The organism is Pseudomonas sp. NPDC047961, from assembly GCF_050272435.1.
Taxonomy (GTDB): Bacteria; Pseudomonadota; Gammaproteobacteria; order Pseudomonadales; family Pseudomonadaceae; genus Stutzerimonas.
The window spans coordinates 226970-284640 of record NZ_JBNNMD010000002.1; the positions used below are offsets into that span (position 1 = coordinate 226970).

General features: G+C 60.7%; 47 protein-coding genes and 2 tRNA genes (2 of these 49 running past the window's edge). 18 read left to right on the top strand and 31 right to left on the bottom strand.

Annotation, left to right across the window (positions count from 1 at the left end):
- From clpB to rluD, 3 genes are all read right to left on the bottom strand, one after another.
- Positions 1 to 1445 carry the 5' portion of an ATP-dependent chaperone ClpB gene (clpB, locus tag ACQKIK_RS07365; RefSeq protein WP_499135425.1) on the bottom strand. The gene continues 1120 nt to the left of window position 1, outside the view, so the window shows 1445 of its 2565 coding nt (coding positions 1–1445); its start codon is at positions 1443 to 1445; its stop codon lies beyond the left edge, outside the window.
- Between the two features lie 179 nt (positions 1446 to 1624).
- Positions 1625 to 2359 carry a peptidoglycan editing factor PgeF gene (gene pgeF, locus ACQKIK_RS07370; RefSeq protein WP_499135427.1) on the bottom strand — a complete coding sequence of 245 codons (735 nt, stop codon included), beginning with the start codon at positions 2357 to 2359 and terminating at the stop codon, positions 1625 to 1627.
- Positions 2356 to 3330, bottom strand: coding sequence for a 23S rRNA pseudouridine(1911/1915/1917) synthase RluD (rluD, locus tag ACQKIK_RS07375; protein WP_045424455.1), 975 nt, complete (start codon positions 3328 to 3330; stop codon positions 2356 to 2358). Before rluD ends, pgeF begins: the two co-directional genes overlap by 4 nt.
- Positions 3331 to 3621: 291 nt before the next feature.
- On the opposite strand from rluD, the gene ACQKIK_RS07380 reads away from it, so the two are divergent.
- From ACQKIK_RS07380 to ACQKIK_RS07395, 4 genes are all read left to right on the top strand, one after another.
- Positions 3622 to 4629: an outer membrane protein assembly factor BamD gene (locus ACQKIK_RS07380; protein ID WP_045424453.1), complete on the top strand. Its 1008-nt coding sequence runs from the start codon at positions 3622 to 3624 to the stop codon at positions 4627 to 4629.
- Positions 4630 to 4689: 60 nt separating this feature from the next.
- Positions 4690 to 4923, top strand: a complete 234-nt coding sequence (locus ACQKIK_RS07385) for a PP0621 family protein (RefSeq protein WP_499135429.1) — start codon at positions 4690 to 4692, stop codon at positions 4921 to 4923.
- Positions 4913 to 6505: a sensor histidine kinase gene (locus ACQKIK_RS07390; protein ID WP_499135431.1), complete on the top strand. Its 1593-nt coding sequence runs from the start codon at positions 4913 to 4915 to the stop codon at positions 6503 to 6505. The genes ACQKIK_RS07385 and ACQKIK_RS07390 overlap by 11 nt, the downstream gene beginning before the upstream one ends.
- 107 nt (positions 6506 to 6612) lie before the next feature.
- A complete protein-coding gene (locus tag ACQKIK_RS07395; protein ID WP_499135883.1) occupies positions 6613 to 7953 on the top strand; it encodes a sigma-54-dependent transcriptional regulator in 1341 nt (446 codons plus the stop codon).
- A gap of 39 nt (positions 7954 to 7992) precedes the next feature.
- Here the strand turns inward: ACQKIK_RS07395 and ACQKIK_RS07400 are convergent, their stop codons facing one another.
- On the bottom strand, positions 7993 to 9048 hold the full coding sequence (locus tag ACQKIK_RS07400; RefSeq protein WP_046163163.1) for a DUF2333 family protein: 1056 nt from the start codon (positions 9046 to 9048) through the stop codon (positions 7993 to 7995).
- Between the two features lie 217 nt (positions 9049 to 9265).
- Between ACQKIK_RS07400 and ACQKIK_RS07405 the strand changes: the two genes are divergently transcribed.
- On the top strand, positions 9266 to 10879 hold the full coding sequence (locus ACQKIK_RS07405) for a diguanylate cyclase (protein WP_499135432.1): 1614 nt from the start codon (positions 9266 to 9268) through the stop codon (positions 10877 to 10879).
- A 1232-nt stretch (positions 10880 to 12111) separates the two neighbouring features.
- The gene (locus ACQKIK_RS07410; RefSeq protein ID WP_234463435.1) at positions 12112 to 12891 is read left to right on the top strand and encodes a methyl-accepting chemotaxis protein; all 780 of its coding nucleotides are present in this window, start codon (positions 12112 to 12114) and stop codon (positions 12889 to 12891) included.
- 49 nt (positions 12892 to 12940) lie between these two features.
- On the opposite strand, the gene ACQKIK_RS07415 is transcribed toward ACQKIK_RS07410, so the two are convergent.
- From ACQKIK_RS07415 to rnr, 10 genes are all read right to left on the bottom strand, one after another.
- Positions 12941 to 15226 carry a YgiQ family radical SAM protein gene (locus ACQKIK_RS07415; protein WP_127840111.1) on the bottom strand — a complete coding sequence of 762 codons (2286 nt, stop codon included), beginning with the start codon at positions 15224 to 15226 and terminating at the stop codon, positions 12941 to 12943.
- A 110-nt stretch (positions 15227 to 15336) separates the two neighbouring features.
- On the bottom strand, positions 15337 to 16416 hold the full coding sequence (gene alr, locus ACQKIK_RS07420) for an alanine racemase (protein WP_499135434.1): 1080 nt from the start codon (positions 16414 to 16416) through the stop codon (positions 15337 to 15339).
- Between the two features lie 81 nt (positions 16417 to 16497).
- A complete protein-coding gene (gene dnaB / locus ACQKIK_RS07425) occupies positions 16498 to 17892 on the bottom strand; it encodes a replicative DNA helicase (protein WP_045424438.1) in 1395 nt (464 codons plus the stop codon).
- 109 nt (positions 17893 to 18001) lie between these two features.
- Positions 18002 to 18448 carry a 50S ribosomal protein L9 gene (gene rplI, locus ACQKIK_RS07430; protein ID WP_045424436.1) on the bottom strand — a complete coding sequence of 149 codons (447 nt, stop codon included), beginning with the start codon at positions 18446 to 18448 and terminating at the stop codon, positions 18002 to 18004.
- A gap of 20 nt (positions 18449 to 18468) precedes the next feature.
- On the bottom strand, positions 18469 to 19362 hold the full coding sequence (locus tag ACQKIK_RS07435; protein WP_499135435.1) for a hypothetical protein: 894 nt from the start codon (positions 19360 to 19362) through the stop codon (positions 18469 to 18471).
- A 34-nt stretch (positions 19363 to 19396) separates the two neighbouring features.
- The gene (gene rpsR, locus ACQKIK_RS07440) at positions 19397 to 19627 is read right to left on the bottom strand and encodes a 30S ribosomal protein S18 (RefSeq protein ID WP_019340128.1); all 231 of its coding nucleotides are present in this window, start codon (positions 19625 to 19627) and stop codon (positions 19397 to 19399) included.
- A gap of 28 nt (positions 19628 to 19655) precedes the next feature.
- A complete protein-coding gene (rpsF, locus tag ACQKIK_RS07445; RefSeq protein ID WP_045424432.1) occupies positions 19656 to 20078 on the bottom strand; it encodes a 30S ribosomal protein S6 in 423 nt (140 codons plus the stop codon).
- Between the two features lie 181 nt (positions 20079 to 20259).
- A complete protein-coding gene (locus ACQKIK_RS07450) occupies positions 20260 to 22425 on the bottom strand; it encodes a PAS domain-containing protein (RefSeq protein WP_499135436.1) in 2166 nt (721 codons plus the stop codon).
- Positions 22426 to 22618: 193 nt separating this feature from the next.
- Positions 22619 to 23374: a 23S rRNA (guanosine(2251)-2'-O)-methyltransferase RlmB gene (gene rlmB, locus ACQKIK_RS07455; protein WP_045424429.1), complete on the bottom strand. Its 756-nt coding sequence runs from the start codon at positions 23372 to 23374 to the stop codon at positions 22619 to 22621.
- A complete protein-coding gene (gene rnr / locus ACQKIK_RS07460) occupies positions 23371 to 25908 on the bottom strand; it encodes a ribonuclease R (protein ID WP_499135438.1) in 2538 nt (845 codons plus the stop codon). Before rnr ends, rlmB begins: the two co-directional genes overlap by 4 nt.
- Before the next feature lie 204 nt (positions 25909 to 26112).
- On the opposite strand from rnr, the gene ACQKIK_RS07465 reads away from it, so the two are divergent.
- Positions 26113 to 26199, top strand: a tRNA-Leu gene (locus ACQKIK_RS07465).
- Between the two features lie 102 nt (positions 26200 to 26301).
- Positions 26302 to 26388, top strand: a tRNA-Leu gene (locus ACQKIK_RS07470).
- 159 nt (positions 26389 to 26547) lie between these two features.
- Here the strand turns inward: ACQKIK_RS07470 and ACQKIK_RS07475 are convergent.
- The 11 genes from ACQKIK_RS07475 to ACQKIK_RS07525 form a co-directional block, all read right to left on the bottom strand.
- Positions 26548 to 27843, bottom strand: coding sequence for an adenylosuccinate synthase (locus ACQKIK_RS07475; protein WP_046163171.1), 1296 nt, complete (start codon positions 27841 to 27843; stop codon positions 26548 to 26550).
- A 76-nt stretch (positions 27844 to 27919) separates the two neighbouring features.
- Entirely contained in the window at positions 27920 to 29107 is a 1188-nt protein-coding gene (locus ACQKIK_RS07480; RefSeq protein ID WP_499135439.1) for an ATP phosphoribosyltransferase regulatory subunit, read from the bottom strand.
- A gap of 280 nt (positions 29108 to 29387) precedes the next feature.
- Entirely contained in the window at positions 29388 to 30260 is an 873-nt protein-coding gene (hflC, locus tag ACQKIK_RS07485; RefSeq protein WP_045424417.1) for a protease modulator HflC, read from the bottom strand.
- Positions 30260 to 31450: an FtsH protease activity modulator HflK gene (gene hflK / locus ACQKIK_RS07490; protein ID WP_499135441.1), complete on the bottom strand. Its 1191-nt coding sequence runs from the start codon at positions 31448 to 31450 to the stop codon at positions 30260 to 30262. Before hflK ends, hflC begins: the two co-directional genes overlap by 1 nt.
- A gap of 97 nt (positions 31451 to 31547) precedes the next feature.
- The gene (gene hflX, locus ACQKIK_RS07495) at positions 31548 to 32849 is read right to left on the bottom strand and encodes a ribosome rescue GTPase HflX (protein ID WP_045424411.1); all 1302 of its coding nucleotides are present in this window, start codon (positions 32847 to 32849) and stop codon (positions 31548 to 31550) included.
- Between the two features lie 12 nt (positions 32850 to 32861).
- The gene (hfq, locus tag ACQKIK_RS07500) at positions 32862 to 33116 is read right to left on the bottom strand and encodes an RNA chaperone Hfq (RefSeq protein WP_019340119.1); all 255 of its coding nucleotides are present in this window, start codon (positions 33114 to 33116) and stop codon (positions 32862 to 32864) included.
- A gap of 90 nt (positions 33117 to 33206) precedes the next feature.
- Entirely contained in the window at positions 33207 to 34178 is a 972-nt protein-coding gene (miaA, locus tag ACQKIK_RS07505; protein WP_499135443.1) for a tRNA (adenosine(37)-N6)-dimethylallyltransferase MiaA, read from the bottom strand.
- 60 nt (positions 34179 to 34238) lie between these two features.
- The gene (mutL, locus tag ACQKIK_RS07510; RefSeq protein WP_499135444.1) at positions 34239 to 36116 is read right to left on the bottom strand and encodes a DNA mismatch repair endonuclease MutL; all 1878 of its coding nucleotides are present in this window, start codon (positions 36114 to 36116) and stop codon (positions 34239 to 34241) included.
- Positions 36113 to 37534: an N-acetylmuramoyl-L-alanine amidase gene (locus tag ACQKIK_RS07515; RefSeq protein WP_064482671.1), complete on the bottom strand. Its 1422-nt coding sequence runs from the start codon at positions 37532 to 37534 to the stop codon at positions 36113 to 36115. The genes mutL and ACQKIK_RS07515 overlap by 4 nt, the downstream gene beginning before the upstream one ends.
- 17 nt (positions 37535 to 37551) lie before the next feature.
- Positions 37552 to 38022, bottom strand: coding sequence for a tRNA (adenosine(37)-N6)-threonylcarbamoyltransferase complex ATPase subunit type 1 TsaE (gene tsaE / locus ACQKIK_RS07520; RefSeq protein WP_045424402.1), 471 nt, complete (start codon positions 38020 to 38022; stop codon positions 37552 to 37554).
- Positions 38010 to 39509, bottom strand: coding sequence for an NAD(P)H-hydrate dehydratase (locus ACQKIK_RS07525; protein WP_499135446.1), 1500 nt, complete (start codon positions 39507 to 39509; stop codon positions 38010 to 38012). The genes tsaE and ACQKIK_RS07525 overlap by 13 nt, the downstream gene beginning before the upstream one ends.
- A gap of 193 nt (positions 39510 to 39702) precedes the next feature.
- Between ACQKIK_RS07525 and queG the strand changes: the two genes are divergently transcribed.
- Positions 39703 to 40794, top strand: coding sequence for a tRNA epoxyqueuosine(34) reductase QueG (gene queG, locus ACQKIK_RS07530; protein WP_499135448.1), 1092 nt, complete (start codon positions 39703 to 39705; stop codon positions 40792 to 40794).
- Between the two features lie 12 nt (positions 40795 to 40806).
- On the opposite strand, the gene ftsH is transcribed toward queG, so the two are convergent.
- From ftsH to mpl, 4 genes are all read right to left on the bottom strand, one after another.
- A complete protein-coding gene (ftsH, locus tag ACQKIK_RS07535) occupies positions 40807 to 42636 on the bottom strand; it encodes an ATP-dependent zinc metalloprotease FtsH (RefSeq protein WP_499135450.1) in 1830 nt (609 codons plus the stop codon).
- 123 nt (positions 42637 to 42759) lie between these two features.
- On the bottom strand, positions 42760 to 43059 hold the full coding sequence (locus ACQKIK_RS07540) for a YceK/YidQ family lipoprotein (RefSeq protein WP_045424365.1): 300 nt from the start codon (positions 43057 to 43059) through the stop codon (positions 42760 to 42762).
- Between the two features lie 43 nt (positions 43060 to 43102).
- Positions 43103 to 43732, bottom strand: a complete 630-nt coding sequence (gene ubiX / locus ACQKIK_RS07545) for a flavin prenyltransferase UbiX (RefSeq protein WP_045424362.1) — start codon at positions 43730 to 43732, stop codon at positions 43103 to 43105.
- Between the two features lie 146 nt (positions 43733 to 43878).
- Positions 43879 to 45228 (bottom strand): UDP-N-acetylmuramate:L-alanyl-gamma-D-glutamyl-meso-diaminopimelate ligase, encoded by a 1350-nt coding sequence (gene mpl / locus ACQKIK_RS07550; RefSeq protein ID WP_499135452.1) that lies wholly within the window; start codon positions 45226 to 45228, stop codon positions 43879 to 43881.
- 215 nt (positions 45229 to 45443) lie between these two features.
- Here mpl and exaC point away from each other — a divergent pair, with 215 nt between their 5' ends.
- The 5 genes from exaC to eutC all read left to right on the top strand — a co-directional run bounded on the left by exaC (position 45444) and on the right by eutC (position 51325).
- A complete protein-coding gene (gene exaC, locus ACQKIK_RS07555; RefSeq protein ID WP_499135454.1) occupies positions 45444 to 46964 on the top strand; it encodes an acetaldehyde dehydrogenase ExaC in 1521 nt (506 codons plus the stop codon).
- A gap of 157 nt (positions 46965 to 47121) precedes the next feature.
- Positions 47122 to 48570, top strand: coding sequence for an ethanolamine permease (gene eat / locus ACQKIK_RS07560; RefSeq protein WP_499135456.1), 1449 nt, complete (start codon positions 47122 to 47124; stop codon positions 48568 to 48570).
- A gap of 179 nt (positions 48571 to 48749) precedes the next feature.
- Complete coding sequence (locus ACQKIK_RS07565) at positions 48750 to 50144, top strand: ethanolamine ammonia-lyase subunit EutB (RefSeq protein WP_499135457.1); 1395 nt, start codon at positions 48750 to 48752, stop codon at positions 50142 to 50144.
- Positions 50141 to 50311 (top strand): hypothetical protein, encoded by a 171-nt coding sequence (locus ACQKIK_RS07570; RefSeq protein WP_499135459.1) that lies wholly within the window; start codon positions 50141 to 50143, stop codon positions 50309 to 50311. Before ACQKIK_RS07565 ends, ACQKIK_RS07570 begins: the two co-directional genes overlap by 4 nt.
- 207 nt (positions 50312 to 50518) lie before the next feature.
- Positions 50519 to 51325, top strand: coding sequence for an ethanolamine ammonia-lyase subunit EutC (gene eutC / locus ACQKIK_RS07575; RefSeq protein WP_499135460.1), 807 nt, complete (start codon positions 50519 to 50521; stop codon positions 51323 to 51325).
- An 80-nt stretch (positions 51326 to 51405) separates the two neighbouring features.
- Here eutC and ACQKIK_RS07580 read toward each other — a convergent pair whose 3' ends face one another.
- Positions 51406 to 51834, bottom strand: a complete 429-nt coding sequence (locus ACQKIK_RS07580) for a RidA family protein (RefSeq protein WP_463286993.1) — start codon at positions 51832 to 51834, stop codon at positions 51406 to 51408.
- Positions 51835 to 52006: 172 nt separating this feature from the next.
- Between ACQKIK_RS07580 and ACQKIK_RS07585 the strand changes: the two genes are divergently transcribed.
- From ACQKIK_RS07585 to ACQKIK_RS07595, 3 genes are all read left to right on the top strand, one after another.
- On the top strand, positions 52007 to 52786 hold the full coding sequence (locus ACQKIK_RS07585) for a M90 family metallopeptidase (protein ID WP_499135461.1): 780 nt from the start codon (positions 52007 to 52009) through the stop codon (positions 52784 to 52786).
- A gap of 172 nt (positions 52787 to 52958) precedes the next feature.
- Positions 52959 to 53486 carry an inorganic diphosphatase gene (ppa, locus tag ACQKIK_RS07590; protein ID WP_015275614.1) on the top strand — a complete coding sequence of 176 codons (528 nt, stop codon included), beginning with the start codon at positions 52959 to 52961 and terminating at the stop codon, positions 53484 to 53486.
- 597 nt (positions 53487 to 54083) lie between these two features.
- Complete coding sequence (locus ACQKIK_RS07595; protein ID WP_499135462.1) at positions 54084 to 56345, top strand: MHYT domain-containing protein; 2262 nt, start codon at positions 54084 to 54086, stop codon at positions 56343 to 56345.
- A gap of 132 nt (positions 56346 to 56477) precedes the next feature.
- Here ACQKIK_RS07595 and ACQKIK_RS07600 read toward each other — a convergent pair whose 3' ends face one another.
- Positions 56478 to 57365 (bottom strand): manganese catalase family protein, encoded by an 888-nt coding sequence (locus ACQKIK_RS07600; protein ID WP_045424334.1) that lies wholly within the window; start codon positions 57363 to 57365, stop codon positions 56478 to 56480.
- 282 nt (positions 57366 to 57647) lie between these two features.
- Between ACQKIK_RS07600 and rloA3 the strand changes: the two genes are divergently transcribed.
- Positions 57648 to 57671 carry the 5' end (the start) of a retropepsin-like aspartic peptidase RloA3 gene (gene rloA3, locus ACQKIK_RS07605; RefSeq protein WP_499135463.1) on the top strand. 510 nt of this gene lie beyond the right edge of the window, so 24 of the gene's 534 nt are visible here — the first part of the coding sequence; the start codon lies at positions 57648 to 57650; its stop codon lies beyond the right edge, outside the window.

Consider the following 57671-nt stretch of genomic DNA (forward strand, 5'->3'; position numbering starts at 1 on the left):
GCTTGCTCGATCTTTTGCTGCATCTGGGCAGAGCCTTGTACTTCGGCTTTCTCCGACTTCCAGATTTCCTCGAGGTCGGCATATTCGCGTTCGAGCTTGACAATTTCCTCGTCGAGCTTGGCCAGACGCTTCTTGGTCGCTTCGTCATCCTCGTTCTTCAGTGCTTCGCGCTCGATCTTCAACTGGATCAAACGCCGATCGAGACGATCGAGCTCCTCCGGCTTGGAGTCGATTTCCATACGGATACGGCTGGCCGCCTCGTCGATCAGGTCGATGGCTTTGTCCGGCAGCTGCCGATCGGTGATGTAGCGGTGCGATAGTTTCGCCGCCGCGATGATTGCACCATCTGTGATGGAGACACCGTGGTGCACCTCGTAGCGCTCTTTCAGGCCGCGCAGGATGGCGATGGTGTCCTCTTCACTCGGCTCATCGACCTGCACACGTTGAAAGCGTCGCTCCAGCGCCGCATCCTTTTCGATGTACTGACGGTACTCGTCAAGCGTAGTCGCGCCGACGCAATGCAGTTCTCCACGAGCCAGTGCCGGCTTGAGCATATTGCCCGCGTCCATCGAGCCCTCAGCCTTGCCGGCGCCTACCATGGTGTGCAACTCGTCGATGAACAGGATGACCCGGCCTTCCTGCTTGCTCAGTTCGTTGAGCACCGCCTTGAGGCGCTCTTCGAACTCGCCGCGAAACTTCGCTCCAGCGATCAGTGACCCCATGTCCAGCGAGAGAAGACGCTTGTCCTTTAGGCCATCGGGCACCTCGCCATTGACGATGCGCTGAGCCAGCCCCTCGACAATGGCGGTCTTGCCCACCCCAGGCTCGCCGATCAGCACCGGGTTGTTCTTGGTGCGCCGCTGCAGCACCTGAATGGTCCGGCGGATCTCGTCATCGCGACCGATCACAGGATCGAGCTTGCCATCCTCGGCGCGCTTGGTCATGTCGACGGTGTACTTGTCCAGCGCTTGCCGCGACTCTTCGGCGTTGGGGTCGTTGACGGCCTCACCACCCCGAAGATTGCTGATGGCGTTTTCCAGAGCCTTCTTGCTCACACCCTGGTCGAGCAGCAGCTTGCCCAGACGACTGCTGCCATCCAAAGCAGCGAGTAGCACCAGTTCACTGGAGATGTATTGGTCGCCTTTCTGCTGCGCGAGGCGGTCAGCCTGGTTGAGCAAACGCGCCAGATCCTGAGACATGTTCATGTCGCCGGTCGGGTTTTGCAGTTTTGGCAACTGATCAAGCTCTTTGGTCAGCGCTTGGCGCAACCCATTGATGTCGAAGCCTACCTGCATCAGCAGCGGTTTGATCGACCCACCCTGCTGCTCAAGCAGCGCCTGCATCAAATGCAGGGGCTCAATGGACGAATGGTCGAAACCAACAGCAATGGATTGAGCATCGGAAAGCGCAAGCTGCAGCTTGCTGGTCAAACGATCGATACGCATGTAATCACCTTTCTAGGTAAGGCAGGCCGTGCACTGAAACGCACTCGAACGAAAGCCTGCGAGATGGACCTTAGATGAGGTTGATTGTTGGAGATTCAAGCCATGCGACCTTGACGCAGGTCATGTCGTTGGTTTAACGCAGGCCAGATGCGAGACGCCAAGGCCGTGAGCCGCGCGACTCAGACCAGCCAGATCAGGCTGGCGAAGCGCCCTGTGCGGGCAGCACGGCGATAGGAGTAAAAACGGGGATCGCTGACGGTACAGAAACCGCCGCCGAAGACAGCCGTAACGCCACACGCAGCCAGACGGATTCGGGCGAGCTGGTAGATGTCGGCCATGAAGTGACCCGCGCGATGGCCGGGGGTAAAGGCTTCGAAACACGCGGGGTGGCGAGAGATGAACGCATCACGCACCTCGCCGCCCACCTCGAATACCGCAGGGCCTATTGCAGGACCGAGCCACGCAATCAATTGCGGCCCAGGCACCGCCATGGCCGCTACGGTAGCCTCCAACATGCCGGCAGCTAGCCCACGCCATCCTGCATGGGCAGCCGCGACACGCGTCCCGTCGAGGTCGCAGAACAATACCGGCAGGCAGTCGGCGGTCAGTACTGCACAGGCAATACCCGCTTCACCCGTCCAGCAGGCATCGGCGGTAGGGCAACTGCGCGGATTGGCTTCAACAGCGCAATTCGAATGAACCTGGCTCATCCAGGCAGGCTCGCAACCGAGCAGCCGCTGCAAGTGCTGTCGATTTGCAGCCACCCGCTCGAGCACATCCCCGACATGGTCGCCCAGGTTGAAGCCATCAAAAGGCGCTTGGCTCACGCCACCGCTGCGCGTAGTCACGCACGCTCTCACACGCCGAGGTGCAGGCCAGTCGGGACGGATCCAGCTCTCCGGCCAATCGGTCACCCGCTAAACGCCTCGCGATCCTGTTGCAACAACGTCAGCAGCCAGACAAAGTCATCCGGCAACGGCGATTCCCATTTCAACCGCTCGCCACTAATCGGGTGGTTGAGCTCCAGAAAGCGCGCATGCAATGCCTGGCGCGGAAAATCGCGCAGCGTTTGTACCATCGTCGGGTTCGCTGCCGGCGGGATACGAAAACGACCGCTATAAAGCGGGTCACCCACCAGCGGGTAACCGATGTGCGTCATATGCACACGGATCTGATGCGTACGCCCGGTTTCAAGCTTGACCCGAACATGAGTGTGCGACCGGAAGCGCTCAAGCACCCGATAGTGGCTCACGGCAGGCTTGCCGCCCTCGACCACCGCCATGCGCTGACGCTGCTGCCCATGCCGACCAATGGCTGCATCGATGGTGCCGCCGGTGATGATCACACCGATGACGATAGCCTCGTAGATACGGCTGACGCTGCGTGCCTGCAGCTGTTCCACCAGACGCGTCTGCGCCTGCAACGTCTTGGCGACCACCATCAGGCCAGTGGTGTCCTTGTCCAGGCGATGCACGATGCCGGCACGCGGCACGTTGATCAGATCGGGAACATGGTGCAACAAGGCATTGAGCAACGTGCCGTCGGCGTGCCCGGCAGCAGGATGGACCACCAACCCGGACGGCTTGTTCAGCACCAGAATGTGTTCGTCTTCGAAAACGATATCCAGCGGAATGTCCTGCGCCACCCATTCGCCCTGAGCCTGCTGCTCGGCGGAAAGCTCCAGAACGGCACCCGCATGCACTGTGTCTCGTGGACGCAGGACAGCGCCGTCGACGGTGAGCTGACCCTCTTTGATCCAGGCAGCGAGACGCGAACGGGAATGCTCGGAGAACAGCTGTGCCGCAACTTGATCGAGGCGCTGCCCGCCGAGGTCGTAGGGCACCTCGGCGCGGAGATGAATGGCCTGGGTGGTGATCGTGGACATAATTAAGGGCGCTTCAATAGTTGGAGAGGCAAACGTGCAATTCGCACCGATTGCGACAGGCGATGAGCCGCTACATAAGAAAGGGGGGGAGATGCTCTGATCGACAGGCCGGAGGCCTATGGGTAGATCCTGAGTCTGAGCAGCCCCTCGACAGCGACACGGGTGCAGCCTTTGGTTTCAGCAACACGCTTGTGTTTAAATACCGCGTCTTTGTCCCGGTCAGCCGGGGCGCCCATCATAACAGGACGGCTCAGCGCAAGACAGCCAGCCGTCACAGGGACGCAAGCCGCCATGCAAGTGAAACACCTGCTGCTGATCGCCATTTTCGCCCTTACCGCTGCCTGTTCGTCCAACGAAACCATCAGTGAAAACCTCGGCGAAGCGGAACTGTACCGGCAGGCACAGGCCGACCTGGACAATAAAAGCTTTACCAGTGCGATCAACAAGCTGAAGGCTCTCGAGTCCCGCTACCCCTTCGGCCGCTTCGCCGAACAGGCACAGCTCGAGTTGATCTATGCCTATTACCGCAACACCGAGCCGGAAGCCGCCCGCTCGTCGGCTGAACGCTTTATCCGCCTGCATCCGCAGCATCCCAGTGTCGATTACGCCTACTACCTGAAGGGCTTGGCCTCATTCGACCAGGATCGCGGTCTGCTGGCGCGCTTTCTTCCGCTGGACATGACCAAGCGTGACCCCGGCGCTGCCCGCGATTCCTTCAACGAGTTCGCCCAGCTGACCACTCGCTTCCCGAACAGCCGCTACTCCCCGGATGCCAAGGCACGGATGGTCTATCTGCGTAACTTGTTGGCGGCGAATGAGATCCATGTCGCTGACTATTACTTGCGCCGCCAGGCCTACGTGGCCGCCGCCAATCGCGGTCGCTATGTAGTGGAAAACTTCCAAGGCACGCCCGCAGTCGGTGATGGCCTGGCCGTCATGACCGAAGCCTACCAACGCCTTGGCCTCGAGGAGCTCGCTAGCACCAGCCTGGAAACGCTCAAGCTCAACTACCCGCAACACCCCAGCCTGGAAGAGGGTGAGTTCGTGCCTAGCCAGGAAGAGGCCGACAACCGCAGCTGGCTGTCCCGCGCCACACTCGGCCTGATCGATACCGAGAACAAAGCCCCGGACCGCTCGCAATCCAACCGAGACGTGGTTCGTCAGTATGAGAATGCTGCCCAGGATCTCCCGGATGAACTGCGCCCAGTGTTGCGGGAAGCGGAAACCGAAGCTGCAAAGGAAGAGCAAAGCGAAGACCGCTCCTGGTGGAGCTATCTGACCTTCGGCCTGTTCGACTGAGTACCCAACCGCAGCCTGCCTGAACGGCAGGCCCGCACGGCTTAGCCAGGAAGTAGAGATATGGGCCTGTTTCGACTGTTGTTCTGGATCATCCTGATTGCAGCGGCGTTCTGGCTCTGGCGTCGCCTGACCAGCAAGCGTGCAGCAGGCAAACCGCAACAGACCACGGTCATGACAGTTCGCTGTGTTCAATGCGGCGTGCATCTGCCACGAGAGCAGGCACTTCAGAGCCATGATCGGTGGTATTGCAGCCAGGCGCATCTGGAACAGGACAACAAGTCGGGTGGGAACTGAACGCCTGACGTTTTTCGGTTACAAGGGCCGACGAATCCTTCGGCTCTATCATCTCTATCGCGTCGTAATCGGCTTGGTGCTGGTTCTGCTCATTAGCAGCGACCTGCACAACGATTTGATGCGCATGACCAACCCGACGGCGTTCTACTACGGCGCCTGGCTCTATCTGATTCTCAACGTCTTCGCAGCCGTCTTGCTGCAGAACCCCAAGCGAGAGCTGCCGGTACTGGCGCTCGCGCTGGTGGACGTCACGCTGCTGGCCGCGCTGTTCTACTTCGCGGGCGGTACGCCAAGTGGTATCGGTAACCTGCTGATCGTAGCGGTCGCCATTGCCAATATCTTGCTGCACGGCCGCGTCGGCTTTTTCATCGCTGCAGTCGCCGCCACCGGCCTCATCTACCTGACGTTCTACCTCAGCCTCAGCGACAGCGCGGCGAGCAGTCAGTATGTTCAGGCCGCCGCGCTTGGCACGCTGTGCTTCGCTGCCGCGTTGCTGGTGCAGGGCCTGACCAGACGACTTCAGGACAGCGAAACCCTTGCCCGCCAGCGCGCCGAAGAGGTCGCCAATCTTGAAGCCTTGAATGCCCAGATTCTGCAGCGTATGCGCACTGGCATCCTCGTTCTCGATGCACAGGAACGCGTGCTGCTTGCCAATCAGGGCGCTCTCGAGCTGCTCGGACAAGAAGCCCTGACTGGCGAACGGCTAGCGCCGCGCTGTCCGGAAATTATCAAGGGCCTGCAACGCTGGCGTGACAATCCGACCCTGCGGCCGCGCAACTTCAAGGCCACGCCTGACGGCGCTACGCTGCAGCCGAGCTTCGCTACGCTGCAGCATGGCGTGAAGCAGGACACGCTGGTGTTTCTTGAAGACATCTCGCAGATCGCACAGAAGGCCCAGCAGCTAAAACTCGCGTCGCTCGGGCGGCTGACCGCCAGCATCGCCCACGAAATCCGCAACCCGCTCGGGGCGATCAGCCATGCCGCCCAGCTGCTGCAGGAATCAGAGGTGCTGGACGCTGCGGATTTACGGCTGACGCAGATCATTCAGGATCACTCGCGGCGCATGAACCTGGTCATCGAGAACGTGCTGCAGCTCTCGCGCCGACGCCAGGCCGAGCCACAACTGCTCGACCTGAAATACTGGGTGCATCGATTCGCCAGCGAATTTCGCCAGACGCTACCGCCTCAGCAGATTGTCCACGTGGATACTCAGGGCAGCTCACTGCAGACCCGCATGGACCCGAATCAACTGATTCAAGTGCTAACCAATCTGGTGCAGAACGGCCTGCGCTACAGCGGCCAGAAACATGACCAGGCACAGGTATGGCTGAAACTCTTCCGAGACGAGACGAGCGACCTCCCCGTATTGGAGGTACTCGACGATGGTGCAGGCGTGCCGGCCGAGCAGGTCCAGAATATCTTCGAGCCGTTCTTCACCACCGAGAACAAGGGTACGGGGCTGGGGCTGTATATCTCGCGCGAGCTCTGCGAAAGCAATCAGGCGCGGCTGGATTACCGTGAACGAGACGAGGGAGGCAGCTGCTTTCGTATCGTCTTTGCTCATCCGCGCAAGCTGAGCTGAGCCCGCCGAGAAGGCAACGGGTCACACATCGGCCACGGCCGCGGTACAACCTAGGTCATGTAGCGTTAACATTGCGGACCCGCACTACCATGTCGAAGACCGAGACCATGACCGTTCGCCAGAAAGCACTGATCATCGATGACGAACCCGATATCCGTGAGCTCCTGGAGATCACCCTCGGACGCATGAAGCTCGACACCCGCAGCGCCCGCAACCTCAAGGAAGCCAAGGAGTGCCTGGCGCGCGAGCACTACGATCTGTGCTTGACCGATATGCGGCTGCCTGACGGATGCGGTTTGGAGCTGGTGCAGTTCATTCAGCAGCAGTACCCGCAATTGCCGGTCGCGATGATCACCGCCTATGGCAGTCTGGACACGGCCATTGGGGCGCTCAAGGCCGGGGCCTTCGACTTTCTCACCAAACCGGTGGATCTCGGTCGGCTCCGCGAACTGGTCAATACCGCGCTGCGGCTGCGCACGCCGAACCCAAACGAACTTACAGTCGACAGCCGCTTACTCGGCGCCTCGCCGCCGATGAATGTGCTGCGCAAACAGATCGGGAAACTGGCGCGCAGCCAGGCACCGGTGTACATCAGTGGCGAATCCGGCAGTGGCAAGGAATTGGTCGCGCGGCTGATCCACGAGCAAGGGCCCCGTCACGAGCGGCCATTCGTTCCGGTCAACTGCGGGGCGATTCCCTCGGAGCTGATGGAAAGCGAATTCTTCGGGCATAAGAAGGGCAGCTTTACCGGGGCGATGGAAGACAAGCCCGGGCTGTTCCAGGCGGCCAATGGCGGCACGCTGTTTCTCGACGAAGTAGCCGATTTGCCTCTGCCGATGCAAGTGAAACTGCTGCGGGCGATCCAGGAAAAGGCCGTGCGCTCCGTTGGCGGCGCCAAGGAAGTCGTGGTCGATGTGCGGATTCTTTGCGCCACCCACAAGGACCTGGCAAGCGAAGTCGCCGCGGGACGCTTTCGGCAGGACCTCTACTACCGGCTGAACGTCATCGAGTTACGCGTGCCGCCCCTGCGCGAGCGCCGCGAGGATATTGCCCAGCTGGCTGAGGTGATGCTTCGGCGCCTCGCCCAGGAATGCGGCCACACGCCGGCCCGGCTGCAACCCGATGCGCTGGCAAAACTGCAGAGTTATCGCTTCCCCGGCAACGTGCGCGAGCTGGAAAACATGCTTGAGCGTGCCTACACGCTCTGTGAAGGCGAAGAAATCAAACCCAGCGACCTACGGCTTTCCGATGCACCCGGCATGCCGGAGAATGGCGAAGCAAGCCTGGCGCAGATCGACAATCTTGAAGACCACCTCGAAGAGGTCGAGCGCAAACTGATCATGCAGGCGCTGGAAGAAACCCGTTGGAATCGCACCGCCGCCGCCCAACGGCTGGGGCTGTCGTTCCGCTCCATGCGGTATCGGCTGAAGAAGCTTGGGCTGGACTGAGCACACAAACCGCGGCCCCGAAGGGCCGCGGAGCGCCCGTTATCCCTGCGACAGCAGATTACGCAGGTCGATAATCGCCGCGTTGGCTCGTGAAATATAATTCGCCATGACCAACGAGTGGTTGGCGAGCACGCCATAACCGCTGCCGTTTAGCACCATTGGGCTCCACAGCGGTTCCTGCGCAGCTTCCAGTTCGCGGATGATCTGCCTGACGCTGATCGCCGCATTCTTTTTCGCCAACACGTCGGCAAAGTCCACTTCAATGGCGCGCAATAGATGCGACAGTGCCCACGCTTGTCCTCGCGCCTCGTAGAACACGTTATCGATCTGCATCCAGGACGTCTCGACACGCTCTTCCTCAACCACTTGCCTGACGCCTTCGCGCTCAAGTTCGGCCGCCACCTGCCCGTCCAGACGGACACGTCCAACGCTGGCCGACAAACGCTGAGACAGCGACCCCAACCGGGTCCCTACATCACCAAGCCAGTTATTCAAGTTGTCAGCACGCGAGTAGAACTGCGCTTTGGCGGTCGGGTCGCTCAAACGCGCCAGGTAACGGTTGAGATAACGAATACCGTTGCGGTATTCCGATTCGCTGGCGGGCAGAGCCCAGCTGCGATTGTCGAAGTTGAACAGCGGTTCGGCTTTGGACAGATCTGGGTCTTCCGTCGACTGGGATTGAGAACGCGCGAAATCCTTGCGTAGCGCGCGACTGAGGTCGCGGACCTGAACCAGCACGCCGTATTCCCAGCTTGGCATATTGTCCAGCCAAATGCCGGGGGGCGCGATGTCGTTGCTCAGATAGCCGCCTGGCTTGTCGAGCAAGGTGCTCGCGACCTGTTTAAGGGTTTCGACCGTCGTGTAGCCATTAACAATCTGCTGCTGCGAAGCATCAGCGGCTTGCCGGACATGCTGCTGTACCGGGAACCGGTCAGGTTCGGAGCTCCAGTACCACCCGACCAAGAGGGCTACCAATAAGTAGAGGCCGATCAACAGGGCGATCCCCAGCAATAGCGGATTGCGAGTCGCCCCATCCGCTCTGGCTGAGTTTCCCGACAAGCCGAGGCGGCCGAAGCGATTCTTCCAATCCAACATGGGCGTCTGTCCTTCTCTTCATAAATTCAAAGATTCGATCGCCGGTCACGCGGAGCGTGCGGCATGTGAACCACTATAACGCAGCCGGTCGGCGGCAAGCCTCATAATGAGAACTAGGCCGCCTATCCAGAGCCATTGCTAATAACTGATAGGTGGTAGCATTGGGCCACCACAGTGGCCTCTGAGAGCACTGCCGCAGCGGGCCAGGGAACCGGACATGTCGGACCAAGAAGAACTTAAACAGCACTTCGCCCAACGGGTCATCCACCAGGCTCGGGAGGTGCTCGAAGTCTGGCAGCAACTGCAACGCAGCGAATGGAATGACGCTTACCGGTCTGCTCTGGCTGATGCCAATCAGCGCTTACGAAAATTTGCCGAGCGCTTCGAGCAAACCGAACATCGACTGCTCGCGCTTGGCATCGAAGATTGCCTAGGCGACATTCGTGACAATCGCGGAAGACTGTCCAGCGACACCATTGCCACCCTCAGCCAGCTGGTCTACCGTCTTGCACGCACGGGTCTACGCCATGGCGATCCGCGCGGGCAGTCTGCGTACGTACCGCCGTTGAGCAAACCCGTCTACATCGCACTGGAAGACCACCAACGCGCCCAACACGTGGTTCGCCAGCTCGAATTCTTCAGCATGAATGCGCAGGCTTTCGCCAGCGATGGGGAATTCCGCGCAGCGATGCATGAGCGGCACCCGGCGGCGATCGTCATGGACGTCGATTTCAATGGGCCCGGTGAAGGCCTGCGGCTTGCCGAGCGAATTCAGCAAGGACTGGATGAAAAGCTGCCGCTGATTTTCTTCAGCCATCAGGAAACCGACACACCGATGCGATTGGCGGCCGTGCGCGCCGGAGGGCTGGAATTCTTCACAGGCACCATTGATGCGTCGTGCCTTCTGGAAAAAATCGAAATCTTCACCCGTACCGCGCACTACGAACCCTTCCGCGTCCTGATCATTGACGACTCGCGAGCCCAGGCGACACACACCGAAAGGGTGTTGAACAACGCGGGGATCATCACCCAAACGCTCAATGAGCCGATTCAGGCGATCACTTACCTCGCCGAATTCCAGCCGGATCTGATCATCCTCGACATGTACATGCCCGAGTGCATGGGTACTGAACTGGCCAAGGTGATCCGACAGCATGAGCGCTACGTCAGCGTGCCCATCATTTATCTCTCGGCCGAAGACGACCTCGACAAGCAGCTCGACGCCATGAACGAAGGCGGCGATGATTTTCTGACCAAACCGATCAAACCCAGCCATCTGATTGCCACGGTTCGCACCCGCGCTGAGCGGGCCCGCAGCTTGAAAGCCAGGATCGTCCGAGACAGCCTGACCGGCCTTTACAACCATACGCACAGCCTTCAACTGCTCGAAGACGCCAGCTCTCGTGCCCGCCGCGACGGGCAACCGTTGTGCTTCGCAATGATCGATATCGACCATTTCAAGAAGGTCAACGACACCTATGGCCATCCAATGGGAGACAGGGTGATCAAGAGCCTCGCCCTGTTTCTCAAGCAACGCCTGCGCAAAACCGATCATATTGGCCGATATGGTGGTGAGGAATTTGCAGTAGTCATGCCCGACACCACCGCGCAGAATGCCGCGAAGGTGTTGGACGAAATACGCGAACGCTTCTCCGAAATTCGCTACCCGGCCCAGCCAGTCGACCTGTCCTGCACGTTCAGCTGCGGCATTGCCGAGCTCACCCCGAGCGCGGATATCAAATCATTGACGCAGCAGGCAGACGAAGCGCTGTACAACGCCAAACATGCTGGACGAAACCGAGTGGATAGGTTCCGACCGTCACAGAACTGACATCAAACAGCCATATCTTCTAGCCTCCAGAATCCCCGGAGGCCAGGATGCGCCTGAAGTCGCTTACCACCCTGAACACCTTGCTGCTCGTCGCCATTTGCTTTGCCCTGGGCGCAACGCTTTGGTGGTCGGAGCGTGCGCTGGAGCGTCCGTACCAGCTGATGGGTCAGTACCTGAGCCTTTCCCAGCGTTTTCAACATCAGGTCGCCGACAATATCCAGACCTACCTGAGCAGTGGCGACGCCCTACGACACAAGGCCGCCCTGACCGAACTAGAGGGGCTTGCAGCAGATGTGAGCGCCCTGCCCGGCCCGTTCGCCAATCGTCTGCAGCCGAGCCTGGAACAGCTCCACCAGTTCGCCGCTACTGAGCTGCTCGCCGCAGGCAAGCTGGCCGGCGATCCTCAAGGCCTGCTACTGCAGGCCGAGCGTGAGATAGCAGGCGTACTGGAGCAGCTGCATCGCTATGCCGCGCAAGGTCAGCATGAAGCCGTCACTCTTTATCAACAGCCACTGTTCGAAGCAAGTCGACAACTGCTTCGCCTCAGCCACGCGAGAGCCAAGCTGACGGCCAGCGGCAACGGCGAGTTGGCGGCCGAGGTAGAGCAAGCGCTGCAAGCAATAACGAAGGAAGCGCAAACGCTGCAAGCCCTACCGCTGCTCGGTGTTGCAAGTGCGCAAAAATCCGGCGCAAGCACCTTCGCTGCGCTCTTGGACCTCGACGAGCAAGCCCCGGCGCAGACAGCTGAAGACCAAGGCATCGCCTTCAAGCGCGACCTCTCCAGCCTCCTGAAACGATATCCGGGAGAACTGCAACGCACACGCGGATTGATCGAGCAACGCCTGAAACTGATGGACAGCACCGAGCAGAAAGTCGCATCCCTACAAATGGCACTCGACGACCTGGAGCCAGAGATCCGCGCAGAACATGGCCGTATCCAAGCAGAAGTACGGCTGATTCAGGGCACCATCATCGCGTTGATTCTGTTGGTTGCACTTGCCATTGATCGTTTGCAGCGCCAACTCACGCGCTCGCTTGGGCAACTGGCTCCGGCGCTCTCCGCCTGGGCCGGCGGCGATTTCGAAAAACCTATCGATATCCGCTCCAAAACGCCTGAGCTGGTCGAAATCGGCACGTCGCTCAACCAGCTACGCAGCTACCTGCTCACGCTTGTCGGCACGCTGCGACAACATGCACAAGAGGTGACCGGCAATAGTCGAAGCCTCGCGGAAATGAGCAATGATCTGCACCAAGGTGCCAGCCGTCAGAGCAGCGACACCGCGCAGATCCGGGACGCGCTGGGTGAACTGGAAGCCACCATCCAGGATGTCGCTACCAGCGCAGACCAGACGGCTGAGGCCGGCCGCGCTGCGGGCCACGCCGTAACTCAGGGACAGCAGGTCATCGGCAGAAGCCTGACCGGACTGCACGGCCTGGTTAGCGAAGTGCAAAGCAACGCCTTGGCCATCGAACGCCTGGCTGACGAAACCGGAACGATTGGCAAGGTACTGACCGTCATTCGCTCGATCGCAGAGCAAACCAATCTGCTTGCTCTGAATGCAGCGATCGAGGCCGCAAGAGCAGGCGAACAGGGACGTGGCTTTGCCGTCGTAGCTGACGAAGTACGTACCCTGGCGCAACGCACCAGTGGTGCCACTGAGGAGATTCAGCTGCTGATCGGGAGCTTGCAGACCGCTGCACATCAATCGGTCCAAGCCATGCGCATCCAGGTCAATCACGCCGAAGAGACAGCCCAGCTGGCCGAGACGGCGGATTCGGCGCTGAATCAGATTGTGGTCACCATCGGTTCCATTGAGCAGATGGCCGCACAGATCGCGCTAGCCACCGCCCAGCAGAGCGAAGCGGTCAGCGAAATCCGTGGCCACAGCGAACGTATTCATCAGCTCGGCGATAGCAACCTGACGCATATCAGCCGTGGCCGTGAGCAGAGTGAACAGATGCTGCACCTGGCCAGCGAGCTGAACCAGGCGACACTGGCGTTCAAAGGCTGAACGCAGTCGTATAGAAGCTCTGGCGCCTCAGATGGGCGCCAGTTATGGCTCAACGAGGGACAGCGGGACGCTGGGAAGGCTTACGCCCCTTTGCGCTAGGCTTGCCGCCACCGGCTGCAGCCTTACGCCGCGCTTCGGCTGCCGCCTTTGCCTCTTCACGCTTGTCCCATGCATTGCCATCGTGGCTGCGCGGAGGCAAACCGTTGTGCTGGGTGAGAATCTTGCCGCCCTGTCCGGCCTTCTTGCTGCCGACCGGGGTCGAATTCTTGCGACGGGCGCTCTGATAGCCTTCGGTCGCAGGCTGATGCGCCGGGATCAGCTGATTCTTACCGCTACCGATCAGATCGGCGCGACCCATCCGCTGCAAGGCTTCGCGCAGCATCGGCCACCCCTTGGGGTCGTGATAGCGCAGAAAGGCCTTGTGAAGACGACGCTGTTCCTCACTTTTGACGATGGGCACGCCTTCGCTCTTGTAGGTAACCTTGCGCAGCGGGTTCTTGCCACTGTGGTACATCGCCGTGGCGCTCGCCATGGGTGACGGATAGAAAGCCTGAACCTGATCGGCGCGGAAACCATTGGCTTTCAGCCACAGCGCGAGGTTCATCATGTCCTCGTCAGTGGTGCCAGGGTGCGCCGCAATGAAGTACGGAATCAGGTACTGCTCCTTGCCCGCCTCCTTCGAATATTTGTCGAACATCCGCTTGAACTTGTCATAGCTGCCGATCCCCGGCTTCATCATCTTGTCCAGCGGACCGCGCTCGGTATGCTCAGGCGCGATTTTCAGATAGCCGCCGACGTGGTGGGTGACCAGCTCTTTCACGTACTCCGGCGACTCCACAGCCAGGTCGTAACGCAGCCCGGATGCGATCAGGATTTTCTTCACACCAGGCAACGCACGCGCTTTGCGGTACAGCTCGATCAAGGAACTGTGGTCGGTATTGAGATTCTCGCAGATGCCCGGATAGACGCAGGATGGCTTGCGGCAATGCTGCTCGATCTCAGGGCTCTTGCAGGCGATGCGGTACATATTGGCGGTCGGCCCACCAAGGTCCGATACCACGCCGGTGAAGCCCGGCAGCTTCTTCATCTCTTCGATCTCGTGCAGGATCGACTCGTGCGAGCGGTTTTGGATGATCCGGCCTTCGTGCTCAGTAATGGAACAGAAGGTACATCCACCGAAGCAACCACGCATGATGTTCACCGAGAAGCGAATCATGTCGTAAGCAGGGATCTTCTCGCCGCCATAGGCGGGATGCGGCACGCGCGCATACGGCGATGCGAATACGTAGTCCATCTCTTCGGTGGTCAAGGGGATCGGCGGCGGGTTCAGCCAGATGTCATGATCGCCGTGACGCTGCACCAGAGCGCGAGCGTTGCCTGGATTGGTTTCCAAATGCAGCACCCGATTGGCGTGGGCATATAGCGCAGGGTCGTTACGAACCTTCTCGAACGACGGCAGGCGGATCACGGTTCGGTCACGTTCGATCTTCGGACTGGGCAGAAGCTGGACGACCTTCGCCTCGTTCGGATCCTCGACTGGCCCCTTCTCCTGCTCGATGGCGCAGGCCTGCAAATCTTGCGTATTCACATAGGGGTTGATGATCTTGTCTACCTTGCCCGGACGATCGATACGGGTGGAGTCGATCTCGAACCAGCCCTCAGGCGCGTCACGCCGAACAAATGCAGTACCGCGAACATCGGTGATTTGCTCAACTGTCTCACCACGCGCAAGGCGTTGCGCCACTTCGACAATAGCCCGCTCGGCGTTGCCATACAGCAGGATGTCAGCAGTGGCGTCCATCAGGATCGAGCGGCGCACCTTGTCCTGCCAGTAGTCATAGTGGGCGATGCGGCGCAACGATGCTTCGATACCGCCGAGCACGACTGGAGTGTCAGTGTAGGCTTCCTTGCAGCGCTGGCTGTAGACCAGGCTCGCCCGATCAGGGCGCTTTCCGGCTTGCCCGCCCGGGGTGTAGGCGTCGTCCGATCGGATCTTGCGGTCAGCCGTGTAGCGATTGATCATCGAGTCCATGTTGCCGGCAGCGATGCCAAAAAACAGATTCGGCTGGCCGAGCTTCATGAAGTCGTCTTTGCTCTGCCAGTTTGGCTGGCTAATGATGCCAACGCGAAACCCCTGGGCTTCCAGCAGACGCCCGATGATGGCCATGCCAAACGACGGATGGTCGACGTAAGCGTCCCCCGTCACGATGATGACATCGCATGAATCCCAGCCGAGCTGATCCATCTCCTCCCTGCTCATCGGCAGGAACGGCGCCGGACCGAAACACTCGGCCCAGTACTTGGGATAGTCAAAAAGGGGCTTGGCTGCGTGCATGGCTAGAAACCGGGGCAACGAAAACGGGCGCGGAATATAGCACAAAAAATGATCAGGAAGGCCGACCAGATTAGTCGGCTTTTACTGATGCTGGGTAAACGAAACGGCGCCTAGCCCTCGATATAGCGCCGAGGCACGCGCTGGGTAACCTTGGTCAGCAGCTCATAGCCGATGGTGCCGCAGGCCTGCGCCAGTTCGTCGATAGGGATCTCGTTGCCCCATAACTGCACTGCATCGCCAAGGCTTGCGGCAGGCAGATCAGTGACGTCGACCGCGAGCATGTCCATCGAAACCCGACCAGCCAGCGGAACACGCTGGCCACGGATCGCCACGCACGTCCCGGGCGGCGCCGTACGCGGGTACCCATCAGCATAACCACAACTAACCGTGGCGATACGCGAAGGACGCTGGGCCACCCAACTGGCGCCGTAGCCGACACTTTCACCCGAGGGAACCTCGCGGATCGCGATGATCGAAGCCGTCAGTGTCATTACCGGCTTCAGCCCCAGGGTCTTAGCGCTCAACTCGGCGAATGGCGAAGCACCGTACAGCATGATTCCGGGGCGCAGCCAATCCATGTGTGCAGCAGACATGGTCAGCACAGCGGCGGAGTTAGCGAATGAGCGGTTGTCGAATTCGAGATCCAGCAGACCAGTGAATTGCTCCAGCTGCGCCTCGTTGAGTGGATGGCCCCGCTCATCGGCACAGGCGAAATGGCTCATCAAGTTGAGTTCTGCAACCTGCGTCGCGCCTTGCAGGCGAGCATGGGCGCAGCGCAACGCATCGGCGCTGAAACCTAAGCGGTGCATACCAGAGTCGAGCTTCAGCCACAGATTCAACGGCCGCTCGATATGTGCAGCCAGCAGGGCGTCCAGCTGAGCTTCGCCTTGAACGGCGACGTCCAACCCAAGCTCGGCCGCTGCGACATATTCGCTCGGCTCGAAGCAGCCTTCGAGCAACAGTAGCCTCGCGCTCGAATCGACCGATCGAACCTGCTCCGCCTCTTCCAGCGACGCCACGGCGAACCCGTCCGCCAAGTCGCGCAGACACTCGACTGCCGCGGGCGAACCATGCCCGTAAGCGTTAGCCTTGACCACGGCGAAGGCTTTACGCCCTGGAGCGCACTGTTTGGCTAGCTGATAGTTGTGACGAAGCGCGGCAAGATCGACCGTTGCAACCAGGGGACGCATGGAGAGCCCTTCAGGACAGAAGTGAGCCGTTATTGTCCGGCGGTTTCTGTCAGCCCCGCAAGCGGGTGCGGCATCTGCCGGTTATTCGTCGTCGAACTGGTAACTGCCCGGCGCTAGGTTCTCGAAGCGAGAGTATTTACCAAGGAACGCCAGACGCGTGGTCCCAATCGGACCGTTACGCTGCTTGCCGATGATGATTTCGGCGACGCCCTTGTATTCCGTTTCGGGGTGATACACCTCGTCCCGGTAGACGAACATGATGATATCGGCGTCCTGCTCGATAGCACCAGATTCACGAAGGTCCGAGTTGATCGGGCGCTTGTTGGGGCGTTGCTCAAGCGAGCGGTTGAGCTGGGAGAGCGCGATAACCGGGCAATTGAATTCCTTGGCCAGGCCTTTCAGCGAGCGGGAGATCTCGGAAATCTCATTGGTTCGGTTGTCGCCACTGGAACCAGGAATCTGCATCAACTGCAGGTAGTCGACCATGATCATGCCGATTTCGCCATGCTCCCGGGCCAGACGTCGCGTACGCGCGCGCATTTCCGAAGGCGAGATACCGGCAGTATCGTCGATGAACAATTTGCGGTCGTTGAGCAGATTGACCGCTGAGGTCAGCCGCGGCCAATCGTCGTCGCTGAGCTTACCCGTCCGCACCTTGGTCTGATCGATCCGGCCAAGAGAGGCCAGCATACGAATCACGATGGAGTCGGCGGGCATTTCCAGCGAGAAGACCAGGATCGCCTTGTCGGAGCGCAAGACTGCGTTCTCCACCAAGTTCATCGCGAACGTGGTCTTGCCCATGGAAGGACGACCGGCCACGATGATCAGGTCAGCCGGCTGCAGGCCGCTAGTCGCCTCGTCCAGATCGGCAAAGCCGGTTGACAGGCCGGTAATGTCCTCGCCCGCGTTGAACAGCGAGTCAATCCGGTCGATGGCCTTGACCAGAATATCGTTGATCCCTATCGGCCCACCGGTATTGGGGCGCGCTTCGGCGATCTGGAAAATCATCCGCTCGGCTTCGTCGAGGATTTCATCTCCCGTGCGCCCCTGCGGCGCATAAGCGCTGTCGGCAATGTCGTTACTAATGCCGATCAACTGACGCAAGGTGGCGCGCTCACGAATGATCTGCGCGTATGCCTTGATATTCGCAACCGATGGGGTGTTTTTTGCGAGCTCGCCCAGATACGCCAGCCCGCCGACCTGCGGCAGATGCCCTTCTTTATCCAGCTGTTCGGAGAGGGTCACCACGTCGAACGGGGAGTTGCGCTCGGCGAGGGTGAAAATCGCGCGAAAGATAAGTCGGTGGTCATGGCGGTAAAAATCGCCATCCGACACCTGGTCCAGCACGCGCTCCCACGCATTGTTATCCAACATCAAGCCGCCCAGCACGGCCTGTTCGGCCTCGATGGAATGTGGCGGCACCTTGAGCGCTGCGGTTTCCAGGTCGTATTGCTGGGGCACACTGATGTCGTTCATGGCACTCGAAATTCTTGGCATTCAGAAAAACAAAGGGCACGTTCCACTCGCGTGGAAACGTGCCCGATGGTAACCGTCAGGCACCAGAGGTGCCAGACGATAGCCGGTATCAGCCAGCGATTACGATCAGCTTTACGGTCGCTTCAACATCGGTGTGCAGGTGCACAGCAACGTCGTACTCACCAACCTGACGGATGGTGCCGTTTGGCAGACGGATTTCGCTCTTCGCCACTTCCACGCCAGAGGCGGTCAGCGCGTCAGCGATGTCGTGAGTACCGATGGAACCGAACAGTTTGCCTTCATCGCCCGCAGTAGCGGTGATGGTGACTTCCAGTTCAGCCAGCTGAGCAGCGCGAGTTTCGGCAGAAGCCTTGCGATCAGCAGCAGCTTTTTCCAGATCAGCACGGCGAGCTTCAAACTCGGCAATGTTGGTCGGAGTTGCAGCAGTAGCCTTACGCTGCGGCAGCAGATAGTTGCGGCCGTAACCAGACTTGACGTTTACCTTGTCGCCCAGGTTGCCCAGGTTTGCGACTTTTTCCAGCAGGATGACTTCCATTTGAGTCTTACCTCTTTAACTTAACCTTCACCGTTCGCAGGTCCCGCATCGTCATCACGAGATGCCCGACCGCGAAAATCAAACAAGCTGTCGACAATGGCCACAACGGCCAGTAACGGATAAATCAATTGCATGAACAGCACCAGCGTGACGTAGAGCCCCACCAGCCAGAACCGAGACATCCGGTTCTTTGCGACCAGCCCGTGCACCAGCGCGATGCCGGCAAACACAAGCGGAACACTGCACAACGGTGCCAGCATCGCCACCTGCACACCGAGACTGGGTCCCAGCAGCATGCCCATCAACAACACCATCGCAGGCAACGCTGAGAAACGCAGCGACCGGAACTCGAGACCAAAGCCACCGGGGTTGTACAACAATGCCTGCCAGTACCGACCAAGCATCAGACTGAGCAGCGTGGTGATCTGCAGTAGCCCCGCCAACAAACCGGTCAGAACCGGTGCCAGCAATGCTCCCAACCGGGCCTGCTCATCCACCGAAAGTTGCTGATAGGCATCCGACAACATGTCGGGGAGCACTTTTTGCAACTCGGTGGCGAGTGCCGCAATTGGCTCGCCAAAAACCATTCCCAGCGCCCAGGCATACAACAACCCGAGCCCTACGCTACACAGCATTACTCGGGACCAGGAGCTCTGATTGCGCAACAACAGCGCTGACCCGAACGACCCCAGAAGCACCAGCAATGTCCGCGGATCACCGAAATACCACCAGACCAGCGAGGGCAATACAGCCCAGACCAATACGCCCAGTGCATCATTCAACCCGCGACGCAGCAACACCAGGCTTCCCGCCGCAGCAGACAACCAGAACAACATCGGCAGCGCTGCAGACCCAGCCACAACAACAATTGCCTGCATACGGCCGCGCATGATGAACTCAGCCAGGGCGCGCATGCGATCTATCCTTTACGTCTGTCTAACAGTTCGATTAACGGCCGTGGCTGTCGGTGTAGGGCAGCAGGGCCAGGAAGCGGGCGCGCTTGATAGCGGTAGCCAGCTGGCGCTGATAGCGTGCTTTGGTTCCGGTAATCCGGCTAGGAACGATCTTGCCGGTTTCGGAAATGTAGGCCTTCAGCGTGTTGAGATCCTTGTAGTCGATCTCTTTCACGTTTTCTGCAGTGAAACGGCAGAACTTACGACGACGGAAAAAACGTGCCATGAAATAGGCTCCTCAATAGGTCCGTGGATTACTCGTCAGCGTTGTTGTCGCGGCTGTCGCTGTCACTGTCATTTTCATTGGCAGAGTCAGATTCAGGGCGATCACGACGCTCACGGCGCTCGCTACGGTTTTCCTCAGCCTTCAGCATCTCGGACTGTTCAGTCACGGCTTCGTCGCGACGGATGACCAGATTACGGATGACGGCGTCGTTGTAGCGGAAGTTGTCTTCCAGCTCAGCCAGTGCCTTACCACTGCACTCAACGTTCAGCATCACGTAGTGAGCCTTGTGGACGTTGTTGATGGCGTAAGCCAGCTGACGACGACCCCAGTCTTCCAGACGATGGATCTTGCCACCGTCCTCTTCGATCAGCTTGGTGTAACGCTCCACCATGCCGCCAACCTGCTCGCTCTGGTCGGGGTGGACCAGAAAGATGATTTCGTAATGACGCATTGTTGCTCCTTACGGGTTGCAGCCTGCCGCACCACGCGGATCAGGCAAGGAGTGAATCAGTTATGTTGTCTTGCCAGCCAGAGAGGCGCGCAAACGCCTGCCATCCGGACAAGGGGCGCAATTCTAGAGAAGCCCGGACGACCACGCAAGGCGATTTGGTGAATATTTAACCAACCAACGACTAGCTACGCCCTGCGATGGTCCGTTCGGCCTGAATGCTTTCGAGCAACGATCTGACTTGATGGATATCGTAGGGCTTGAGCATGGTGCGCAGGTCGTCCAGACCCACGTCCCGCGCATCGACGGCGTAGCCCGAAGCAATGACGACACTCAGGCTCGCATCGCGCGACCTGGCCTCACGAACCAGCTCGATACCGCTCATGCCAGCCAGACCGACATCGGTAAGCAGCACGTCGAACGGATGCTGCTCGAGCTGCTTCAGCGCAGACTCGGCCGACTCGCAGAGGCTGACCTGGTGTCCCAGCTCGTCCATGACTTCTCCGGTGAGCATGCGCAGTGTCGGGTCATCCTCGACGAACAGAATCCTAAGGCCTGACGCGTATGTCGGCTCGACCTGCTCGGATGAAGCTGATGCCGAGTCGCACTGCTCGGAAATCGCTGCAACACGCCCCCCCTGCTCACCCAGCGCAACGCGGCTCGGTAAGTAGACCCGGACCGACGTACCCTCGCCTTCTTCGCTTTCCAGCACAACGAATCCGCCGCTCTGCTTGACGAAGCCATAGACCATGCTCAAACCAAGGCCAGACGCATTTTTATCTTTGCGCGTGGTGAAGAATGGCTCGAACGCGCGTTCGAGGATTTCCGGGTGCATGCCCTCTCCCTGATCGATGACCGCAAGTTCAACGTACGGACCAGGATCGGCGCCGGGCTGTCCCGCGAGCTGAGCTGCGTCCAGGCTACGGTTGCGCAAGCGCAGGCAAAGAGTCCCGCCATCGCCCATCGCATCGCGCGCGTTGACGGCCAGGTTGAGTATCGCCGCCTGCAGATTGCCGACATCCGCCAGTACTGGCCACAGGTCCGATGCGACATCGACATCAACCTGGACTGCGCGCCCCAGGGCACCGTTGAGCAACTCGCTCATCTGACCGAGCAATTCACCGACATCCACAGATTGTGGCTGCAACGGCTGACGGCTTGCGAAGGCCAAGAGTTGTGACGCCAGACGAGCGCCCTTTTCTACACCGCCCACAGCCGACTCCAGCCGCCGCTGGGCCGTTTCGTCACCGCTCAGGTTGCGACGCAACAACTGCAGATTGCCGCCGATGATCTGCAACATGTTGTTGAAATCATGCGCGATGCCCCCGGTGAGTTTGCCGACAGCCTCAAGCTTTTGCGCTTGCATCAGGGCTGCCTGGGCGGTGCGACGTGCGGACTCGCTGTCAAGCAATTCGCGGCTGCGCTCACGCACCAGTTCTTCGAGATGTTCGCGATACTCACGCAACTCCTGCTGACTGCGATGCTGCTCGGTAACGTCGCTGCCGAGCACGAAAATACCGGTCGTTCGGCCGTCGCGCTCGATGATTGGCTGAAACACCAGATCGACGTACAGCTCCTCCGGTTCGGCACCTGGACGGCGGTGCAGCAGTGCCCGCATGCCTTTGTCGGTGTAGGGTTCGCCGGTGCGATACACGTCATCGAGCAGCGTAATAAAACCCTGGCCTTCCAGTTCGGGCAGCCCGTCACGCACAGGCTTGCCGAGCAGCTGGCGGTGGCCGGTAAGCTGCTGATACGCCTCGTTGACCAGCTCGAACACATGTTCGGGACCACGCAGAAAGCAGACGAAACCAGGTGCCTGGGCAAACAACCGGCGCAGTTGATTGCCTTCATCCTGTATGAACCGCGCTCGGGATATGATCGCCGCCTCGATCTGTTGAGCCGGCTGACCAGCTGGCTCTGCCGAGCGCAAGGAGTCCTTCAGCTGCTGCAGTTCAGTGATATCCACTGTGTGCTGAAGGATGGCGATGACTTCGCCGTTATCGTCCAACAACGGTGTGTGCGTCGCGCTCCAGTAGCGGTCCTCATATGCCGCACCGCTGCCGGAGCTGACCGCGATGGAATATCGGATAACGGGCAAGGTATCCAAAGCCTTCGTACGCAGGACCCTAGCAAAGGAGTCGAGGAGTTCGTCGACATGAGTCGACTCGGGAAATTGCGGGTCGGCGGCAAACGCGTCCTGAATTCGCCGCCCAGCGATTTCCTCGATGCTGCGTGCGGTGAGTTCCAGGTAAGCCGCGTTCGCATCCAGAATTACCAGATCGGGATCCAGCAGCAGGTAGGCATTTGGCGAAACCCTGAACAGAGCCTCGAAAGACGGGCGTTGCGGCATACCACCTCCATGATGCGAGCCTGGCGCTGGTCGCGATCAAAAGCTGGCGCCAGGTCTACGCCGGACGCCCAGTCAAACCAATAAAGTGACGGCTCGAGCGTCAGAATCAGAACGGACAGTTGACCGCAGCGAAAACGATCCGTTTCCGCTGAAGAGCAAAGGTCTTAACAGTAGAGGCCAAGCGAAGTAGACGCTAGCTCGCGGAGCGGGCCGAGCGCCGTTGGCGCAGGGCCTCGAACAGGCAAACTCCGGTAGCGACGGAGACGTTGAGGCTGCTGACGCTGCCACCCATGGGCAAGCGCACCAGGAAATCGCAGTGCTCACGGGTCAGGCGCCGCATCCCCTTGCCCTCGGCCCCCATCACCATAACGATCGGCCCGCTGAGATCCTGATCGTAGATCTCCTGCTCGGCCTCACCAGCCGTACCGACGACCCACAAACCGCGCTGCTGCAGTTTTTCCAGCGTCCGGGCGAGATTGGTGACGGCTACCAGCGGAATGACTTCGGCAGCACCGCAGGCCACCTTGCGCACCGTAGCGTTCAGCGTCGCGGATTTATCCTTGGGTATGATCACGGCCAGTGCGCCGGCCGCATCGGCAGTTCGCAGGCAGGCCCCTAGATTATGCGGGTCTGTGACGCCGTCGAGCACGAGCAACAGTGGCGCGCCTTCGGTGCGATCAAGCAGCTCCTCAAGCATGGCATCGCCCCAAACCTGGCTGGGACTGACGTCAGCAATCACGCCCTGATGCACGCCCTCGACCCAGGCGTCCATTTCGCGGCGCTCGCACTGGCCGACTCGAACCTTCGACTCGGCAGCCAGCTGGAGCAAATTCTGCACGCGCGGATCATCCCGCCCCTCTGCCAGCCAAATCTGTTTGACTCGCTTCGGATGATGGCGAAGCAACGCCTCGACGGCATGAAGACCATAAACCTTTTCAAGATCGCTCATGGTTTGGCCTTGCGCTTACGAGGCGCGGCGCCCTCAGGCTTCAGCGCGGCCTTGCCGGCGGCCGACTTCGGTTTCGAGCCGCTGCGCTTTGGCTTGCTCTTTGAGGTTTTGCCTGCCTTGGCGTCGCCTAACAGTGCCTTCTTGATCTCACGGCTCTTGCGAACGTCATCGCTGACCGACTCATTGCCCTTCGACAAAGACGCATCAGCGCCTTTCTTGCCGCGACCGTCTTTACGTCCGCCGCGGCCGTCCGGGGCTCCGCGCTCGCCGGCTCCGGTCTTGCTGCCACCGCCGATCAACTCGAAGTCGATCTTGCGCTCATCGAGATCGACACGCATGACCCGCACCTCGACGCTGTCGCCAAGACGGAAACTGCGACCGCTGCGCTCACCGGACAGGCGATGATGCAACGGATCGAAGTGGTAGTAGTCGCCCGGCATCGCCGTCACGTGCACCAACCCTTCGACGTAGATATCGGTCAGCTCGACGAACAGGCCGAAACCGGTCACGGCCGTGATAACGCCAGGGAAATGCTCACCGACCCGGTCTTTCATAAACTCGCATTTCAGCCAGTTCACGACGTCACGGGTCGCTTCATCGGCGCGGCGCTCGGTCATTGAGCACTGCTCGCCCAACTGCTCCAATGCGGCTTCGTCATACGGATAGATGCGCGCCTTGGGCATGCTGGTAGCGCCCGCACGGCGAACGTGCGACGTGTCGCGCTTGGAGCGGATCACGCTGCGAATTGCCCGATGGATCAGCAGATCGGGGTAGCGGCGAATCGGCGATGTGAAATGTGCGTATGCCTCGTAGTTCAGGCCGAAATGGCCATTGTTGTCAGGGCTGTAAACCGCCTGACTGAGGGAGCGCAGCATTACCGTCTGAATCACATGGAAGTCGGGACGGCCCTGGATATGCTCCAGCAGCGCTTGGTAATCCTTAGGCGTTGGCCCCTCTTTGCCCTTGTGCAAGGTCAGGCCCAGCTCGCCGAGAAACGCTCGGAGTTTCTCCTGACGCTCAAGGGGGGGACCATCATGCACACGATACAAGCCCGGAATGTCGTGATCCTGAAGGAAGCGTGCAGTGGCCACGTTGGCGCATAGCATGCACTCCTCGATCAGCTTGTGCGCGTCGTTGCGCTCGGTCGGCTTGATTTCCGAGATCTTGCGACCAGCGCCGAAAACGATGCGGGTTTCCTGCGTCTCGAAGTCGATCGCCCCGCGGGCATGCCGCGCCTTGAGCAATATCTTATAGAGCGCATAGAGCTGCTTAAGGTCGGGCAGCACTTCACCGTACTCGCCGATAAGGCCTTTGCCTTCAGCCGAAGATGGCTGTTCAAGCATGCTGCTGACCTTGTTATAGGTCAGTCGTGCGTGGGAATGGATCACCGCTTCATAGAACTGGTAATCCGTCATCTTCCCCGACTTGCTCAGGGTAATTTCGCAGACCATCGCCAGACGGTCGACATGCGGATTTAGCGAGCAGAGCCCATTCGACAATTCTTCCGGCAGCATCGGCACGACCCGCTCGGGGAAATACACCGAGGTACCACGTACTTCAGCTTCCTGATCCAGCGCCGAGCCGACTTTTACATAGTGCGAGACATCGGCGATCGCCACGTACAGGCGGAAGCCACCGGAAAACAGCTTCCAGCCACTGAGCTTCTCGCAGTAAACGGCATCATCGAAGTCACGCGCATCCTCGCCGTCGATGGTGACGAACGGCAGGTGGCGAAGGTCGACGCGTTTCTGCTTGTCCTTCTCCTCGACTTCCGGCTTGAGCTTGGCGGCTTCGCGTTTTACCGCATCCGGCCAGACATGCGGAATGTCGAAGCTACGAAGCGCGACATCGATTTCCATACCGGGAGCCATGTAGTTGCCGATCACCTCGACCACGTCGCCCTGCGGCTGAAACCGCTGAGTCGGCCAGTGGGTAATCTTGATCTCGACGAACTGACCCGGCTTGGCATCCATGGAACGACCCGGCGTGACCAGCACTTCCTGCTGGATCTTGGGGTTATCAGCCATCACAAAGCCGATTCCACTTTCTTCCTGGTAGCGGCCTACGATGGTTTCGTGGGCACGACCGATGATCTCAACAATCGCACCTTCGCGGCGGCCGCGGCGATCAAGCCCGGCCACGCGAGCCAGACAGCGATCACCGTCAAATACCAGACGCATCTGTGCTGGACTCAAGAACAGATCGTCGCTGCGGTCATCAGGGATGAGAAAACCGAAACCGTCGCGATGGCCGCTGACGCGACCGCAAACAAGGTCCAGCTTGTCGACCGGGGCATAGGTGCCACGCCGGGTATAGATCACCTGACCGTCACGCTCCATCGCGCGCAAACGGCGGCGCAGAGCTTCAATGTCATCTTCGGAGGATAATCCGAACTCTTCCACCAGCTGCTCACGGGCCGCTGGCGAGCCGCGCTCGCTCAGATGCTTGAGTATCAATTCGCGGCTGGGGATGGGGTTTTCGTACTTTTCCGCTTCACGTGCGGCCTCGGGATCGAGGGATTGCCAATCGGCCATTAAGAGATGTCACCTTTCATTCATTTATAGAGGCAGAACGCCCTATATCTATTGAAGCGCGAAACGCCGTCCGACGGCAGCTTTCACGCGAATTATTTTTCCTGGACGGGGCTTTACAAGGCATAACCCCGCCCGTATAGTTCGCGCCCACAATGTCTGGTAGACGTTGTAACACGGAAACGACGAAGTATCATCGTTTGCAGTGCCCAGGTGGCGGAATTGGTAGACGCACTAGGTTCAGGTCCTAGCGATGGCAACATCGTGGAAGTTCGAGTCTTCTCCTGGGCACCATTTATCCGATGAGACACTTGCGACAGCGAGCGTTTCATAGACACAAGGTTTGTCGACCTTGACCAACAATAGACATAAGTCGGTGAGCAATCATCGCAATGTGCCCAGGTGGCGGAATTGGTAGACGCACTAGGTTCAGGTCCTAGCGATGGCAACATCGTGGAAGTTCGAGTCTTCTCCTGGGCACCACTCTTCAGAAAAAACCGAGCCACTGGCTCGGTTTTTTCGTTTCTGCTTAGGCTCAACACACGCAACAGCCCCGCTAATATAATCACACGGCCAACATTTAGACTGCCGCGCACAAAAGAAAGACCGCCCCAGGGCGGTCTTTGTATTTCACGCCAGTGATCAGGCGTAGGGATGACGCAGCACGATGGTCTCGTTGCGGTCCGGCCCGGTGGAAATGATATCGACCGGCGCCTCGACAAGCTCCTCGATACGCTTGATGTAAGCACGCGCATTAGCAGGCAGAGCCTCGAGCGACTTGACCCCGACGGTGGATTCATTCCAGCCAGGCAGCTCTTCGTATACTGGCTGCAAGCCCTGATAGCTGTCCGCGTCGGTCGGCGCATCAACCAGCACCTCCCCATCACGGTCCTTGTAAGCGACGCAGATACGGATGGTTTCCAGGCCGTCCAGTACATCCAGCTTGGTCAGACAGATACCTGAGACACTGTTGATCTCGATTGCGCGGCGCAGGATGACCGCATCGAACCAACCGCAGCGACGGGCGCGACCAGTGGTCGAGCCGAACTCATGACCACGCTCGGCCAGACGAGCACCCACCTCATCGAACAGCTCAGTGGGGAAAGGGCCGGACCCGACGCGCGTGGTGTAGGCCTTTGTAATGCCGAGGATGTAGTCCAGATATAGCGGACCAAAACCGGAACCAGTGGCAGTGCCCCCCGCCGTGGTGCTGGAGCTGGTGACATAGGGGTAGGTGCCATGATCGATGTCGAGCAGCGAACCCTGCGCACCCTCGAACATGATGCGCGCACCCTGCTTGCGCAACTCATGCAGTCGCGCCGAGACGTCCGTCATCATCGGCCGGAGGATATCGGCGTAGCCCAGCGCCTCATCGAGCGTCTTCTGGAAATCGACAGGCTCGACCTTGTAGAAATTCTGCAAGATGAAGTTGTGATACTCGAGCAGCTCACGCAATTTGACCGTGAAACGCTCAGGGTTGAACAAGTCGCCGATGCGCAAACCACGACGGGCAACCTTGTCTTCATAGGCCGGCCCAATGCCACGACCGGTAGTACCAATCTTGCCTTCGGAACGCGAAGCTTCACGCGCCTGATCCAGAGCGACGTGATACGGCAGAATGAGAGTACAGGCTGGACTGATGCGCAGGCGCTCACGAACAGGGACACCCTTTTCTTCGAGCTTGGTGATTTCACGCATCAGGGCATCCGGCGCCACGACCACGCCATTACCGATGAGGCACTGTACGTTCTCACGCAGAATTCCAGACGGAATCAGATGCAGCACAGTTTTTTCGCCGTCGATGACCAGCGTGTGACCAGCATTGTGACCGCCCTGGAAACGCACCACGGCCGCAGCCTGGTCGGTCAGCAGATCAACGATCTTGCCCTTGCCCTCATCACCCCATTGGGTGCCCAGGACCACGACATTCTTACCCATAAACCTTGTCCTCTTGGCGAAGCATTACCGGTTATGACCGGCGAAAAAAACTGAAAACCTGTCTGGCACAGCCCTATCACCGGACCAGCGGCGTTACAACCCAGGAACCCTCTTGCAACAGTAGCTGCCGGTCACAGCCAACACCCGGCGCGACGTCACCCTGCTGCCCTTCCAAGGCCTGCACTACCCGCTCACCCTGCTCACGCAGCCGACGGATAGCCTGCCATAAAGCCGGATCGGTGCTGTACGGCGCCCAGACACCAGCCGATGGGCCGGCGAGCTCGGCATTGCCCAGCCTGACCAGCGTCTTTAGGTCCGTCGAAAAGCCGGTCGCCGGACGCGCCCGCCCAAAATCAGCACCAATGTCGTCATAACGCCCACCCTGAGCGATCGACTGGCCGACGCCCGGGACGAATACCGCGAAGACGACACCAGTGTGGTAGTGATAGCCGCGTAGCTCGCCAAGATCGAAATACAACGGCAGCTCGGGATACCGCATCGCCAACTGTTCGGCGATATGCGCCAAGCCATCGAGCGATTGAAGAACCGGAGCAGGCGCACCGGCAAGCACCTCGCGAGCAGCGTCAAGCGTCTCGCGACCACCACAGAGCCGCGCTAATGCACGCAACATGCTCGCCAAGGCGGGCTCGACGTCGGCGGTCAGCGCTGCGATCTCGTCCATCGCCTTACGCTGCAAGGCATCGAAGAGGCGCTGCTCTGCGCCCCCAGAGAGACCGGCGGCCCGCGCCAACCCGCGATAAATCCCCACATGGCCGAGATCCATGTGCAGGTCCGGCACATCGGCGAGAATGAGGGTTTCCAGCATCAAGCTGATCACTTCAAGATCGCTGGAAGTGCTGCTGTCTCCATAAAGTTCGGCGCCCAGCTGAATCGGGCTCCGCGACGTGGCGAGGGCCTGCGGCTTGGCATGCAGGACGCTGCCGGCATAGCACAGGCGGCTGGGCCCTTCGCGGCGCAACGTATGGGCATCCACCCGCGCCACTTGCGGCGTGATGTCCGCTCGCAAGCCCATCTGCCGCCCTGACAACGGATCGACGACCTTAAAGGTCTTAAGATCAAGGTCCTGCCCCGCGCCAATCAGGAGCGACTCGAGAAACTCCACATGAGGGGTAATAACCAACTCATAGCCCCAGCACTGGAAAAGATCCAGCACACGACGCCGTGCAGTTTCGATACGCGCCGCTTCGGGCGGCAGCACCTCTTCAATGCCATCTGGCAGAAGCCAGCGGTCTATCGTTGCCATTTCGCCAATCACCTCTCGATACGGCAAGCCTAGTCAAGCAGACGAACGCCGGGGCAACAGCCTGGGCCGCCCATCGGTCGCGTGCGATTGTGTTGGAACCATGGCGACAGCGCCACGCCCCACCAAGGGGATCGGCATGGCTGCCATGCCCGGATCAGCCTGCTACCTCCGGGGCGCAGACGCAAAAAAGCCGGGCTTTCCCGGCTCGCGGATCATAACAACGTTTCGCCAACGGGTCACCCGGCGGACTGCACTCAGCCCGCCGGACAACCTTTAGCAGTCACTGCGCTGTTGCGGATTCCAGATAACGGAAGAAATCGCTATTGGGATCTAGCACCAGAACATCTTCCTTGTTGGCGAAGCTCTCTCGGTAGGCTTGGAGGCTGCGATGGAAGGAATAGAATTCCCGATCCTGCCCATACGCCGCAGCATAGATGGACGCCGCCTGCGCATCGCCGTCACCGCGCAACTCTTCGGCCTCACGGAACGCCTCAGCCAATAGCACTCGACGCTGCCGGTCAGCATCGGCACGAATGCCTTCAGCCAGCTCCTTACCTTTAGCGCGATGCTCACGTGCTTCACGTTCGCGCTCAGAGCTCATCCGCTCGAACACGCTACGGTTCACTTCGCGCGGGAGGTCAATGCCCTTGACTCGGACATCCACCACCTCAATCCCGAGCTCCTGCTGCGCAGCACGATTCAGACTATTGGTCACCAGACTCATCAGCTCGTCGCGCTGACCGGATACAGACTCGTGCAAAGTCCGCTTACCGAACTGGTCTCGCAGCGCAGCTTCGAGACGGCGCGCGAGTCGCTCATCTGCAATCTGCTTCATGCCTGAAGTCGCCGTATAAAAGCGCTCGGCATCATCAACACGCCATTTGGCGTAGGAGTCAACCATCAACGCCTTCTTCTCCAGCGTCAGGAAGCGCGACGTGGTGGTATCCAACGTCATCAGACGCGCATCGAACTTGCGCACGCTATTGACGTAAGGAATTTTCAGGTGCATGCCCGGCTTTACGTCGGGCTCAACGATACGACCGAATCGCAGCAATACCGCTCGCTCTGTCTGGGACACGATGTAGAAGCTGTTCCACGCCACGATCGCCAGCACCACACCCACAATGAGTGCGGTCAGGGATTTATTGCTCATTAGCGGACCTCCCTTGTACGCACTTCACGCGGATCAAGCTCCGGAGGCAGCCTTGTAGTCTGCGTCGAAGCGCCTGACGCAGACGCCGCAGGGGACTGTCCAGAAGCAGCGCCGCGACCATTGATCATCTTGTCCAGCGGCAGATAGAGCAGGTTGTTTTGACCCTGCTCGCCGGTAACCAGCACCTTGCTGGTATTGCTCATGAGCTCTTGCATGGTTTCCAGATACAGGCGCTCACGCGTCACATCTGGCGCCTTTCGATACTCGGCCACCAGCTTGGAGAAGCGATCCGCCTCACCCTGGGCGCGTGAGATCACCGCGTCACGATAACCACTGGCTTCCTCCAGCATGCGCTGAGCCTGACCGCGCGCCTCAGGGATCACACCGTTGGCGTAAGACTCGGCCTGATTCTTCTCGCGCTGCTCATCCTCTCGGGCACGGATAACGTCATCAAACGCTTCCTGCACCTCGCGCGGCGCCGCTGCGCTTTGCAGGTTCACCTGAGTCACGATGATGCCCGTACCGTAGTTGTCAAGAAACCGCTGCAGGCGCTCCTTGACCTCAGCCGCCATCGCCTCACGCCCTTCGGTCAGGACCTGGTCCATCGCCGTCGAGCCGACTACGTGACGTACAGCACTGTCAGTCGCATGCTGCAAGGACGCTTCCGGATCTTCGACATTCAGGACAAATGCTTGAAGGTCACTGACTTTGTATTGCACAGTCAGAGGCACTTCAATGATGTTCTCATCCTCGGTAAGCATCTGCCCTTGCTTGCTGTAGGAGCGTTCCCGTGTGACGTTTGCCTGGAACTTCTTATCAAACGGCGGGAAATAGATATTCAGACCCGGCCCCACGGTCTCGTGATATTTGCCGAAGCGCAAAACCACGGCCTGCTCTTGCTCATCCACGATATAGATAGCATTGAACAGCCAGACGGCCAGCAGCACCACCAGACCAATCCAGAGCAGCGCGAACCCGCCACGGCGACCAGCACCGCCACCCGAGGATCCGCCACTGCGCTTCTTGCCGCCGAACATGCCATTGAGGCTGTCCTGCAATTTACGGAAAGCCTCATCCAGGTCCGGTGGACCTTTCTGATCGCCACCGCCACCGCCGCGACGACCACCGCCGCCACCGCTACCCCAGGGATCCTGGTTGTTCGAGTTGCCACCCGGCTCATTCCAAGCCATAGCGCTCTCCATTCAAATAAAGCTAAAGACGCGCCAGCGGCGCGTCCACCAATGCTACCCAAAGCCCGGAACGAACGGCTTAAAAGCCCCCCGAGCTTTATTGCAAAGTGTGTTGCTCGAAAAACTGCTCCGCCTCAAGGCCCGCGCGACTGATAAGACGATGCAGTTCGACACGCTGCAAACGCACGTCAAGCAGACTGACACCGTCGTCATCATGGACCTCGGACTGCACTGCCCCTAGATCGAACAACTGCGCACGCATGCGCCCGAGCTGCTGCGGCAACCGAAGCGTCCCGACGAAGAGATCGTTACCGAGCAGTTCGGCAATGGCCTGCTTCAACAGATCCAAGCCCAACCCTTGCTGTGCCGAGACCCAGACCCGCTGCGGTACGCCATCAGCATTGCGCTGGATCTGGGGCTCGATGCCTTCGAGCAGATCTACCTTGTTGTAGACCTCCAATATCGGCAGCTCATGGGCGCCAATCTCGGTCAACACCGCCAGCACCTGTTCGATCTGCTGATCGCGCTCAGGCTCGTGAGCATCGATGACATGCAGCAGCAGATCAGCATTGCTCGACTCTTCGAGCGTGGCCCGGAACGATTCGACCAGCTTGTGCGGCAAATGACGGATGAAGCCCACCGTATCAGCAATCACCACAGGTCCAAGGTCATCCAGATCCAGACGACGCAGGGTTGGATCCAGCGTAGCGAAAAGCTGGTTAGCGGCGTAAACCTCGGATTCGGTCAAAGCATTGAAAAGGGTGGACTTGCCAGCGTTGGTATAGCCCACCAGGGATATAAGCGGAATATCAGCACGCCGGCGGCCCCGACGAGCCTGCTCACGCTGACTACGAACCTTTTCCAGCCGCTGCTTGATCTGGCGAATACGCACACGCAGCAAGCGCCTGTCAGTTTCAAGCTGTGTCTCGCCCGGGCCGCGCAAGCCTATACCGCCCTTCTGCCGCTCAAGGTGAGTCCAGCCCCGCACCAGCCGCGTACTCATGTGATCCAGCTGAGCCAGCTCAACCTGCAGCTTGCCTTCGTGCGTACGCGCGCGCTGAGCAAAGATATCCAGAATCAGTCCGGTCCGATCAAGCACACGACATTCGAGCGCTCGCTCGAGGTTGCGCTCTTGGCTGGGCGTCAGGGTGTGATTGAAAATGACCAGCTCGACCTCGCCGTCCTTGACAAGGTCATGCAGCTCTTCGACTTTGCCGCTGCCGATCAGAAACTTGGCGGAAGGTTGATGCCTGGCAACATTGACGAAGCCAACTGTTTCGGCGCCAGCTGACCGCGCCAGCTCACGAAACTCTTGGGGGTCTTCACGCGCCGCTGGATCCTGAGCATCCAGATGAACCAGGATAGCCCGCTCACCACCACCGGGACGTTCGAAGAACAATGAAAGCTCCCTTTATTCGTTACCCGACTCAGACTGTTCAGCGTCGCCAGCAGCAGGCAGGCGCACCGGACGGCCAGGAACGACAGTCGAGATGGCATGCTTGTACACCATCTGACTAACCGTGTTCTTCAACAGAATGACGAATTGATCGAACGACTCGATCTGGCCCTGAAGCTTGATACCGTTGACCAAGTAGATCGAAACCGGAACGCGCTCCTTACGCAGGGTGTTCAGGTAAGGGTCTTGTAGCGAATGCCCTTTTGACATGTGCCGCACTCCTTAGAGGATCTTTTCATTAATTATTCGAAATCGAACACGGCCGATCAATGATTGAGAATAGCCGGTCAAATAGCAGTGTCAGCTCAATATGGCGAGCCTATCCAAGTATTTCAATGCTCGCGGCAGATTGTCACAGGCCGAACTTTCCAGCCAGTGAGCCCCCTCCCATCCCCTCAACCAAGTGAGCTGACGCTTGGCCAGTTGCCGGGTAGCGATCACACCACGCTCAACCATTTCCTGCGCAGAGTACTCACCGTCCAAATAGCGCCAGACCTGACGATAGCCAACCGCCCGCATGGACGGCAGCTCGGCATGCAGATCTGGGCGCCTGCGAAGAGATTCGACCTCTGCGACAAAGCCCTGTTCAACCATCTGAACGAAACGCCGCTCGATACGCTGGTGCAAGACCTGCCGCTGCGCAGGCGCTATGGACAACTGCGCAACAGTATAAGGCAAGACGCAGCCGTCTGGCGTGCCGGCTCCGGCTTTTTGAGCGGTTTGCCGGGAGCGATGCTCGGTCATGCTGATACCACTGACCCGATAGACCTCAAGCGCCCTGATCAGACGCTGCGGATCGTTCGGGTGGATCCGAGCAGCTGATACAGGATCGACTTCGCTGAGCTGGCGATGCAGCGCCGCCGCGCCTTCCGCCTGCACTTGTGCTTCGAGCGCCGCACGCACCTCAGCATCAGCGGCGGGCATATCCGCAAGCCCTTCGAGCAATGCTTTGAAGTAGAGCATGGTGCCGCCTACGAGCAGCGGAACGCGTCCTGCTTCGGTGCTCTGCGCCATGGCCACCAGGGCGTCAGCCACAAACTCAGCAGCCGAGTAACTCTGCACAGGGTCTCTGATATCGATTAAACGATGCGGGAAGGCATCCAACAGTCCGGGTGAAGGCTTGGCAGTGCCGATGTCCATGTCACGGTAAACCAAGGCGGAATCGACACTGATCAGGTCACACGGCAAGGTCCGAGCAAGCTCGATTGCCAGGTCCGTCTTGCCGGCAGCGGTCGGACCCATGAGAAAGATCGCAGGAGGTAGTCGGGACATTGAATGCTCATACAAAGGTATCGCGGGCGACGGCTGGCCCCGGCGAGCCGGGCAGACCAACTATCGCCCTCTGAGGAAGAGCTTATCCAGGTCGGCCATGCCCAGCTGGGTCCAGGTCGGGCGACCGTGATTGCACTGACCGCTACGCTCGGTCTGCTCCATGTCGCGCAATAGGCCGTTCATTTCCGGCACGGTAAGGCGTCGGTTTGCACGCACCGCGCCGTGGCACGCCATAGTGCCAAGCAGCTCGTTGAGGTGCGCCTGAATACGGTCGCTAGTGCCGTATTCAAGCAGGTCGGCCAGCACATCCTGCACCAACCGGGTCGCTTCGGCCTGTTTGAGCAGGGAGGGAATCTGGCGGATCGCCAGACTCTCAGGACCCAGCCGTTGCAACTCAAAACCAAGCCTCTGGAACCACTGCGCATGTTCTTCGGCACAATCTGCTTCACGCTGACTGACGGCGATCGATTCCGGTACCAGTAACGGTTGACCACGCAGACCTTCGCTGGCCATTGCCGTTTTCAGCCGCTCGTACATGATCCGCTCGTGGGCGGCGTGCATGTCCACCAGGACCAGACCTTGGGCATTTTCGGCGAGAATGTAGACACCCTTGAGCTGCGCCAGTGCGTAGCCAAGCGGCGGCACGTCATCCCGGCTTTCCGGCAGGGCCGCAGCAGTCACTTCTGCCAATGGCGAGAAGAACTCACGGTAGGCACCCTGCCCTTCTGCAACGCTGCCAGTCGGCATCGGCCGAGGAGCCTGATAGCCAGCGCCGGCACCGCGCCAGGCAGGCTGTGCTGCCGTTGGCTGATCCAGCGCGCTGGCAGCGAGGCTCATTTCGTTCTGTCCGGCGAATTCTCCAGCATCACGACCAGAGACCGTGGTTACCGGCGCCACGCTGGCTGGCGCGGCCAGCTGATCCTCGGGACGGACATCACCGAGCGCGCGGTGCAAGGTGCCGTAGAGGAAATCATGCACCATGCGATTGTCGCGAAAGCGAACCTCATGCTTGGTCGGATGGACATTGACGTCCACCACTGCTGGGTCCACATCGAGGAACAACACAAAGGTCGGGTGTCGACCATTGAACAACACGTCGCGGTACGCCTGCCGCACTGCATGGGCGACCAGCTTGTCGCGCACCATGCGTCCATTCACATAGAAATACTGCAGATCCGCCTGGCTACGGGAAAACGTCGGCAAACCGACCCAGCCCCAAAGATGCAGACCGGTGCGCTCAATCTCGACCGGCAACGCCTGTTCCAGAAAGGCGGGGCCGCACACCGACGCGACGCGGCGCCCCCGAGACCCAGGATCACTGGCCGGATGCAGCGCAAGCACCACCTTCCCGTTGTGGCGAAGATGGAACGCGACATCGAACCGCGCCAGTGCCAGCCGCTTGATCACTTCCTGCAAGTGGTCGAACTCAGTCTTTTCAGTGCGCAAGAACTTACGACGTGCAGGCGTGTTGAAGAACAGGTCGCGCACCTCGACCGAGGTTCCGACCGGATGGGCAGCCGGCTGAACGCGCGCCTCCATGTCCCGACCTTCGGTCTCGACCTGCCAGGCCTCGGCAGCATCAGCCGTACGCGACGTCAGCGTTAATCGGGAGACCGAACTGATCGACGCCAGCGCCTCGCCCCGAAAACCCAGACTCATGACACGCTCAAGGTCTTCCAGGTCACGGATCTTGCTGGTCGCATGCCGAGCCAGGGCCAGCGGCAAGTCATCGGCTGGAATACCACAACCATCATCGCGCACCCGCAGCAGCTTTATCCCGCCTTGTTCAACGTCCACTTCAATACGGGTGGCACCGGAGTCGAGGCTGTTTTCCAGCAGCTCCTTGATCACCGAAGCTGGCCGCTCGACCACTTCACCCGCAGCAATCTGGTTCGCCAGCCGCGGACTCAGCAGCTGGATGCGCGCTGCCTCGATCATGGCTGCGAGGCCAGCGTGGTAGCGGGAATGTTCAGCGTTTGCCCAACTTTGATCACGTCGCTTTTCAAGCTATTGGCGCTGCGCAACGCAGGCAGACTGATCTGATAGCGCTCGGCAAGCAGCGCCAGGCTTTCGCCAGAACGGACGACATGCTCACGAGCCACGCTGGCAATCTTGCCGGAGTCGCGCATCCAGGCAACGTAGGTGCCGGGCGGGGGATTTTCATGGAAGAACTGTCGCACCCCACTATGGATGGAACGCGCCAGCGCCTGCTGATGGGCCGCAGTCTGTAGTTTGCGCGCCTCGGATGGATTGGAAATGAATCCGGTCTCCACCAGGATCGAAGGGATGTCGGGTGATTTCAGCACCATGAACCCGGCCTGCTCAACGCGGCGTTTGTGCAGAGGCGTGATTCGGCCCATGTTGCTCAGCACCTTTTGTCCGACGTTGAGACTGGAAGACAACGAGGCAGTCATCGACAGGTCCAGCAACACGCCCGCTAGCATCTGGTCCTTGTCGCCGAGGCTCACATTGCCGGCGCCGCCAATCAGGTCAGACCGGTTTTCGCTGTCGGCCAGCCAACGCGCAGTCTCCGATGTCGCGCCGCGATCCGACAATGCAAACACCGAAGCACCATAGGCTGACGACCGCGGCGCGGCATCGGCATGAATAGAGACGAACAGGTCCGCGCCCTTCTTGCGGGCAATCTCGGTGCGTTTACGCAAGGGGATAAAGTAATCACCGGTGCGCACCAACTCGGCGCGAAAGCCCTTGTCGGCGTTGATCTGGCGCTGCAGCTCTTTGGCAAGAGCCAGCACAACCGTTTTCTCATACACCTTGCCCGGACCGATAGCGCCCGGATCTTCTCCGCCATGCCCAGCGTCGATCGCCACGACGATATCGCGCTTGCTGCTTGGCAGTGGAGGCAACTTGATCGCCGACAGGGTCGGCGAAACGGGTGCAGTCGGGGTACTCGGCGTGGCGGTCGCCGGAACGTTGGCAGTGGACGCCGCTGCCGCATCGGCAGCATTGTCGAACAGGTCGACAACCAACCGATGGCCGTATTGCTGGTTCGGCGTGAGCGTAAAGCTCTTTGGCGAAACCTCGGCACTCAGGTCGATGACCACCCGCAAGGTGTCGGCGTCGTATTTCGCTGCGCGCAATCCAGAAATGGGCGTGTTCTGCAGCGGCAGCTGATCGAATGGCTTGGCCAGATTGGCGCCATCGACATCGATGACGATGCGATCCGGCGCCGTCAGAGTGAACACCTTGTGCTGGACCGGCCCGGACAGGTCAAAGACCAACCGAGTATTGTCAGGCGCTCGCCACAGACGGACGCTCTGGACGTCGGAAGCCGCCAGGACCTGCATGGCCGCGAGCATCAATGCCAAACCACTAACCAGCGCGCGCATGCGCATACCCAACCCCATGATGTTCATTGATTGCCAACGGTCAGGATGGAACACCAGCCTTCACCGCGCTCGCCTCGTGGCGTCAGGCGCAGCATACGACCGGCCCCGTGCGGCGTAATGGTAATGTCCAGGTCAGCCTTTGGCAAAATGCCGGCGCCACGTTCCGGCCACTCTACCAGGCACAGAGCGTCCCCTTCGAAATAGTCGCGAATGCCCAGAAATTCCAGTTCCTCCGGGTCGACAAGACGGTAAAGGTCGAAATGGAACACTCGTGCAGCCGGGGTTTCATAGGGTTCGACCAGGGTAAAGGTCGGGCTCTTGACCTTGCCCTCATGCCCAAGCCCACGAATCAACCCGCGCGACAATGTGGTCTTGCCGGCGCCGAGGTCGCCGTGCAGATAAATCACGCCCCGACCGCCGGTTGCCTGAGCGATGCGCGCGCCTAGCAATAGCATGGCGTCTTCGTCGGCAGCAAATAGCGTTACGTCAGACATGGCGAATGCTCCTCGAGTAACTGGCGGACCATCGGGATCAGATCGGCGGCAACTAGCCCTCGGCCTGCGGCACCAAGACGCTCACCCGCCACCGCATGCAGCCAGACAGCAAGACAGGCCGCCTCGAAAGGCGCCAGCCCCTGCGCCAGCAATGCACCAGCCACACCCGCCAACACATCGCCGAGCCCCGCGCTGGCCATAGCTGGATGCCCGCGATCACACAGTGCAAGCCGGCCGTCGCGGTCGGCGATCAGGGTTCCAACGCCCTTGAGCAGTACGGCACAACCGAAGCGCGCAGCAAGAGCGCGCGCGGCGGCTGGTCGATCGGCCTGCACCTCGGCCACGGAGATGTCCAACAATCGTGCGGCCTCACCGGGATGCGGCGTGAGTAAGCAATCGCTAGGAAGGTCCACCGCGCCGGCGGCTAGCAGATTCAACGCATCGGCGTCCCACACCTGCGGAACGTGATATTGCGGTGCCAGCGACAGCAAGCTGCGCCCCCACGGGGCCTGCCCCAGACCTGGCCCGATCACCAGAACATCGGCCCGTTGGGCCAGCGCCGTCAATGCATAAGTCGACTCGACGCCGCTGCACATGATTTCCGGGCGCCGCACCAGCGAGGCGGTGACATGTTCCGGGCGTGTCGCCAGGGTCACCATGCCGGCACCACAGCGCAGTGCAGCTTCGGCACTGAGCAACGCGGCGCCGCCAGTGCCGAGATCGCCGCCGATGACCAGCACCTGACCAAAGCTTCCTTTATGAGCAGTTGGCGAGCGGGGTGCGAGGGTCGGCAAGTTCGCCTCGCACAAGCGCAGGGCGGACAGCTCGATCTGGTCGATGACCTGCGCATCGGCCTGCAGATCATCGAATATCAGCGTTCCGATTCGATCCGGACCCTGGCCAGTAAACAGACCGAGTTTGAGGCCGATAAAGGTCACAGTCAGCTCGGCCCGCACAACCTCCCCGAGCAGATGCCCCGTGTCGGCACACAGCCCCGACGGCAGGTCGACCGCAAGGATCGGCAGCGCGCTGTCGTTCATTGCGCGAATGACGCTCGCGTAGGGTTCGCGAACCTCTCCGGTGATTCCAGTGCCTAGCAGCGCATCGACCAGCACACCGCGCAGATCGGCATCGAACGTCCAAGGCGTCACGCTGACGCCGGCTGCCCGGGCTTCAGCAAAGGCCTGTGCGGCATCGCCTTGTAATTGCAGAGGATCGCCGACTGCAATGACCCGAACCTGACGACCGGCACGCTGCGCCAGCGTAGCGATCAGATACCCATCGCCGGCGTTGTCACCGCGCCCGGCCAACACGGTGATTTCCTCAACGTCCGGCCAACGTCGGCGCAATGCGCGCCAGGCGGCATGGGCGGCACGCTGCATAAGGTCGAAACCAGGCGTCCCCGCCGCGATCAGCCGGGCGTCGAGCTCACGTACCTGAGCGGCAGAGTAGAGACGACTGGGAAGTGTATCGGTGGTCTGGGACATGAATCACCCGTGCGAATATCTGGCAGAATTATACGCATGCGCCTGCCCGGCCGCCCGTGGCGAGTCGGCGGCGGATTGATAGAAAAGATTGCCGCCCGAGAGCGAGCTGCGCGGCGGGTTCAACAGCTGCCGGTTCGCCAGGCCAAAACCGCAGCCCGCCCTTACATTGCCGCAACGCCGACGACTCTACGCCATGTCCAGCACCACCCTCGACCCAGCCGCTCTTGCCGACTCCATCAAGGAGTGGGGCCGCGAGCTTGGCTTTCAGCAGGTCGGCATTACTGGCGTCGATCTGGGCGAGCATGAAGCGCACCTCGAGCGCTGGCTAGCGGCCGGCTATCAAGGCGAGATGGACTATATGGCTGCCCATGGCAGCAAACGTTCCCACCCGGAGCAACTGGTGCCAGGCACGTTAAGGGTGATCTCGTTGCGCATGGATTACCTGCCCGGCGACACCCGCATGGCCGAGCAACTGGCGCAGCCCGAAAAAGCCTATGTGTCGCGCTACGCGCTAGGCCGGGACTATCACAAACTGATCCGCAAACGCCTGCAACAGCTGGCCGAGCGCATCCAGCACGTGATCGGCCCCTTCGGCTTTCGCGCCTTCGTCGACAGCGCGCCAGTGCTGGAAAAGGCGGTGGCGCAGCAGGCCGGCCTCGGCTGGATCGGCAAGAACACCCTGGTTCTCAACCGCAAGGCGGGCAGCTGGTTCTTTCTCGGCGAGTTGTTTGTCGACATCGCCCTCCCCGTCGACGAACCAACCGATCGCGACCATTGCGGCAGTTGCCATGCCTGTCTGGACGTTTGCCCAACGGATGCGTTCGTCGGCGAACGGGTGCTGGATGCGCGCAAATGCATTTCCTACCTGACCATCGAGCTGAAAGGTCCGATCCCCGTCGAGCTACGGTCGAAGATCGGTAACCGCGTGTTCGGCTGCGATGACTGCCAGATCGTCTGCCCCTGGAATCGCTTCGCCAAGCCGACCCAGCAGACCGACTTCCAGCCCCGCCACAGCCTCGACAATGCCGACTTGGCGTCCCTGTTCCGCTGGACCGAAGAAGAGTTTCTCAGCCGCACCGAGGGTTCGCCCCTGCGCCGCACCGGCTATCAGAGCTGGCTGCGCAATCTCGCCGTGGGGCTGGGCAACGCGCCGTCGAGCATTCCGGTGCTCGAAGCCCTGCAGGCGCGCCGCGACGACCCCTCTGAGCTGGTGCGCGAGCATGTCCAATGGGCGCTGGCGCAGCATGAGCAACGGCCTCCGGCTCTTCCGCATACCGAGGATTAGCCGGCACACAGGTTACGCCGGAGCAACCACTGTGGCGGCACTCAATTCAAGCAATGCCTCCCCGTCCAGGGTCTCCTGCTGCAGCAGTCGCTGAGCACTGCGCTCCAGCAGCTCCCGGCGCGCTTCGAGCAGCGTCAGGCTGCGTTGGAAGGATGCCTGCACCAGTTCCTGTACTTCCTCGTCGATCGCCGTGGCAGTACTTTCCGCGTAATCATGCTGCGGCTTGAGGCCGAGCATCGCTTCGTTGCCCAGGAAAGAATTGGGCTCGCGCTCCAACACCATGTGCCCGAGCCGCCGGGACATGCCATAGCGGGTGACCATGGCCCGGGCAATATCGGTGACTTTGGCCAGGTCGTCCGCCGCACCGGTCGACAGGTGGGCGAATACCAGCCACTCCGCTGCGCGCCCGCCGAGCAGCACGGCCATCTTGTTTTCGAGCTCCTCGCGGGTCATCAGGAAGCGGTCCTCGATGGGCCGCTGGATGGTATAGCCCAGCGCGCCCATGCCGCGCGGGATGATCGAGACCTTGTGCACCGGATCGACACCCGGCAGTGCCATGGCGACCAGTGCGTGGCCCATCTCGTGATACGCGACAATTTCGCGCTCGCGCGGGTTCAGCAAACGGTTGCGCTTCTCCAGACCGGCGACGATGCGCTCAATGGCGGCGGTGAAATCTGTCATGGCCACCGCCTCGGCATTGCGCCGAGTCGCCAGCAGCGTCGCCTCGTTGACCAGATTGGCCAGGTCGGCGCCGGTAAATCCTGGCGTCAGCGCGGCGATGGCCTGGGGATCGACATCGGTGTCCAGCCGCGCTTTTTTCAAGTGCACCTCGAGAATTTGCACCCGCCCGACCTTGTCCGGCCGATCCACCAGCACCTGACGGTCGAACCGGCCGGCACGTAGCAATGCCGGGTCGAGAATTTCCGGCCGGTTGGTGGCGGCCAGCAAGACCAACCCACTGGACGTATCGAAACCGTCCATCTCCACCAGCAATTGGTTGAGCGTCTGCTCCTTCTCGTCGTGCCCGCCGGACATCGGCCCGGCGCCACGAGCGCGGCCAAGGGCGTCCAGCTCATCAATGAAGATGATTGCCGGCGCCTGAGCCCTCGCCTGTTCAAACAGGTCACGTACCCGCGCCGCGCCCACCCCGACGAACATCTCGACGAACTCTGAGCCAGAAATGGAGTAGAACGGCACCCTTGCCTCACCGGCCACGGCGCGCGCCAGCAGCGTCTTGCCGGTGCCGGGCGGGCCGACCAACAATACGCCCTTGGGCATGCGTCCGCCGAGACGGCCGTAGGTTTTCGGATCACGCAGGAATTCGATGATTTCCTTCAGCTCGTCCTTGGCCTCGTCGACGCCGGCCACGTCGGCGAAGCTCACTTTCATGTCGGTCTCGACGTAAACCCGCGCCTTGCTCTTGCCGATCTGCATCATGCCGCCGCCACCCAGGCCGCTGCCGAGGCGACGGATGAGGAACAGCCAGATGCCGAAGAACAACACGGCCGGGACGATCCACGACAGCAGGTCCCGCACCAGCGTGCTTTCCACCTTGCCGGTGTAGCGCACCGGATATTGCTGCAGGTGTTCGGCCAGCTGCGGTTCGACGCGATTGCTGACGAAGCGTCGCTGGCCGCTGGGCAAGGGTTCCTTGAACGACCCTTCGATACGCCGCTCGGTGATCGCCAGCTCATCGATGCGTCCGTCTTTGAGGTGCTGTTCGAACTCGCTGTAAGGGATCGTCGCCACTTCCTGCTGTGCCGTCAGCAGGTACTGGATGCCGAGAAACGCCAAAACGGCGAACATCCAATAGCTGACATGAAATCCGGCTTTCTCTTTCACCCTGCTCTCCTTGTATCGCCAACCAAGCGCACACGTTTTGGCTACCGGTGACTATGCCCCCTTCAGAACAGCCGCGCTGGACTCAGATCAGTAATAGCCAACCTAACTGCCACCTCTGGCACTTCAGAGACCGCCGCTGACACCAAGCCCGATGCCGAGCACCGCAGCCAGAGCGAAGGGCAACAGCAGGGTGTCGAGCAACGCGCTGGCCGGCAGGTCGATGGCTGCATGCCTGGGTGGCTCGGCACCGAAACGGTCCAGCGGACAGCAACCGCCGTTGAGGCTGTACCAGTCCAGGCGAGTGCCGGAGTAGACGACAGGCGCGCCGGGCTTGGCAGCATCGAGGGTGCGCACCGTGGCGCAACCGGAGAGCAGTAGGACGAGCGCCAGCGTTGAGCCGAGCCGGATAGTCGATCGTTTCATCGGCGCGTCCTCATGGGTTGGGCGAACGCAGGTGCGGCCGTGCTTAATCGTCGCTGACGATATGGTGCTCGCCCCAGCGCGGCAGCATGTCCTGTGGAATGTTGAGCAGATTAAGGACGCGCGCGACCACGAAATCCACCAGATCGTCGATGGTCTGCGGCTGATGATAGAAGCCCGGAGACGCCGGGAGAATGGTGGCGCCGAGGTTGGACAGTTTGAGCATGTTCTCCAGGTGAATGCTCGAATATGGTGCTTCGCGAGGCACCAGAATCAGCTGGCGACGCTCCTTGAGCGCCACGTCCGCAGCGCGCTCGATCAGGTTGTTGCAGGCGCCCGTGGCGATTGCCGATAGGGTGCCGGTCGAGCACGGCACCACCACCATGGCAGTCGGTGCGCCTGAACCGGATGCCGGTGGTGCCATCCAGTCTTCTTTGGCGAACACACGGATTTGCCCGGCCGCGGCGCCCGTGTATTCAGAGAGAAACGCCTGCATGGCCTGTGGTTTGGCCGGCAGCACGACATCGGTCTCGGTTGCCATCACCAGTTGCGCCGCCTTGGAAATCAGGAAATGGACCTCGCGGTCTTCCTGGATCAGGCAGTCGAGCAGGCGCAGGCCGTACTGCGCGCCGGATGCTCCGGTCATGGCTAAGGTGATGCGTTCGGGGCCGCTCATTCGTAGTTCTCTCCGCGCTATCGCGTCGTGCTTCCTTTTTGTGGGCTGACGCCCACCCTACAAAATCGCCGCCCGCATGGAGCCGCAACTTCAATCGAACCTATCGCATCAGCACCGTAGGGTGGGCTTCAGCCCACCAACCAGCTTTACACCAGCGCTTCAGCCAACTTGCCGTGCAATCCACCAAAACCGCCATTGCTCATCACCACCACCTGCGTTCCCGGCGTGGCATCGGCTTTGACCTTGGCGATGATCGCCTCAAGTGAGTCGCACACAGTCGTTTCCACAGGCGAGCCGGCGACCGTAGCGGCCAGATCCCAGCCAAGATTCGGCGGTGCGTACCAGATCGCCTGATCGGCCAGCGCTACGGATTCGGCCAGCCCCTCGCGGTGAGCGCCGAGCTTCATCGAATTGGAGCGCGGCTCGACCACGGCAATGATCGGCGTATCGCCCACCTGCTTGCGCAGCCCGTCAAGGGTCGTGGCGATGGCAGTCGGGTGATGGGCGAAATCGTCGTAGATGGTCACACCGTTGACTTCGGCGACCTTCTCCATGCGTCGTTTGACGCTCAGGAACTCGCTCAACGCCTCGGCGCCCTGCTTCGGTAGCACGCCGACATGCCGCGCCGCCGCGAGTGTGGCCAGCGCGTTGTTGACGTTGTGCAGGCCCGTCAATTCCCAGTCAACCACACCCTGTACGGCGCCCTCGAAGATCACCTCGAAGCGCGAACCGTCAGCGCTGAGCAGGTTGGCCTGCCATTGCCCGCCGTCACCGGTGGTCTGCACCGGCGTCCAGCAGCCCATGCCGATGACACGTTTGAGCGCCGTTTCAGACTCGGGATGAATGATCAGGCCTTCGCTGGGCACGGTGCGTACCAGATGATGGAACTGCCTTTCGATGGCGGCGAGGTCGGGGAAGATATCAGCGTGGTCGAATTCGAGGTTGTTCAGGATCGCCGTGCGCGGACGGTAATGGACGAACTTGCTGCGCTTGTCGAAGAAGGCGCTGTCGTATTCGTCCGCCTCGACCACGAAGAATGGCGTGCCGCCCAAGCGCGCGGATATACCGAAATTCTGCGGCACCCCACCAATGAGAAAACCTGGGCTCATCCCGGCATGTTCCAGCACCCAGGCGAGCATGCTGCTCGTCGTGGTCTTGCCGTGGGTACCGGCGGCGGCCAGCACCCAGCGCCCCTGCAGCACGTGATCGGCCAACCATTGGGGGCCGGACACATAGGGCAGGCCCTTGTTCAGCACGTACTCGACGGCCGGATTGCCGCGGGATAGTGCATTGCCGACCACCACTAAATCAGGCGCGGGCTCGAGCTGGCTTGGCTCATAGCCTTGGGTCAGCTCGATGCCCTGAGCTTCGAGCTGGGTGCTCATTGGGGGGTAGACGTTGGCGTCGGAGCCAGTGACGCGATGGCCCAGTTCCTTGGCCAGCACCGCCAGCGAACCCATGAAGGTGCCGCAGATGCCGAGAATATGGATATGCATGAATGACCTCTGAAAAGCGCCGCGCCGGGCAATCGGATCAGGCGGCACAGCCACGCCTGTCGGCGCCGAAAACTGCGGCGCAGATTAGCACAGCACTGGCGCTGCCAATGCCCGACCAGCGGTACACCGCACGTCGCCTCGCCAGCCGACGAACGGACTTTGTTCTACGCTGCATCACAGCAGTCCCACACAATTACAAGTCCCGGAGACTCATCATGCGTTACGCCCATCCCGGCAGCGAAGGCGCTGTCGTTTCCTTCAAGTCCCGTTACGGCAACTTCATCAACGGCGAGTTCGTCGAGCCAGCCAACGGGCAATACTTCACCAACCTGTCCCCGGTGAACGGCCAGCCGATCGCCGAATTCCCCCGCTCCGACGCCGCCGACATCGAAAAAGCCCTGGACGCAGCGCATGCCGCCGCCGATGCCTGGGGCAAGACCAGCGCGCAGGCGCGCTCTCTTGTCCTGTTGAAGATCGCTGATCGCATCGAGCAGAACCTCGAAATGCTCGCCATCACCGAAACCTGGGATAACGGCAAGGCCGTGCGTGAAACCCTGAACGCCGACATCCCATTGGCTGCAGACCACTTCCGCTACTTCGCTGGGTGCATCCGCGCCCAGGAGGGCACCGCAGCCGAGATCGACGAGCACACCGCGGCCTATCACTTCCACGAACCGCTGGGCGTGGTCGGACAAATCATTCCCTGGAACTTCCCGATCCTGATGGCCGCCTGGAAACTCGCCCCTGCGCTGGCCGCGGGCAACTGCGTGGTCTTGAAGCCGGCCGAGCAAACGCCGTTGGGCATCGCCGTGCTGATGGAAGTGATCGGTGATCTGCTGCCCCCGGGCGTGCTCAATGTCGTTCAGGGTTACGGCCGTGAGGCCGGCGAAGCCCTGGCCAGCAGCAAGCGCATTGCCAAGATCGCCTTCACCGGCTCGACCCCGGTCGGCTCGCACATCATGAAGCGCGCCGCTGAGGCCATCATCCCGAGCACCGTTGAGCTGGGCGGCAAGAGCCCGAACATCTACTTCGAAGACATCATGCAGGCCGAGCCGACGTTCATCGAGAAAGCCGCTGAAGGCCTGGTACTGGGCTTCTTCAACCAGGGCGAAGTCTGCACCTGCCCGTCGCGGGCGCTGGTGCAGGAGTCGATCTACGGGCCGTTCATGGAAGCGGTGATGAAGAAGGTCGCGCAGATCAAGCGCGGCGACCCGCTGGACACCGACACCATGGTCGGCGCCCAAGCCAGCCAGCAGCAGTTCGACAAGATCATGTCCTACCTGGAAATCGCCAAGCAGGAAGGCGCCGAAGTGCTCACTGGCGGCGGCGTGGAGAAACTCGAAGGTTCGCTCGCCACCGGCTATTACATCCAGCCGACCCTGCTCAAGGGCACGAACAAGATGCGCGTGTTCCAGGAGGAAATCTTCGGCCCGGTCATCGGCGTCACGACCTTCAAGGACGAAGCCGAAGCCCTGGCCATCGCCAATGACACCGAGTACGGCCTGGGTGCAGGCGTCTGGACCCGCGACATCAACCGCGCTTATCGCATGGGCCGCGCGATCAAGGCTGGACGTGTGTGGACCAACTGCTACCACCTCTACCCCGCGCACGCGGCGTTCGGTGGCTACAAGAAGTCCGGCGTCGGTCGCGAGACCCACAAGATGATCCTCGACAGCTACCAGCAGACCAAGAACCTGCTGATCAGCTACGACATCAATCCGCTGGGTTTCTTCTAGCCCATAAACAGTGCCCGCCCGCGCCGTAAGGCGTCGGGCTGGTGCACGCGTGGCTGCCTTTTCACTCAAGAGATCCCCCAACGCCGTAGAAACCGCAAAGGCACAGCGCTTGCTTTAACGATCCTGCCGTACCCGAACCCATCAAAGGATGATTCCCATGGCTCTCGAACACAGCAGTGCGACACCCCCTTCCCACGCCATCGATTTCGAAGCAGTTGGCAGCACCTATTTCCAGGAACGCGAACTGAAGAAAGGCGCCGCCGGTTGGGTGCTGCTGGTGGGCCTGGGCGTCGCCTACGTGATTTCCGGCGACTACGCTGGCTGGAACTTCGGCCTCGCTCAGGGCGGCTGGGGCGGGCTGTTCATCGCCACGCTGCTGATGGCGACCATGTACCTGTGCATGTGCTTTTCACTCGCCGAACTCTCTTCGATGATTCCCACAGCAGGCGGCGGCTATGGTTTCGCCCGAAGCGCCTTCGGCCCGCTGGGAGGCTTTCTCACCGGCACGGCGATCCTGATCGAGTACGCAATCGCCCCCGCGGCCATCGCCGTGTTCATTGGCGCTTACTGCGAATCGCTGTTCGGCATTGGCGGCTGGGCGATCTACCTGGCCTTCTACATCATCTTTATCGGCATCCATATCTTCGGCGTCGGCGAGGCGTTGAAGCTGATGTTCATCATCACCGCGGTCGCCGCGCTAGCGCTGGGCGTCTTCATCGTCGCGATGGTGCCGCACTTCTCGGTCGATAAACTGCTCGACATCGCGCCGACCACCGCCGCCGGCGCCAGCAGCTTTCTGCCCTATGGCTATGTGGGGATCTGGGCAGCTATCCCTTACGCGATCTGGTTCTTCCTTGCGGTCGAGGGCGTACCGCTGGCCGCCGAGGAAACCAAGAACCCGCAGCGCGACATGCCACGTGGGCTGATCGGCGCCATGCTGATTCTGGTGGCCTTTGCCGGCCTGATCCTGTTGGTCGGGCCCGGTGGTGCCGGCTCCAGCACCCTCGTGGAATCCGGCAATCCGCTGGTCGAGGCGCTGACCACCGCCTACGGGTCGTCCACCTGGATGAGCGGCTTCGTCAATCTGGTCGGGCTGGCCGGTCTAATCGCCAGCTTCTTCTCGATCATCTACGCCTACTCGCGGCAGATCTTCGCGCTGTCGCGGGCCGGCTACCTGCCGCGCAAACTGTCGCTGACCAACAAGAACAAGGCGCCGGTTATGGCCTTGATCATCCCCGGCATCATCGGCTTTCTGCTCTCGTTGACCGGCCAGGGCGACTTGCTGATCCTCGTCGCGGTGTTCGGCGCGACTATCTCCTACGTGCTGATGATGGCCTCACACATCGTCCTGCGGATGCGCCGTCCGGACCTGCATCGCCCATACAAGACGCCCGGTGGCGTACTGACTTCCGGCGTCGCGCTGGTGCTGGCCTGCATCGCGGTGGTGGCGGGCTTCCTCGTCGACCCGCGTGTCGTCATTGCCGCCGCGGTGATCTATGGCGTCTTCATCGCCTACTTCGCGATCTACAGCCGTCACCATCTGGTCGCGGGCACGCCGGAAGAAGAATTCGCAGCGATCGAGAACGCCGAGGCGGCGTTGAAGTAGTTAGTAGGGTGGGCTTTAGCCCACCGAACCGTGCGCATCATGGGCGGACTGAAGCGGACCGGGTTCGCGTACGAGCCTACGTTGGAAATGAGCCTGCCGACTGGGCTCGCAACCGAGGCCGCTTTTAACGCAGGAATGCCAACGCAGGTAGTTTTCACAGCTTGCTATGGGGGGCGAGCATGGCGGGATACACGCACAGCGTAGGCGGCACCAACTGGCACTTCGACAGCCTGCGCGAGGTGATGGCCAAGGCCAGCCCGGCGCGCTCCGGTGATTTCCTCGCGGAAGTCGCCGCGGGCAGCGACGCCGAGCGCGTCGCCGCACAGATGTGCCTGGCGCAGATCCCGCTCAAGCGCTTCCTCGACGAAGCGCTGATTCCTTACGAGACGGATGAAGTCACCCGCCTGATCATCGACAGCCACGACGTCGAAGCCTTCGCCCCGGTCAGCCATCTGACCGTGGGCGATTTTCGCAACTGGCTGCTCGGCGATGCTGCAGACGAGGCGGCGCTGAAAGCCCTGGCGCCGGGGCTGACGCCGGAGATGGTCGCCGCGGTGTCGAAGATCATGCGCGTGCAGGACTTGATCCTAGTGGCGCAGAAAGTGCGCGTCGTAACCCGCTTTCGCAACACCATTGGCCTGCGCGGACGCATGTCCACCCGCCTGCAACCCAATCACCCCACGGACGAGGCCGCCGGCATTGCCGCAAGCATTGTTGACGGCCTGCTTTACGGCAACGGTGATGCGGTGATCGGCATCAACCCGGCCACCGACAGCACCAGCGGCATCTGCGAACTGTTGAAGATGCTCGACGCCATCATTCAGCGTTATGAAATCCCAACCCAAGGCTGCATCCTCACCCACGTCACCACCTCCATTGAGGCGATCAACCGTGGCGCGCCGCTGGATCTCGTGTTCCAGTCCATCGCCGGCACCGAGGCAGCCAACACCAGCTTCGGCATCAACCTGGCGGTGTTGCAAGAGGGCTACGAGGCCGGCCTGTCGCAGAAACGCGGCACGGTTGGCGACAACCTGATGTACTTCGAGACCGGCCAGGGCAGCGCCTTGTCGGCCAATGCGCATCACGGCGTCGACCAGCAGACCTGTGAGGCCCGCGCCTACGCCGTGGCGCGCAAATTCAAGCCGCTACTGGTCAATACCGTGGTCGGGTTCATCGGCCCGGAGTACCTCTACAACGGCAAGCAGATCATCCGCGCTGGGCTGGAAGACCACTTCTGCGCCAAACTGCTCGGCGTGCCCATGGGCTGCGACATCTGCTACACCAACCATGCCGAAGCCGATCAGGACGACATGGATGTGCTGCTGACCCTGCTTGGCACCGCCGGCATAAACTTCATCATGGGTATTCCGGGCTCGGACGACGTGATGCTCAACTACCAGACCACTTCATTCCACGACGCGCTCTATCTGCGCCAGAGCCTGGGACTCAGGCCCGCACCGGAGTTCGAGGAATGGCTGGCGAAGATGGACATCCTGCGCCAGGACGGCGGACGGCTGCGGATGGGTGAACAGCTCCCGCCCGCCTTTCGCCAGGCGCTGGAGCGGCTGGTGTGACGACCAGTAGGATGGTGTTGAGCGAAGCGATACCCATCAAATCTTGGCCGACGATGGGTATCGCAGGCTCAACCCATCCTACGGAGCTGCGCCAGGAAGGCGGACGGCCGCAGATGGGCAGCGAGCCACCTCCGGCCTTCGGCCAGGCGCCGGAGCGGCTGGCATGACGCCGTCGAGCCCATGCAGCCCGCTGAAGTCTGGCCATGTCCGTGCATGCCTCGGATCGCCAGCAAGCTGGCTCCTACAGATACCGCACGGCCCGCGTTTCGTAGGAGCCAGCTTGCTGGCGATCAACCCCATGCGAAGACCTGCCGGAGCGGGGAATGCACACTCCTTGCTCGCAAACCGAGCATGCATACCCTTCGGAGGTCGCCATGCCTGATAAGCCCACCGCCATCACCAACCCCTGGGCTCACCTGCGCCAGCTCACGCCAGCGCGCATCGCCCTGGGCCGTGCCGGCACCAGCCTGCCCACCGATGCCCAGCTGGATTTCCAGTTCGCTCATGCCCAGGCACGCGACGCCGTGCATCTGTCCCTCGACACCGAAGAACTGGCTCATCAGCTTCAGGACAAAGGGTTCAGGACCCTGCAACTGCGCTCCGCAGCCGCTGACCGCTACATTTACCTCCAGCGCCCGGACCTGGGACGACGGCTGGACGAGCCTTCCGCCGAACAGCTGACAGACCACACCACTGAACACGCCGAGGGCTACGACCTGGCGATCGTCATTGCCGATGGCCTGTCAGCGCTCGCCGTCCAGCGCCACGCCCTACCCTTGCTTCAGCGCATCGAAGAACAGATCGAAAAGGATGGCTGGAGCCTCGCCCCCATCAGTCTGGTGCAACAGGGCCGTGTCGCGCTGGGCGATGAAGTGGGCGAGCGGCTCAAGGCGAAAATGGTGGTGATGCTCGTGGGCGAACGCCCAGGCTTGAGCTCGCCGGACAGCCTCGGCCTGTACTTCACATACGACCCGAAGGTCGGCCGTACCGATGCCGATCGCAACTGCATCTCCAACATCCGCCTGGAGGGCCTGAGCTACAACCTAGCCGCGCACCGCCTGATCCACCTGATGCGCGAAGCCTGCCGCCGCCAACTCTCAGGGGTGACGCTGAAGGACGAAGCGGAAGTGCTCAGCCTCGAGGACGACTCGCCAAAAGCCAGCAATTTCCTGCTGGGCTGAGTGCCTTTCTGATGGATGGCCACCCAGCTCTCGCCAGCGCTGCCAGCCTCTCCAGCAGAGCGCTTCCCGCCCAATGATGGTCACGCCTCCGGCAATACCACCACGGCATCCACCTCGAACAACATGCCATCCAACGCCAAGCGAGGCACTGGTATCAGCGTGCAGGCCGGCTTCATCTGCGCTCCGAACGCCCGCGCCAGTTCATCGCCGAGAATGCCTAAGCGTTGCTCGCAGTGATCGACAATGAGCACCGTCAGCTTGGCTACCTGCGAGGGCAGCCCGCCTGCCGCCTCGATGGCAATCAAGAGGTTCGCCATCGCCTGACGGACTTGGTCGCGGAAATCTTCGGATAGCCGACCGTCCACCGTTTCACCTCCCTGCCCTGCGATAAACGCTAGCCGCGTACCTCCTGGCACCAGCGCTACGTGGGAATAACCGTTGGGGGCGGGATCGTAGAGTCCGGGCGGATTGATCAACGTCGGTTTGGGTGAAACGTCCGATTCGCTCATTGGTGCTCCCGTTCATCAAGTTAGATTGAGTGCCGATAGGCCCCGATCTGGAGGGTAGTACGTTCAGCATGACGCCCCGTGGTTCGCGGCTGATAGGTTGGAGCATCTATGCGGCTTGCTGACGCCGTGCGCCCCGCTTAAGGTTGACGCCCTCCCGGCAGGAAACTCCTTCATGTGGTCACTCCGCGACTGGCGCCGCAAGCGCATCCTCGCCCGTCTCGCCATCGAGCCGGCGCTCTGGCAAAGCGTGCTCGACAGCTTGCCGATTCTCGAGGGTTTAAGCGTCGAGGAGACCGAGCGCTTGCGCGAGCGCAGCCTGCTGTTTCTGCACGCCAAGCGCCTGACCGCGCTGCCCGGAGTCGAGCTAGACCTTACAAGTCGCCTGCGTCTGGCCGCACAGGCAGAGCTGCCCTTGCTGCGCCTGGCTGATCTGGACTGGTATCAGGGCTTCCATGAAATCGTCATCTACCCCGATGATTTCCATAGTCCGCAGAAGCACCGCGATTCCGCTGGCGTGATGCACGAGTGGGATGGCGAACACAGCGGCGAAGCCTGGTTGCAGGGGCCGGTGATTCTGGCCATGCCGGGGGTCCAGCAGAGCGGCACCTGGGAAGGCTACAACCTGGTGATCCACGAGCTTGCGCACAAACTCGACATGCTCAATGGCGACGCCAACGGCCTGCCCCCGCTGCACCGCAACATGCGTATCGAGGATTGGGCCCACGCAATGCAAAACGCTTACGACTCGCTCAATACCACGCTGGACGCCGATTCTGATGCCCACACGGCAATCGATCCGTACGCCGCGGAAAACCCAGCAGAGTTCTTCGCCGTCACCAGCGAGTATTTTTTCAGCGCACCGGATGTGCTGCACGAGGCCTATCCTGATGTCTACCGACAGCTGGCGGCCTTCTATCGACAGGACCCGCTAACACGCCTGCAGCAACTGTAAGGCGACCATCCGCAATACGCGGAACCTCACTGATTTGTGACCGTCGAATACGCGCATTGCCGGACCAGGGAGCTTCGCCACCGCCGGCATGGCAAAACGCCCGACACTGCGCCTATAATCGCGCCCACTTTTTTCGCCCCAGGCCGCCTCGGCCGACCACGGAGCAATGTTCATGAGCTACAGCAAAGTCCCGGCCGGCAAAGACCTGCCAAACGACATCTACGTCGCCATCGAAATCCCGGCCAACCACGCGCCGATCAAATACGAAATCGATCACGACACCGACTGCCTGTTCGTCGACCGCTTCATGGCCACGCCGATGTTCTACCCGGCCAACTACGGCTTCATCCCGCACACCCTGGCCGATGACGGCGACCCGCTAGACGTACTGGTCGTGACGCCCTACCCGGTTGCCCCAGGCTCCGTCATCCGCTGCCGTCCAGTGGGCGTGCTGAACATGACCGACGAAGCCGGCGGCGACGCCAAGCTGATCGCCGTCCCGCATGACAAGCTGAGCCAGCTGTATGTGGACGTGAAGGAATACACCGACCTGCCGCCGCTGCTGATCGAGCAGATCAAGCACTTCTTCGAGAACTACAAGGATCTGGAGAAGGGCAAGTGGGTCAAGGTCGAAGGCTGGGAAGGCGCCGATGCCGCCCGCGCCGCCATCATCAAAGCTGCCGAGGCTTATCAGAAGTAAGCCGAAGCACTGAAGAAAAGCCGGCCACAAGCCGGCTTTTTTATGCCTCGATTTTCGTACTACCTTATTTGAACGTGAGCTTGCTCCCGGCTTTCAACCGTCCGCCCCGGCGCGAGTTGGTAATAACGACCGAAGCCGCCGTTGATTGGCAGATTGTCGTAGTAGTCGCGGCCGAAAAGGTTAACGACGCCCAAATGAGCCTCCCGGCGCTGATCGCAGTCCAGCAGAGGCCAGCCAGTACGTGCATTGGTGACGACATCGCCGGCTACGCGACTCTCGTTGACGCCGTGGGCGTATTGTTGCCCCTGCACCCTCAAATTGATCAGCGCTGACCAATCCGTACCGCTTGCAGCTGGACACGCTTCTGAGGCACGTCTCAAGCGAAGCCTGAGCACGCCGCAGGGCAACGATCAGCCGCCGAATAGCAACCTGTCCGACGAAGTATCGACACCAGATCACACAAAACCCGCTGCGGACTGTCTATCAGAGGTGATTTCGTAGAACGGTGGGTAATGACCGCTAGACTAGCGGCATGGTTTTACTCGTCATCCCGTGCAATACCTAAGAAACAGCTCTAGAAGTCATATTGGATTTGCGATGACCACCACCTACAACGTCGCATTGGTAAGCCTGTCCATCCTAATCGCGGTCGCAGGCTCTTTCACCGCGCTGGACCTGGCCAGCCGAGCTCGTGCCTCGGCAGACTGGATTAGCCACGCCTGGTTATGCGCAGCGGCTGTGTGCATGGGCGGCAGCATTTGGTCGATGCACTTTGTCGGAATGCTCGCGTTCGGCATGCCCGGCATGCAGATTCGATACGACATACCCCTGACGCTCTGGTCGCTGGTCGTCCCCATAGTAGTCACAGCCGTAAGCTTCTTGGCTGTGGCCAGCCGCGGGCTGACTCGTACCACGCTGGGGATTGGCGGCCTGTTCATGGGGCTCGGGATCGGCGCAATGCATTACATGGGTATGGCTGCGATGACGATGCATGCGCAGCTTTCCTATGACCCGCTGTGGGTGACCATCTCGTTCGGCATCGGCATCGGCGCAGCTACCGTTGCACTCTGGCTCTCCACTCGAAGCCGGCGCTTGTCGCTGCAGGCCATCTCGGCCGTTGCCATGGGCTTCGCCGTGGCAGGTATGCATTACTCCGCGATGGCTGGTGCACATTTCACGCCGCTGGACGATGCGACGCCAGCGCTTCCGGGTGGTGGCCTGGACCTGCTGACGCTAGCGCTGGCGGTTGCCGGATCAACCTTTGTCGTGCTTTTTCTGGGGCTTACTGCTTCGATGTACGACAGGCGCATGGCGAGCCTCAGCGAGCGCGAAGCCGCGGCGCTGCGCCAGAGTGAAGAGCGATTTCGCGAGCTGTACAGCAAAACGCCGTTGCCGCTGCATTCGCTGGACGAACAGGGTCGGCTGGAATCGGTAAGCGATGCCTGGTTGGTGTTGATGGGCCATCGCCGTGAGGACGTCATCGGCCGGCCGCTGATCAACTTCATGACCGAGCGTTCCGCACGGCAGATGCTTAGCCAGGACTGGCCCGTGTTATTGAAAACAGGCGAATTCCTTAACGCCGAGTACCGACTGGTGGCCCGAGCGGGTGCGTTCATCGACGTCCTGGCCTCAACCCGGCTCGAGCAGACAACCCAAGGCCCTCTCATCATAGGTGGCCTGGTGAACATTACTGAACGCCGCCACGCCGAGGCGGCGCTGCGTCAGGCGCAAAAGATGGAGGCCATTGGTAAGCTCACCGGCGGCATCGCTCATGACTTCAACAACCTGCTTGCAGTAGTAGGCGGAAATCTCGAACTGCTTCGCAAGCGGCTGCCGCACGACACGACGCGTACCGCCCCCCTGATCGACAACGCGTTGCTGGCGACACAGCGCGGTGCGAGCCTGGTGCAGCGAATGCTGGCATTCGCGCGCAAACAAGAGCTGAATCCCAGTTCGGTCGTGCTGCAAGACCTGGTGCTGAACATGCGCGAGCTGCTACGCCGCTCTGTCAACGCCAATATCAACATCGAAACTCGGTTCCCCCTCAGCTTGCCGCCGGCTTACGTGGATGCGAACCAGCTCGAAATGGTGCTGATCAACCTGGTGGTCAATGCTCGGGATGCCATGCCAACGGGCGGCACCATCTGCATCGAGGGGCAGCTGCGCGCGGCAGCGGAAGGCATGCTGGAATACGTCGCCTTGATCGTGCGTGACACCGGAATCGGCATGAGCCAGGAAACGCTCGCACGCGCCACGGAACCCTTCTTCACCACCAAGGGGCCGGGTAAAGGTACGGGCCTTGGTCTATCGATGGCACACGGTCTAGTCGAACAGTCGGGCGGGAGTCTGACAATCGAAAGCAGCCCAGAAACGGGAACGACTATCGAGCTGTGGTTACCCTTGGGCGTCTCCGATCAGCGGGGCGTGACAGCCTCGGATGACAAAGTCGAGCCCGCCTTGCCCCCCGTACCGGCGCTGACAATCCTCATCGTGGACGACGACCCCCTGGTGCTAGCCAACACCGCCGCGCTGCTCGAAGACATGGGCCATCAGGTCACCAGTGTCGATGGTGGCGAGGCAGCGCTGAGTGTTCTGCGCCAGCAGCGAGCTTTTGACATCCTGATCACCGATCAGATGATGCCGGGCATGACGGGCACCCAGCTGGCCAAGATCGTTAGGGGCGAGAGACCGGAGCTGCCGATCCTACTGGTCAGCGGCTACGCAGAACTGGCCGAAGAAGGCCGTCCTGTGCACACACTGGCAAAGCCGTTCACACAGCACACGCTTAGCGTGGCCATCAGCGAAACACTAGGTCGCCCTAGCTCGCGCACCGTGGTGCCGTTGCTCAGCCGTCGCTGAGTACCGGTTCGCTCCGACACAGGACTGACCTGACAACGAAAAAGCCGGCCCATGGCCGGCTTTTCAGCTCATCAATCAACGATACGCAGCGCATGCGCCTGTGCAGACGCCATCGGCCGCGTACTTAGCCGATCAAGACTTGCCTTTGCTAACCGCAGCGCCCGAACCGAGATCAGCCCCGGTCAGCGGGTCAACGGAGACATCGGACTGGGTCCGCACCGCCATCTGCTGGACCACTTTCTGCTGGGCCTTGCTCAGATCGACCGAAGGCTTGCCATCGCCGCCGTCCACCGCCGGTTGCGGATCTTCGACGAACTCCCACTCCGGCCCCTGATTCCAGGGTCCACGCAGATCGCCTTCGCCTTGCGACAGGTTGTAGTAGACGTTGGCAAATTGCGGATCGCCCGGCAGTTTGCCCTGAGGAAAATTGGGCTGGATGGCGTGCAGCGCTTTCTCGAACGATTTCTGATGCGCGATTTCCCGGGTCATCAGGAATTTCAGTGCGTCTTTAATGCCTGGATCGTCGGTCACGTTGATGAGCCGCTCATAGACGATCTTGGCGCGCGCCTCGGCTGCGATGTTGGAACGCAGGTCCGCCGTCGGCTCGCCGATGGAGTCGACATAGGCTGCCGTCCAGGGCACACCCGCAGAGTTGGTCAAGGCTGGGCCGCCGCCATAGAGCAACGAAGTGATATGCGAATCGTTGCCGCCACCGGTCAGCGAGCGATACAAATCCGCTTCCTTCTCGACACCTTCGGACAGCTCGCCCTTGGCGCCCTTGTTGAGCATACCGACGATGGAGCCGATGACTTCGAGGTGGCTGAGCTCCTCGGTGGCAATGTCCATGAGCATATCCTTGCGGCCCGGATCATCCTCGGACACACCCTGAACGAAGTAACGCATGGCAGCGGCCAACTCGCCCTGGGGCCCGCCGAATTGTTCGAGCATCAGGTTTGCAAGGCCCGGATTGGGCGCAGCGACACGCACGGTGTATTGAAGTCGTTTGTTATGGACGAACATGGTTCACCTCTCGATTCTTATGACTTCCCTTGGAAACAACCTCCTTTAGTGAAATGGGGCCGCTGACGGCATTGAATGCAAGCGGCCCTACTGGTGGAGTCCAAAAAAGCCCAACTGTCCGATTGTTTTTATCAATCATGCCGATGGCTATTGCCAATGAGTCAGCATCAACCGACCGAGGTCTACGCGCGCCGCTTCGCTTCGAGCCGCAGCCAACTTGAACTGCTGTCGGCAATAGCACTCTATGGAATCCACAGCATTCGCTGACTTCTGAGGTGACAGATGCGCCGTCCGGTACGCTCCCGT

Excerpts from the sequence above, each read along its gene's own strand:
- rluD (WP_045424455.1), bottom strand. The coding sequence starts at position 3,330 with ATGTCCACGATCACCACCCAGGCCATTCATCTCCGCGCCGAGGTGCCC.
- ACQKIK_RS07380 (WP_045424453.1), top strand. The coding sequence starts at position 3,622 with ATGCAAGTGAAACACCTGCTGCTGATCGCCATTTTCGCCCTTACCGCT.
- ACQKIK_RS07385 (WP_499135429.1), top strand. The coding sequence starts at position 4,690 with ATGGGCCTGTTTCGACTGTTGTTCTGGATCATCCTGATTGCAGCGGCG.
- ACQKIK_RS07395 (WP_499135883.1), top strand. The coding sequence starts at position 6,613 with ATGACCGTTCGCCAGAAAGCACTGATCATCGATGACGAACCCGATATC.
- ACQKIK_RS07400 (WP_046163163.1), bottom strand. The coding sequence starts at position 9,048 with ATGTTGGATTGGAAGAATCGCTTCGGCCGCCTCGGCTTGTCGGGAAAC.
- ACQKIK_RS07405 (WP_499135432.1), top strand. The coding sequence starts at position 9,266 with ATGTCGGACCAAGAAGAACTTAAACAGCACTTCGCCCAACGGGTCATC.
- ACQKIK_RS07410 (WP_234463435.1), top strand. The coding sequence starts at position 12,112 with ATGAGCAATGATCTGCACCAAGGTGCCAGCCGTCAGAGCAGCGACACC.
- ACQKIK_RS07415 (WP_127840111.1), bottom strand. The coding sequence starts at position 15,226 with ATGCACGCAGCCAAGCCCCTTTTTGACTATCCCAAGTACTGGGCCGAG.
- alr (WP_499135434.1), bottom strand. The coding sequence starts at position 16,416 with ATGCGTCCCCTGGTTGCAACGGTCGATCTTGCCGCGCTTCGTCACAAC.
- dnaB (WP_045424438.1), bottom strand. The coding sequence starts at position 17,892 with ATGAACGACATCAGTGTGCCCCAGCAATACGACCTGGAAACCGCAGCG.
- rplI (WP_045424436.1), bottom strand. The coding sequence starts at position 18,448 with ATGGAAGTCATCCTGCTGGAAAAAGTCGCAAACCTGGGCAACCTGGGC.
- ACQKIK_RS07435 (WP_499135435.1), bottom strand. The coding sequence starts at position 19,362 with ATGCGCGCCCTGGCTGAGTTCATCATGCGCGGCCGTATGCAGGCAATT.
- rpsR (WP_019340128.1), bottom strand. The coding sequence starts at position 19,627 with ATGGCACGTTTTTTCCGTCGTCGTAAGTTCTGCCGTTTCACTGCAGAA.
- rpsF (WP_045424432.1), bottom strand. The coding sequence starts at position 20,078 with ATGCGTCATTACGAAATCATCTTTCTGGTCCACCCCGACCAGAGCGAG.
- ACQKIK_RS07450 (WP_499135436.1), bottom strand. The coding sequence starts at position 22,425 with ATGCCGCAACGCCCGTCTTTCGAGGCTCTGTTCAGGGTTTCGCCAAAT.
- rlmB (WP_045424429.1), bottom strand. The coding sequence starts at position 23,374 with ATGAGCGATCTTGAAAAGGTTTATGGTCTTCATGCCGTCGAGGCGTTG.
- rnr (WP_499135438.1), bottom strand. The coding sequence starts at position 25,908 with ATGGCCGATTGGCAATCCCTCGATCCCGAGGCCGCACGTGAAGCGGAA.
- ACQKIK_RS07475 (WP_046163171.1), bottom strand. The coding sequence starts at position 27,843 with ATGGGTAAGAATGTCGTGGTCCTGGGCACCCAATGGGGTGATGAGGGC.
- ACQKIK_RS07480 (WP_499135439.1), bottom strand. The coding sequence starts at position 29,107 with ATGGCAACGATAGACCGCTGGCTTCTGCCAGATGGCATTGAAGAGGTG.
- hflC (WP_045424417.1), bottom strand. The coding sequence starts at position 30,260 with ATGAGCAATAAATCCCTGACCGCACTCATTGTGGGTGTGGTGCTGGCG.
- hflK (WP_499135441.1), bottom strand. The coding sequence starts at position 31,450 with ATGGCTTGGAATGAGCCGGGTGGCAACTCGAACAACCAGGATCCCTGG.
- hfq (WP_019340119.1), bottom strand. The coding sequence starts at position 33,116 with ATGTCAAAAGGGCATTCGCTACAAGACCCTTACCTGAACACCCTGCGT.
- miaA (WP_499135443.1), bottom strand. The coding sequence starts at position 34,178 with ATGTCCCGACTACCTCCTGCGATCTTTCTCATGGGTCCGACCGCTGCC.
- mutL (WP_499135444.1), bottom strand. The coding sequence starts at position 36,116 with ATGATCGAGGCAGCGCGCATCCAGCTGCTGAGTCCGCGGCTGGCGAAC.
- ACQKIK_RS07515 (WP_064482671.1), bottom strand. The coding sequence starts at position 37,534 with ATGCGCATGCGCGCGCTGGTTAGTGGTTTGGCATTGATGCTCGCGGCC.
- tsaE (WP_045424402.1), bottom strand. The coding sequence starts at position 38,022 with ATGTCTGACGTAACGCTATTTGCTGCCGACGAAGACGCCATGCTATTG.
- ACQKIK_RS07525 (WP_499135446.1), bottom strand. The coding sequence starts at position 39,509 with ATGTCCCAGACCACCGATACACTTCCCAGTCGTCTCTACTCTGCCGCT.
- queG (WP_499135448.1), top strand. The coding sequence starts at position 39,703 with ATGTCCAGCACCACCCTCGACCCAGCCGCTCTTGCCGACTCCATCAAG.
- ACQKIK_RS07540 (WP_045424365.1), bottom strand. The coding sequence starts at position 43,059 with ATGAAACGATCGACTATCCGGCTCGGCTCAACGCTGGCGCTCGTCCTA.
- ubiX (WP_045424362.1), bottom strand. The coding sequence starts at position 43,732 with ATGAGCGGCCCCGAACGCATCACCTTAGCCATGACCGGAGCATCCGGC.
- mpl (WP_499135452.1), bottom strand. The coding sequence starts at position 45,228 with ATGCATATCCATATTCTCGGCATCTGCGGCACCTTCATGGGTTCGCTG.
- exaC (WP_499135454.1), top strand. The coding sequence starts at position 45,444 with ATGCGTTACGCCCATCCCGGCAGCGAAGGCGCTGTCGTTTCCTTCAAG.
- eat (WP_499135456.1), top strand. The coding sequence starts at position 47,122 with ATGGCTCTCGAACACAGCAGTGCGACACCCCCTTCCCACGCCATCGAT.
- ACQKIK_RS07565 (WP_499135457.1), top strand. The coding sequence starts at position 48,750 with ATGGCGGGATACACGCACAGCGTAGGCGGCACCAACTGGCACTTCGAC.
- eutC (WP_499135460.1), top strand. The coding sequence starts at position 50,519 with ATGCCTGATAAGCCCACCGCCATCACCAACCCCTGGGCTCACCTGCGC.
- ACQKIK_RS07580 (WP_463286993.1), bottom strand. The coding sequence starts at position 51,834 with ATGAGCGAATCGGACGTTTCACCCAAACCGACGTTGATCAATCCGCCC.
- ACQKIK_RS07585 (WP_499135461.1), top strand. The coding sequence starts at position 52,007 with ATGTGGTCACTCCGCGACTGGCGCCGCAAGCGCATCCTCGCCCGTCTC.
- ppa (WP_015275614.1), top strand. The coding sequence starts at position 52,959 with ATGAGCTACAGCAAAGTCCCGGCCGGCAAAGACCTGCCAAACGACATC.
- ACQKIK_RS07595 (WP_499135462.1), top strand. The coding sequence starts at position 54,084 with ATGACCACCACCTACAACGTCGCATTGGTAAGCCTGTCCATCCTAATC.
- ACQKIK_RS07600 (WP_045424334.1), bottom strand. The coding sequence starts at position 57,365 with ATGTTCGTCCATAACAAACGACTTCAATACACCGTGCGTGTCGCTGCG.